The organism is Brevibacillus sp. NPDC003359 (genome assembly GCF_042878995.1).
Lineage (GTDB): Bacteria > Bacillota > Bacilli > Brevibacillales > Brevibacillaceae > Brevibacillus.
In genome coordinates this window covers 1-57,671 of sequence record NZ_JBIAOR010000021.1, presented here as the reverse complement: position 1 = coordinate 57,671, position 57,671 = coordinate 1, and the positions used below count along the sequence as shown (strand labels likewise).

Sequence of the window (57,671 nt, the reverse complement as noted above, 5' to 3'; positions counted from 1 at the left end):
CAATCTACATGAACTTTCCCAGAGCAACAGAAAAACCCCTCGAATTGAGGGGCTTTTCGTCTTTTCTTTTCTCTTCGCTATTCCTGTTCGGTCAATGCTTTTTCCAAAGCTGCCATCGCTTCTTGTTCATCGACGCCATCGGTGATCAAGGTAATTTCTTCCCCTTTTGCAATGGCTGCTGCCATAATGCCCATGATGCTCTTGCCGTTTACAATTTTCTCTTTTTTGATGATTTTAATTTCGCTGGAAAAGGACGTGGCTACCTTCACAAAGTTCGCAGCAGGACGTGCATGCAGGCCGTGCGCCAATTGAACCACCAATTTTTTCTCTACCATTCTGATATGCCTCCTTCGCTACACTCTCTCAAGCCATTCTCTCACAAACGCCTCCACTTGCGCAGAAGTGCTCATCTGTAAAATCGTATCAATTTGTTTCGCTGCGTCCTCCACGCTCAAACGACTCAGCTGTTGGCGCGCAGGCAATATGCTCCCTGCACTCATACTGAATTCATCCAGACCCATTCCCAACAGAATCGGGATCGCGATTGGATCGCCCGCCATCTCTCCACACATGCCGACCCATTTGTTCTGTGCGTGGCCTGCTTTGATGACGTTGTACAGCAAGCGCAAAACGGCAGGGTGATAAGGCTGATAGAGATAAGCGACCTTCTCGTTCATACGGTCGGCTGCCATTGTGTATTGAATTAAATCATTGGTTCCAATGCTGAAAAAGTCAACTTCGCGTGCAAATTGATCGGCCAGCAATGCCGCAGCAGGGATCTCAATCATGATACCCACTTCGTATTGATCGGATACTACAACTCCACGATTCACCAAAGATTTCTTCTCTTCCTCCAATATCGCTTTCGCCTGGCGGAACTCATCTAGTGTCGCAATCATCGGAAACATGATTTTCAAATTTCCGTGTACACTTGCGCGCAAAAGAGCACGCAGCTGCGTACGAAACAGGTCTTGGTTGTCGAGACACAGCCGGATGGCGCGATGTCCAAGGAAAGGGTTCATTTCTTCTGGCAAAGCCAGATAGGAGAGATGCTTGTCCCCGCCAATGTCCAGTGTGCGAATAACCACTGGACGTTCGCCCATATGCTCCAATACGTGCTTGTACGCGAGGTATTGCTCCTCTTCCGTCGGAAAATCATTGCGCCCCATGTACAAAAATTCAGTGCGGAACAGCCCGACGCCTTCAGCCCCATTGGCGAGCGCCCCAGCGACATCTTCAGGACTGCCGATATTGGCGGCAAGCTCGACATGATGATTGTCCAACGTGACCGTTTTATTATTCACAAGCTTCGCCAGTTTGGCTTTTTGCGCTTCGTAATCAGCTTGCTTGCGTTTGTAGACAGCGATCTCCTCTTCATTCGGGTCAATAATCGCGATTCCTTCATGCCCATCGAGAATGACGAGTGTCCCGGGCTGAACCGCACGAGTAATCCCTTGTGTTCCGACAACAGCAGGAATCTCCAGAGAACGTGCCATAATAGCGGAATGAGAGGTTCTTCCCCCAATATCCGTGACGAAGCCTTTGACATAGCGACGGTCTAATTGGGCCGTATCGGAAGGCGTCAAATCATCTGCTACAATGATCACTTCCTCTGACAACTCACCGAGTCCTGCAAACGGTACCCCGAGCAAGTAAGAAAGTACACGTTTGGTCACGTCACGAATATCAGCTGCTCTCTCCCGCATGTATTCATTGTCCATTTGCTCGAAAAGTCCGATGAATGCTTGTGCGACATCATTCAAGGCACTTTCGGCATTTGTCTTTTCACTAGAAATTTTATCTTTGACAGTATCGACCAGTTCCGGGTCTTCCAAGACGAGCAGGTGAGCATTGAAAATGTCTGCATGATCCGTCCCCATTTCCCGCTCCACGCGCAGAACCATGTCCTCCAAATCATTTTTCGCTCGAGCCAGCGCCTCTTGAAAGCGTTGGATTTCACTCGCCGGATCTTCAATCGCTACGGTATTGATCTGCAAATCGGGCGTTGTCAGTAAAAACGCCTTGCCAATAGCTATACCTGATGAAGCTTTTACACCTGTGATTTTTTGGGACATCTTAACACCAGCCTCTCTCAATGGCTACCTGACCATTCCTTCAATCTGAATGCCTGTGCGCGCACGATCTCCTCCAGAGGATGACCTGCCGGAATGCCGGTACAATTGTGTAATGTATTTTCCCATCCAAACTCTTTCAGGCTTGCTTGTATCCGTGCAGACTCTGCATCCTCGGGATAGTCGAATGCCAGTGCCGCTGCAATTGCCAGACCTAAATACTCTGGATTCATTCCTTTTTCCATGCCTTGCAGCGCTGGGCCGACCAAACGATCATGCTGCGACAGCTTGCGGATCGGCGAACGAGCCACCCTGACAATATCGTCAGACAGCAGCGGATTGGTGTATCTACCGAGAATTTTTTCCACGTACTGTTCATGCACTTCCGGGTCAAATCCGTACTTGGCGGTAAGCAGTGCACCTGTCTCCTGAAGAGCTCCGCGTGTCGCCTGAACGATCCGGTCATCTCGCATCGCTTCATCAATCGTTTTCATCCCTAGCTGATATCCCAGGTACGCGATGACCGCATGACCTGTGTTGACGGTAAACAGCTTTCTTTCGATGTACGGCGCAAGATTCTCCACATAGGTGACACCCTCAATTGACGGGACTTCTCCAACCATCTGCGACGAATCTACCACCCACTCGAAAAACGGTTCAACCATAACCAGAAGCTTGTCATCATGCTGCTGCAAAGGAACAATCCGGTCTACGGCTGCATTGGGGAATCCGATCCATTTTGCTGCCTCGGCTCGAACGGATTCCGTCAGATGCTCATACACATGCTCCTTCAGCTTCTCGCTACCGCCAATCATGTTTTCGCATGCAATCATATTAAGTGGCTTGGCATGAACAGAAAGTCTTCGGGTAATGCCGGCTGCGATGGCCCCTGCAATATGCGGAAGAATGTTGGGACCGACTGCCGTCGTAACCAAATCGGCAGTTGCGATCGCTTCAGCTACCGCCGCTACATCCTGACCATTTATCGCTCGAACTCCTTCCACGACCGACTCCGGTTTTCCTGTTGTTGCTAGTTGGACGCGATACATTTTTCGATCATTCAGCTCATCGACCAAAGCCGCATTGACATCCACAAACACGATTTCATAGCCAGCCTTTTGCAACAGTTGCCCGATAAAGCCCCGCCCAATGTTACCTGCTCCAAAATGTACAGCTAGCATCGATGATTACACCTCCTCAGAGAACATCGCGATGATTTCTTCCGCCGAAGCCGCGTTCACAATCCGCTTGACGTTTTCCTCCTCAGAGCAAAGAATCGCGATGTTCGAGAGCACCTCCAGATGCTCGTCGCCAACAGCAGCAATGCCCACCAGCAAATAAGCGGTGTTGCCCTCTCCAAAATCAACGCCCTCTGGAACCTGAACGATGGAGATCCCGGTGGATTGAATCTCTGCCTTGGATTCATTGGTTCCATGCGGGATGGCTACGCCGCTTCCGATGTACGTGGTCGCCAACTGCTCACGCTCTTGCATTTTCTCTACATACGCCTCCGTTACATGCCCTGCACGCACAAGCAATTCTCCAGCTAGTCTGATCGCTTCTTCTTTATTGGCTACCTTTGCATTCAACATGATTTTTTCTGCTGTCAGTATGTTTTTCATTTCGTTCTCTCCAATCCTATCTTTTTGAGGCAAAACGCATACATTTTGCCTGCTATATAATCAGCAATTTGCTGTGTTTCTCCTGTTTTCAAAACCGCTTGCATTTCTTCTTCAATCAAAAGGGAGCTGATCTCGCTGAGTACTTCCAACCCTTCCTTCGGCACTTCTTTTGGCCCTAACAAGAGCAGGAGCATGTCAATGGATATCACTTCTTCATCCATCGAGCGAAGAAGGATAGGCTCCCGCAATTGGTGGAACGTAAAAGACGCCTGATTCACCGCTTCGTTCCTTCCGTGAAAAAGAGCCAAGGATGTACCCGGAATCCCCAAACCACCGAGCTTTTCCCGCTCGATCAACTGTTTGACTACCGGTTCGACCTCCTCGATCGTTCCACGTTCTTTCAGCCTCTTGCTGATTTGTCCCAAAACCTGGGCGATGTCCAAATCACGGTTATCCCATCTCGTTCCCCATAGGCCATCATGGAGCTCATTGGCATAAGCAGCGTAGTATTGCATGGCCCTTAGTTGCTCGATGGACTGCTGTCCTGTCGGTGGCTGCGGACTTTTTTCCTGATAGGATCCTGTCTGACTGGTCGTATGCAAGTGATATTTGATTTTTTGGATGTCATCTGGCGGAAGCAGCGGGCTGACCACGACATATTCCTCTGGATCGAGCGGCAACGGAAGGGTGGAAATGACCAAATCATAATCCGTTGCTGGGACCTCTTCCAAATCGAACATGGACAGATTTTTCAAGCTAACGATCTCCGGTATTTCCTTTTTGATGCGCGTTGCCAAAATCTTGGAGGAGCCGATCCCGCTGGAGCACACCACCAATGCCCGGTACCACTGCTGCTCATGGCGCGTTCTCTCCAGTGCCGCACCAAGATGCATCACCAGATACCCGATCTCTTCATCTGGAACATGCAGCTCTGGCAAGATCGAATGGACCGCTTCACTTGTTACGACAAACAGCTCTGGATAGTTTTGCTTGATCTGTTCGAGAATCGGATTACGAATCTCCATCTTCCGCTGTAATCGGTACAACGCTGGCTCCAAATGCGTCAGCAGACCATGGAAAAGCGAAGCGTCATTGCCAAGCGGAATGTCCAAGCGTTCTTCGCAGGCTTGAATGAAGCGTTTCGTAATGACCATGAGCTCCGTATTTTCCGGCCATACCTGGTCATCTGGAGAATGCCGCAGCTTGGCTCCCCGCAAATGCATCGTAATATACCCGATCTCATCCGCAGGGATCTCCATCTGAAAAATTTGCTTCAGTCGCTCCATGATGTTGCTGGCTATTTCGTACTCGGGAGTTCCAATCAATTCACTGAGAGTATACTCGTCAAAATGAATGCCTTCCCCTTTTTCAATTCGTTCCATGGCCAATGCCAAATGGGTGACCAATCCAAGATAGGCGCTGTCTGCCAGAGGATACGGAAGCTCCTCGTCCAGATGACTCAATGCATTCTCGACCTTGATCAGTTTTTCCCGGTCAATCAAGCCGAGCAGTCGTTCCGAAATCGAGTCGATATCTCTCAATGCCTTGTTTTGAATATTTTCTTTGATGATCCCAATCAACTCGTGATCGTCCAGATGCTCGGCAATCAGTCTGCTGATAGCCCGCCGCTTGGACGACTCTGTCCCTTGCAGCTCTACGCCATACCCTCTTTTCCGCAAGAGTGACAGATCGTAACGAGCGAGCATGGTCTCCAAATCATCCAAATCATGACTGATGGTCGCTGTCGTCACTTTCAAATCAATCGCCAGTGAAATCAACTTGACTGGCTCCGATGCTTCCAGGAGCGCGCACAGGATGATTGCCTTTCGTTCCTGAACGGTGTATTCCTTCGTCATGTGGTGCAGGACAGACATTCTGAGTGCACGCTTTTGCTCGTCGGTCCCCACCACTTCAAGTCCTGAACCTGTTTTTCTGACCAGTTCCAGTTCAAATTCGTCAAACAAGGAAGCCAGTGCATCCAATTCCCTGTGAACGGTGCGTCCACTTACGCCAATCTGTTCGGCAATTGAACCAACGGTCACTCCTTTTTGTTCCTTCAATAAAATCTCGATAATGGATCGCTGCCGAGAGGATACATGCATGTCTTAGTTCCCTCCTTAACGCCAAAGAGGGAAGACGCTAGCTCTCACTAGCGTTGATTCCCTTTACCCCAGGCGTTTGACCAACTTGTCATACTCGGGACTATTCAAGAAGTTTTCAATGGAGATATGCTCCGCAGAAGGTGCTTTGACCAGCGCTCTTTCTGTTAAAGACTTGTGCGTAATGACGATATCAGCGTCACTTGGAATGTCGTTGATCGCCGTATTGATGACCGTAATCTCGGTCAGGCCCGCATCCTTGAACTTTTTGCGCAAGGACGCCGCTCCCATCGCACTGGAGCCCATTCCCGCATCGCAAGAGAAGACGACTTTTTTCACGTCAGCGGCAGCTACTTCCTGCTTCTCTGGAGCTTCTACTGCTTCTTGTGCCTGCCCTTTTTTGCCTTTCATCTCTTGCATTTTTTCTGTCGCTTTTTCCAGTTCGTCTTGGTCTGTCTTCGCGCTCATTTTCAAGAGAGCAGATGCGATGAGGAAGGACACGACAGTCGCTGCCAACACACCAGCCAGTACCGGAAGCAATCCACCACGTGGTGCCATGGCAATCAAGGCGAAAATACTACCTGGAGACGGTGGCGCAACCAACCCTGCGCCAAGCAGCGTGAAGGTAAACACACCAGCCATCCCGCCACCAATGACCGCCAGAATCAAACGCGGATTCATCAGCACATACGGGAAGTAAATCTCGTGGATACCTCCGAAGAAGTGAATAATGACAGCACCCGGAGCCGATTGCTTGGCACTGCCTCTGCCAGCAAGCCAGTATGCCAACAAAATTCCCAAACCAGGACCGGGGTTGGATTCAAGCAGGAAGAAAACAGATTGACCCATCTTCGCTGCTTCATCCAGACCGATCGGGCTCAAAATACCGTGGTTAATCGCATTGTTCAGGAACAGGATCTTCGCTGGCTCGATGAAAATGCTGGCAAGCGGCAACAATCCTGCACCCACGATGACTTCTACACCTGTTGCAAGCGCCTTGCTCAAACCTACAACAATAGGTCCAATTGCTTGAAATGCCAAAAGTGTCAGTAACCCACCAACAATACCCGCGGAAAAGTTATTCACTAGCATTTCAAAGCCGGAACGAATTTTTCCTTCGAACAACTGGTCCACTTTTTTCATGACCCAGCCACCCAAAGGCCCCATGATCATGGCTCCCAGGAACATCGGGATGTCTGCGCCTACGACAACCCCCATCGTAGCGACGGCACCTACAACCCCGCCTCGAACATCATGGACCATTTTCCCGCCGGTATAACCGATCAGCAGTGGCAATAAATACGTAATCATCGGTCCAACCAGTTTGGCCAAATTTTCGTTAGGCAGCCAACCTGTCGGAATAAACAACGCGGTAATCAATCCCCAAGCAATGAAGGCACCGATATTTGGCATGACCATCGCACTCAAGAATCGTCCAAACTTTTGTACCGAGACCCGCATTCCGCCCGAAGCGTTTTTTGTTTCCATGCTCTCCATACTGAACCCTCCTTTACCCCTATTTATGAGATGTTGACATGATTGAAATGATAATGTGTACACCTCAAATATAAAGCGTTTTCACAGGAGGTAACAACAAAATCAAAGCGCGAATTTGTCTGACTCGTTGTTGCCAAAACTTAATAGCCTTTGCTCATATGAAAAAGACTTCTGCCCATCCGCAGAAGCCTTAACACTACAAATTCTCCGCTTCAACCTTGATCACTTTTCCGGTCTTCACATCGATATCGACCTCAAACACCTGATTTTGATCAGTAAGAATGATGACTTCATAGGCGAGAACACCTTCGTCTTTTTCCAACTCAACATGGACAACACGCCCTTTTACTTGCTGCAAGGCGATTCGTATGGCGTCTTCTTTGGTAATGTCTGTTGGCTCGATGATCGCTGAAATTTTCTCTGGTTGATCAAAGGTATGTCCAGTTGCATGGACCGACATCCCGCCTCCCAATACGGCCAGCCAAATACCAGCCCACTTCCCAATGGCTGTTTTCCTCATGCTTGCACTCTCTCCCTGCCCGAAAATCCGTGCCAAAACACTCCTAGTTTGTCACCGATTCCCCTAAATATTCGCAGGCAGGTCCACAAAAAAAAGACCGATGCGCACAGGTGCACACCAGTCTTTGCTTGCGATACAGTTCAATTCCTAGCTGCGCGGTGGACGAGATTCGCCACGTTCGCCACGTGGACGGGAATCGCCACTGCGTGGACGAGAGTCACCGCTGCGTGGGCGAGATTCGCCGCCGCGAGGACGAGATTCGCCATTGCGTGGGCGAGATGGACGCTTTCCGCCAAATCCGGAACCAGAGCTGAAGCCACCTTTTCCTTTTGGAGGCAGCTTTTTCTTCCCTACACGAAGAGGAGCCTCTTCAGTCAGGCGAACAGGAGTTATATCCGGCTCTTTGGTCAACAGCTTGAGTGCTGCGGATACCAGCGTTACGGAATCAACATCCTCCAGCAATTGTTCTGCCAATGTTTTGTAAGCAGACAGATCATCTCTGCCAGACGCTTCCAGGATTTTGTCTACCGTCATTTTTTGTTGACCTTCCATAGCTTCTGCCATCGAAGGAACGGCTTGACGCTCCATGCGACGCTTGGTCGTACGCTCAATCAGACGCAGATGGTCGATTTCACGGGAAGTGACAAACGTGATTGCCAGACCTGTTTTACCAGCACGTCCTGTTCTACCAATACGGTGAACGTAGCTCTCGGCGTCCTGTGGAATGTCGAAGTTGAATACGTGCGTAACACCGCTGATATCCAGACCGCGGGCTGCAACGTCAGTCGCCACCAATACTTCGATTGTACCTTCCTTGAACTTGCGCAGTACGCTGTCGCGTTTTGCCTGGTTCAAGTCTCCGTGGATACCTTCTGCTCCATAACCGCGCTTGGTTAGCGCTTCGGACAGCTCATCCACTCTGCGCTTGGTTCTACCGAATATGATAGCCAGCTCAGGCGAATGAATATCCAGCAAACGGCACAGAACGTCGAATTTTTGTCTTTCTGCTACTTCCATATATTGCTGTTCGATGTTTGGTACGGTTACTTCTTTTGCTTTCACTTGAATGATGGTTGGTTCGCTCATGAACTGCTGAGCGATTTCCTGGATCGCTCTTGGCATCGTCGCCGAGAAGAGCAATGTTTGACGATTGGTAGGAACCTCTTTCAAGATTTCCTTGATATCGTCGATGAAGCCCATGTTCAGCATTTCATCCGCTTCATCCAAGATTACCATCTCAATCGCATCGAGACGAATCGTTCTTCTTCTCATGTGGTCCATGAAACGACCAGGTGTTGCCACGATGATTTGCGGGCGTTTTTTCAACGCCTTGATTTGACGCGTGATGTCTTGGCCACCGTAGATTGGCAGGGCAGAGATGTTTTTAAATTGGGCAATTTTATTAATCTCTTCTGCCACCTGAACAGCCAGCTCACGAGTAGGGGTCAGTACAACCCCTTGAATGTTGCCGTTGGTTTCGTCCAAGCGCTCAACCAGTGGAATACCGAATGCAGCCGTTTTACCAGTACCTGTTTGTGCCTGACCAATCAGGTCACGACCTTGCAGTGCTACAGGAACCGTTTGATCCTGAATCGCTGTTGCCTCTTCGAAGCCCATGTTGCTCAACGCTCTAACAATGGAGTGATGTAAGCCAAAATCATTAAAAGTCGCCAATGAATGTCAGTCTCCTTTATCAATACCTTCATATATAAAATTCTCATAAAAAAGGGCACTATTCCTTACCATCCGGAACATGCCCTTTTATCCCCGATTGTACGTAGCACCCTAAAGAACATAGCTGTAATCGTACCATGCAATGCCTGAAAAAGCAAACTGCATATATACCCAAATCGCCTGATTTTGTGCGAATGCAGTCTGTAAAAAAATTACAAAGCAGCCCAGAATCAGGCTGCTTGTCTGTTATCGAATTATTTTACCCATTTGTTGTAAAGCTCATCAAACATTCCTTGCAGTTTCATCTCGTCCATCCACAGATCCAAGTAGTTAGCGAAGATGGTGTCTCCGCGATGAATCATGTACGCTTTTTCACTCTTGGTGAACGGGTTGTCGGTCAGAGCTGGGTACAGACGGGAATCTGCTTTGGAATATACAATCGCTTCCAGCGTATCCGTGATCATCACATCATACTTTCCACTCGCTACCAGACCAGGAATGTCGAGGTTGTTTTGTTCAACCGTCACGGTTGCTTTTGTCAGATGCTCACGAACGAATTTTTCGTTGGTGCCGCCTGGATTCACACCAATGCGCACCTCTGGCTTGTTGATGTCTGCTACACTCTTAAACTTGTCCTTGTCTTCTTTACGGATGAGTGGAGCTTTACCGAACTGAATGTAAGGATCGCTCATCTGTGCTTTTTTCTGACGGTCTGTGTTGCGCGTAACGCCTCCAACAGCAATATCGAATTTATTTGCCAAGAGATCGTCCATCAGTTTCGGCCAAGAGGTTTGGACAAAGCGTACCTCTACTCCCAAGCTTTTTGCGAATTCTTTCATTGCGTCGATATCGTAACCTTCAAATTCGTTCGTTTTTGGATTCAAATATGTAAACGGTTTGTAGTCACCTGGAGTACCTACAAGGATGTAGCCTCTCGCAATGATTTCATCCAAACGAGACTCAAACTTCTTCGCTTGCGGTTTTTTAGCAGCTTCAGCAGCTACGGTTGGGACAGGCTTAACTGCCGTTGCAGCAAAAGCACCTGTTCCTCCTGTCATGAGCATGGTTGCAGCGAGTGTGCTCGCCAAGATTGTTTTTGTAATTTTTTTCATCTGGTTTCTCCTCCTGTTAAACGGTAATGAATTTAGTTATCGGAAACAAACTCCATCATCCCCTAATGGCATCCCCCCTTTCAAAGAAAAGGTCTTACAACTTTTCGAATTGCCTCTTACACAGTAAACCTGCGGATTCCTTGCTGTAATTCTTCTGCCACTGCGTTCAACCGCTCGACAGACTGGTCAATTTCCTGGATGGCTTGAAGTTGCTCTTCGGTTGCCCTTGCCACTGTTTGTGCATCGAGTGAAGCATGTTTCGCGATGTTATGCATTTCATCCACAGAAGCACTCACCTGCTCCGAGCCTGCTGACATTTGTTCAGATGCTGCGGATACTTCCAAAATGTGCGCGGCAACGTTACGGGACGATTCCAAAATATGCCCAAAGATTTCGCGAACCTCTTCTACCAGTTGAATACCTTGCTGTGCGTTTTGGTTGCCCTCGGTCATGACCTCTACCGCGTGACGAGTATCCTGCTGGATTTCCCCGATCAGCATCGCGATTTTGGATGCGGATTCCTCGGATTGGTTTGCCAGTTTTTTCACCTCTCCGGCAACTACAGCAAACCCACGTCCATGTTCGCCAGCACGTGCTGCCTCGATCGAAGCGTTCAACGCAAGCAAGTTGATTTGCGAGGTCAACTGACTGATCGTATCAAGAATGCCTTCGATTTCTTTGGATCGATTGTTTAGCTGCTCGATGGCTACTGTCGCCTTCGATGTCCCCTCGCCAATGCTTCCCATCTGGCGAACGGCCTGCTCTACCACGGCAGTCCCTTGCTCGGCCTGCTCTGTTGCTATCTGGGCAGCCTCAGAAACATGTGCCGACGTCTCCGCGATTTTCACGATGCCTGCGGCCATGTCATTCATAGACAACGCGACATCCTGCGAGCTGGTTGCCTGCGCCTCTGCTCCCTCAGAAATTTGTGCGATAGACAAGCCAATCTGGTTGATGTTTTCCGTCGCTTGTTTAATACCTTCCGATACTTCCTGACTAAAACGCTGTACTTGATCAGACGACAAAGATACGTCTTCGATCAAATTTTTCAAGTACGATACCGTCTGGTTAAAGTCACGTGACAAAACCGCGATTTCGTCTTTTCCGTCAACGGTTACTGTCTCTCTCAAATTCCCCTGAGACACTACATTTACAGCGTGATTCAGACGCTCAATTGGTTTCACCATGCGTACCGCCAAGAAATAAACGAGGACAACCCCAATAGCCAACACGATGAGGGAAATGACCATCAATCGGGCCGATAGTTGGTCGACAGGAGCATGCAGCTCAGCTACAGGTGCCGTAATGTATACGCCCCAGTTCAAATTGGTAGGAGCATAGGACGCAAATCGCGCTGTATTTTCGTATCTGTATTGGGCGATTCCATGATTCCCTTTCTTGATATCTTCGAAGGCCGTTTGCAGTTCGAGAATACCCATGTTGAGAATCGATTCCTTCAGAATGTATTCACTCGTTGGGTGATAAATAAATGTTCCTGTTTTACTTACTAAAAAGGCGTAGCCAGATTGGCCGAACGTCTCTTCGGACACTTTTTTCTGGATGTCATCGATTGGGATAGTGGAACCGATATAACCGTATTGACGATTGTCCTTCATCATTGGAACGACAAGCGTCACGATGTTATTCCCTGTCCGCTTCGAAACTACAGGCTCGGAGACAACTACCTTCCCTTCCCCCTTGCTGGCTTCCTTAATATGCGGACGATCCGAGATATCGGTCACTTCACCCTTGAAATTGATCACTTTCTTTCCGCTTAAATCATGCGAAAAGAAGAACGTCTCAAACTCGGGGTTTTTCTTTTGGGCTTCTTGAATGAGCTTCAGGTCATATTCGACATTGTTATCAGCCGACATCAATCCTCCCACCGCTCTTACAATCTCAATTTTTTCTTGAAAGAAACCATCAATACGAATCGAGAGGTTGCTAGCTGACAACTCAGCTTCTTTGTCCAGACTGTCTGCCAATAGATTGGAAGCACTCCAATAGCTTGCACCGCAAACCGTGCCCAAACTTATGACCAACAACAAGCACAAAACGATAATTAGCTTATTCTTCAAACTATTTTTCATACCGAACCACTTCTCCCTTCTCTTCTTTCAACAAAAAAAAGACTGCCCACCGACAGCCCATCATGACCACGGTATGGCAACCCGGCTGTCCTAGCTGCGAAAATCATCGACTTTCGTCCTTAGACCCGTGGCTTTGCGTCCCTGCCTTTCAACAGGTTTGCCTTTGTCATTCCTTGTTGTTTTTTCAATGAAAGTCCACTTTTTTTCAATCTCACCTTTCATTTCCCATAACTTTCCGCTTATAAACCTCAAAATGGAAAAAAAGCTGACAACCTTTTACAGTTGTCAGCTTTTCGTCAAACTTTTTCATTAGCTTAATCCGCTCACTTGCCCATCCTCGTCTACATATAACGATTCAGCAGCCGGCTTTTTCGGGAGTCCTGGCATTGTAACCAAGCTTCCGGTCAGTGCCACGATAAAACCAGCTCCTGCTGATATGCGCACCTCGCTCACTTGAATCGTGAAGTCTACAGGTGCCCCCAACAGATCAGCACGATCCGTAAAGGAATACGGTGTTTTCGCCATGCACACAGGCAGATGGGACATGCCCATTTCTTCTACCTTTTGCATCGTTTTCAGCGCAAGCGGCGAAAAGACAACCCCTGATCCACGGTATACTTCTTTTACGACCGTCTCAATCTTGTCTTTTATGCTGAGGTCTTCCTCATACAAGAATCGGAAGGAGGAAGGCCGCTCTGCTGCACGAGTCACTTTTTCAGCCAGCTCGACACCGCCTGCTCCTCCTTCTGCCCATACCTTGGAGAGTGCCGCTTCGGCTCCGGCAGCTTGGCACAGCGCAATTACGGCATCAATCTCTGCCTGGGTATCCGTCGCAAAATGATTGATAGCAACCACTGCTGGCACACCGAACTTCTGCAAGTTTTCCAGATGTCGCTTGACGTTTTCGAAGCCTTTTTCCAGAGCAGACAAGTTCTCCACTGCCAGATCAGGTACTTTTACCCCGCCGTTGAATTTCAAGGAGCGAACCGTAATGACCACGACAGCAGCCGATGGTGTCAGGCCTGCTTTTCTGCACTTGATGTCAAAAAACTTCTCCGCTCCCAAATCCGCACCGAAGCCCGCCTCTGTTACGACGTAATCCGCTAGCTTCAAAGCTGTCTTGGTTCCAATCACACTGCTGCACCCATGCGCGATATTGGCAAAAGGCCCGCCGTGAATAATGACCGGAGTCCCCTCGATTGTCTGTACGAGATTGGGCTTGATGGCTTCCTTCAAGAGAACGCACATCGCCTCAACAGCGTTGATTTCTTCTGCCCGTACAGGCTGATCATCGAAATCGTAGCCAATAATGATATGGTTCAACCGCTCGCGCAAGTCTGCCAGATTCTCGCTTAGGCATAAAATTGCCATGATTTCCGAAGCGGTCGTAATCATGAAGCCATCCTCACGCGTCATCCCATTGCCATCACCCATGCCGACCACAATGTTGCGAAGAGCGCGGTCATTCATGTCCATCGCCCGTTTCCAAACGATTTTCTTTGGATTGAGCCCGCGCGGATTACCATGGAAAATATGATTGTCGATCATCGCTGCCAACAAGTTATGTGCAGCTGTAATCGCATGAATGTCCCCTGTAAAATGCAGGTTAATTTCATCTGCCGGGAGAATTTGTGCCTGGCCGCTTCCGGTTGCGCCTCCTTTGATCCCCATGCAAGGACCCAAGGACGGCTCGCGAAGTGCTGCAATTGTTTTCTTCCCGAGATAATTTAGTGATTGTGACAGACCAATCGTCGTGAGTGTCTTGCCTGCTCCCGCTGGATTGGGGTTCATCGCTGTAACAAGAATCAGTTTGCCATCAGGGCGATCTTTCACTTGCTCCCATAGTTCATCTGATAGTTTGGCCTTATACTTTCCGTATAGCTCCAAATGCTGTTCTTCGATACCTGCACTCTTGGCAATTTCAACAATCAGCTTCATTTTTGCCTCCCTGCCACACCAGAATAAAATGCACCAGTTACCAATCTTCTACATTCTGCATAATCATCCTTTCTCCTCTCCTCTTCGACACATTACGCAAAAGAAAAAGCCCACACTCCGACAAACTTTCAGAATGCAGGCTCTCTTTTATTTTGCGAAAATTTTTCCCGGATTCAAAATACCGTGCGGGTCCAGTACATGCTTCATGGCTTGCATGACGTCCAGTGCTTCTCCGTGTTCCTTGCGCTGGTATTTGATTTTCCCCACACCCACACCATGTTCTCCGGTGCAGGTTCCTCCCCGACTCAATGCGTATTCGACCAGATGGGCATTTACTTCCTCGGCACGCGCCACTTCTTCGGGGTCATTCAGGTCGATCATCAGTATAGCGTGATAGTTCCCATCCCCCACATGCCCTGCAATCGCTCCATCCAGCCCAGCACGATCAATCGTTTGTCGCGCGTCCACAACAGCTCCTGCCAGCTCGGATATTGGCAAGCATACATCTGTCACCATCAGCTTTTTCCCAGGAGATTTGTGCAGGAAGGCATACGCCAGGTTATGACGAGCGTCCCAGAGCTGTGAGCGCGCCTTCGAATCGGTTTCAAAAAGAAACTGCGTGCAGCCATGGCCATCGGCGATGTTCTGAGCAAAGTCGATATCATACGCGAGCCCTTGTTCACTGCCGTGGAACTCGATAAACAGCGTTGGTGCTTCCGGGTAGCTCGTTTCCTTGTAAAGATTCACTTGTTGGATGGAACGCTCATCAACCAGCTCGATTCGCGCTACCTGGATACCTGCACCGAGAATATCCACGACAGTATCGACGGCATCCTGAACAGAAGGGAAGCTGGCACGCGCCGCTGTTGTCGCCTCAGGAATGCCGTAGACACGCAAGGTCAGCTCTGTGAATACACCAAGCGTTCCCTCCGACCCGACAAACAGCCCAGTAAGATGGTAGCCTGAGGAGGATTTGGCTGTCATGCTCCCAGTACGGATGATACGTCCATCCGCCTTCACCACTTCCAGATCGCGAACCTGATCACGCATCACGCCATAGCGGACAGAGGTTGTTCCACTGGCGTTGGTAGCTGCCATCCCACCCAAGGTCGCGTCCGCGCCAGGATCGACGGAGAAAAACAATCCGTGCTTTTTCAATTCTTTATTGAGCTGGGTACGCGTCACACCTGGCTGAACTCTTACGAGGAAATCCTTCGGTCGTACCTCCAGCACTTGGTTCATCAATGAAAAATCCATGCTGATTCCGCCCGCGTAAGGAATCGCGTGCCCTTCCAGACTGGTCCCCATGCCAAACGGCGTTATCGCAATGCGCTTTTCGTTGGCCAGCTTCATGATTTGACTGACTTCCTCTGCCGTCTGCGGAAACACGACTACATCTGGAAGATGCGGGGTATGGTACGATTCATCATGACTGTGGTGCTCTAGCACAGTGGGGTTAGTCGATACTCGTTCTTCCCCCAGCAGTCCCACTAACGCTTGCTTGTAATCCACGTTGGTTCCCCCTCCGTTACTTGCTCAAGTTAACAAGGAATAAGCTGATTTCAGGAATGTAGGTGATGAGCATCAAATCGACGATCATGATGACCAAAAACGGAATCACCGCTCGCTCAATCTCCGTATTCTGGAGCTTCGCAATATTTCCTGCTACCAACAAATTGATCCCAACCGGTGGCGTCAGCATACCGATGGCGGAGTTAACTACCATGATCACCCCGAATAGCACCGGATCAATTCCCAAAGAATTCGTGATCGGCAGCAGGATTGGCGTCAGGAGAATGATCGTAACCGCCGTTTCCATAAACGTCCCCAAAATGAGCAACAAGATGTTAATAATGAGCAACGTGATGATCGTGCTGTCGGTAATCCCCAGCATGAATTGCGCAATTTCCTGCGGGATGTTTTCCCTCGTCATCAGATAACCAAAAGCATTGGCGGTCGCGATAATGAGCATAATGACCGCTGTCATACTGGCAGAGCCTGCGAATATTTCCCCCAAGTCCCTCCACTTGATCTCCCGGTAGACAAACAGCCCGACAACCAGACCGTAAATCACGGCTACCACTGCTGCTTCCGTCGGAGTAAAAATGGCTCCGTATATACCGCCAAGAATAATGATCGGCATGAGTATCGCCAAAATGGCGTCCTTGAATGCCTCCCATATCTCTTTGGGTGTATACTTCTCTCCGCCACCCCAACCGTTCTTCTTACTAATCCAATACGAGTACAGGATCAGCGAGATCGCTACGAGAATACCCGGTCCAATCCCGGCAATAAACAAGTCGCTAATCGAGGCACTCGCTGCTACCCCGTATAAAACCATCGGCACGCTCGGAGGAATCATGACGCCGATCGTTCCGCCTGTTGCATGCAAGGCCGCAGAAAACCGGACATTATACCCTTTTTTGACCATGTGCGGGATCAAAATTCCCCCTACAGCTGCTGTTGTCGCGGCAGAAGAACCCGATATCGCTGCAAAAAAGGTACACCCCATGACCGCCACGATAGCCAACCCTCCTGGAAGATTCCCGACAATCGTATTCGCAAAACGAATCAGCCTGGCCGAGATTCCGCCTGTTTCCATCAGCTTCCCTGCCAAGAGGAAGAACGGAATCGCCATCAGTGGGAAGGAATCTGTCCCGTTGAACATTTTTTGAATGACAACGAGAAGAGGGATGTTTCCCTCCAGCATAAACACGACAACGACAGATAACCCCAGTGCAACCCCAATCGGTACGTTCAGGATCAGGAGCACCAACAGTGTTAAAAACAAAATCGTACCCACAATCTGGTCACTCCTTCCCGGTAATGTCTTTCCACGTCACATGGATCACGTTCATGATGAGTAGGGCACCGCTGATCGGAATCACCATGTATACGTAGCCCATGGGAACGAGCAGAGTGGGTGAGGTTTGTGTCATGCTTCTCGCAGATAACACGTAGCCTTGCTGAACCATGACGAGAAAGAAGATCAGACTACACAAAGCGGCAATAACCAGCACTAACTTGTTCATGCGAGGCGACAAATACTTTTGAATGTACTCCGTACCGATGTGTGCTTTGATCGACATCGCGTACGCTGACCCCAGAAACGTGATCCAGATCAACAGATACCGAGCCACTTCCTCCGTCCAGGCCAAGGGCTGGTCGAGCAAAAAACGGAAAAGCACCTGCAGGAAGACAGCGATCACCATAATAGCCAGAAGGGCAATAATGAAAAAACGAAGGATGCTGTTTATTTTGGAAACAAGGTTGCCCACACACAATCTCCTTTCGCAGGAAAAAGGGGAGAAAAGCCAGAGTGGCCCATCTCCCTTCTGCCGTTTATTTCGTATTCACAATTTGATCCACCAGCTCTTTGCCAAACTGACCAGAAAACTTATCATAGACAGGCTTCATCGCATCGCGGAAAGCCTGCTTATCAACGTCCTCAGTAATGACTACCCCTTTTGCTTTGATATTCGAGATCGCCTCTTCTTCCATCTTGATCATCAACTCACGCTCGTACTGACCGGCTTTTTTTCCTTCTTCGGCAAGAATCTGCTGGACATCTGCCGGGAGCTTGTCCCATACAGGCTTGCTGAACAAGATCATCGCCGCTGAGTAGACATGCCCGGTCAAGGCCATTTGCGTTTGCTTTGATTCATATAGTTTGTAGGTCTGTGCGACAATCGCCGGATTTTCCTGGGCATCGACGACTCCTTGTTGCAACGCCGTCAGCGCTTCTGTCCAAGCCATCGGCGTGGGCTTCGCTCCCAATGCTTCGAATGCAGCCAGATGGATCGGATTTTCCTGCGTACGTATCTTCAACCCCGCCACGTCCTCCGGCTTCTTGATTACCTTCGAACCGTTCGTAATATGGCGGAAGCCGTTTTCAGCCCATGCCAGCCCGACCAGATTGGCGTTTTCCAAATCCTTGAGAATGTCCTGTCCGACTTGTCCGTCGAGCACCTTGTACGCTTGCTCACGGCTATCAAACAAGAACGGGAGATCCAGCACGCCCAGCTTCGGATGGAAGTTCATCACGGGCGCAGTCGAGGTAATCGACATATCCGCCGTTCCAAAGGTCAGCGCCTCTGTCAATTCACGCTCCGCACCTAGTTGGCTCAGTGGATACACTTCTATTTTCACTTTTCCGTTCGAGCGCTTGTCGACATCCTCCGCCATTTTTTTCAATGCCAAATGGTATGGGTGATCCTCCGTCAGCGAATGCCCCGCTTTGAACACATAGCTTTGGCCGTCACTTTTCGGCGCTTCTGTCCCCCCAGCTTGTCCCGCAGGCGGGGCAGTCTGTTGACCGCCACCACCTCCGCACGCCGCCAGAAATAAAGACACAGACATAATGCTAGCTAGCACGAAGCTCCACTTCTTCCGAAACATGCGATAGTACCCCCTGTTGTTTCTTTCGTTTTTTAAATAATATGAAAATTTAGTTCATTTTACTAAATCCCTCTTCCACCGTCTACATTCATGACCTCGCCCGTAACAATTTTGGATAGATCAGAAGCCAAATAGAGAGCTGCCTGCGCGATATCTTCCGGTTGAATCAACATGCCCAATGGAACACTGCTGATGAAAATATCTTTTTTCCCGGCCTCTACTTCCGCTTCATCTCCATTGATAAACTTACCCAACATCGGCGTCTCTGCCGGTCCTGGATTGATGACATTGACCCGGATTTGAAAAGGGGCAAGCTCAATCGCCAGTGCCTTGCTCAACATGATAGCGGCCCCCTTGGATGCGCAGTACGCATTCAGCCCCGGACGAGCGCGAATCCCGGCAATCGAAGCGATGTTGATGATGCTGCCTTTCCCCTTCTCCTTCATGTGGGGAACCGTATGCCTTGTCGTCAAAAAGATCGACTTCGTGTTCACAGACATGATGCGATCCCACTGCTCCAAGGTCAGCTCCTCAATGGGTGTAAACGCTTGGGGAACTCCCGCGCAGTTGACCAGGACATCTATCGAGCCGTAAGCTTCGAGCGTCTCCTTCACAAGTACAGCGACACTCTGATCATCTGCCACATCGGTTTGTACCGCATGACCTTTTCCTTGTGGCAGCTCTTGAGCGACCGCTACTGCTGCCTCTTTGTTTAAATCAGCCAGGATGACGTTGGCTCCCTCGTCCGCGAACAACTTGGCAATGGCCTTGCCCATTCCTGACGCGGCCCCTGTTACAATCGCCGTTTTTCCTTGCAAGAGTTGCCCGCTCATAGATTGATCACCACCATTCGCTCTTCCGTCATCTCTTCGACTGCGTAACGCGGGCCTTCCTTGCCCAGTCCGCTGTTTTTGACTCCGCCATAAGGCATGACGTCATTGCGATAGGTCGATACGTCGTTGATCACCACGCCACCGTACTCCAGCACACGAGCTGCTTTCATCGCGATGTTCAAATCACGGGTAAAAATCCCCGCCTGCAAACCGTACTCCGAGTCGTTGGCTTGTGTAAATGCATCTTCAAGGTCACTGTACGGAATGATCGTGACGACGGGCGCGAACACTTCCCGGCAAACCACCTTCATCTCTGGCCTTGTATCCACCAACACAGCCGGATAGAAGAGAGCCCCTTCCCGTTTGACAGGTAAGAGCGACCTTGCCCCTTGGCTAATCGCTTCCTGTACCCATTCTTCTGTACGGCTCGCCTCTTTTTCACTGATCATCGGTCCTACATCCGTCTCCGGGTCTTCCGGGTTCCCTATCTTCAACTGATGAACATGCGAGATGTACAAGTCGCTGAACGCCTGCATTACCTCTTCATGCACGTAAATGCGCTGGACAGCAATACACGCCTGACCGGCATTGTGAAAGCTACGGGCTGCTGTTTGACGGGCTGCCAGTTCCAAATCTGCATCGAGGTGCACGATATTGGGAGAGTTGTTGCCCAGCTCCAGCGCAACGGGACGCATGCCACTTCGCTCCTTGATGCGGCGACCAACTTCTCCTGACCCGGTAAAGGTGTACATGGCGACGCGCTCTTCATCCAGCAGCCATTCCCCTACCTGACTGCCTGCCCCTGTTACGATATTTACATAGCCTTTTGGCAAGCCAGCTTCCTCCAAAATCTCTACCAATAGAAAGGTGGCAATCGGCGTCACCGTTGCCGGCTTAACCACCAGCGTATTTCCTGCGGCTAGCGCTGGTGCGATCTTGTGCGTGCTGAGCAGCAAAGGATAGTTAAACGGCGTAATGGCACCAATTACTCCCTTTGGCACCCGAATGGTAAAGCCCAGACGGTTTTCCGAGCCTTCTGTTGCTTGCAGCGGGATCATTTCCCCGTGAATTTTCTTCGCTTCCTCTGCCGACAAACGCAGCGTATTGATCGTCCGATCCAGCTCATTCATCGCGTCCTTGCGCGTTTTGCCCACTTCGCAAATCAAGGATCGCTCCATCTCTTCCCTGCGTTCCTCCATCAGCTCAGAGGCTTTCAACAAGATTTTATAGCGTTGAAAAGGAGTCAATTTGTCTGCTTTAAACGTCTCCCACGCAGCTTCCACCGCTTCTGTTACCTGCTGCTGACAGGCCTTGGCAATTTGAGCGATACAATCGCCCGTGTATTTGTGAAAGATGGGAATGTAGCTCTCGGTTTTCACCCATTCTCCGCCGATATACAAATCATACGATCTCGCTTCCATGTCCTCTTCCTCCCTTTATTTATCTGGCTGCTTGATAGATGTGGCGAACGATTTCGTCTCCCAATTCTTTCGTTGTCGCCGTTCCCCCGAGATCCGGAGTGAGCACCTTGCCATCTTGCAACACGTTTTCGATGGCGTTCATGATGACAGCACTGAGCTCTGGCAAATCGAGATGATCCATCATCATGGCGAGGCTCCATACTTGTGCGATCGGATTGGCGATTCCTTTACCTGCGATATCTGGCGCAGAACCGTGAATGGGCTCAAACATCGACGGATACGCGCGCTCCGGATTGATGTTCGCGGAAGGGGCCAAGCCTAAACCACCGACAATCGCCGCCCCGAGATCGGTCAAAATGTCCCCAAACAAGTTGCTTGCGACAACGACGTCAAACGTTTCTGGTCTCGTAATGAAATAGGCAGCGAGCGCGTCGATATGATACAGATTCGTCTGGATCTGCGGATACTCTTTACTGACTTCCTTGACGATCTCATCCCAGAACGGCATGGAATGGTTGATGCCGTTGGACTTCGTGGCAGCCGTCACGCTCTTTTTCGAGCGTTTTTCCGCCAATGCGTAAGCGTATTTGAGGATGCGCTCTGTGCCGTAGCGGGTAAATACGTTGTTTTGCACTGCCATTTCGTACGGTGTCCCCTGATGCATGCGCCCGCCCATATTGGAGTACTCACCCTCTGTATTCTCCCTCACCACTACGAAATCGAGATCGGCATGCCCCTTATAGCGAAGAGGGCTTTCCAGACCTTTGAGCAGCTTGACCGGGCGAAGGTTCACATACTGCTGAAATGCCCGGCGAATCGGCAAGATCAACTCCCACACAGAGACATGGTCAGGAACTTCAGGCGCACCAATCGCACCAAGCAGAATCAAATCATAGTCTTTTAAAATAGATAGTCCATTCTCCGGCATCATTTTGCCGTGTTGGAGATAGTAGCTACAGTTCCAATCCATGACATCACGAGCAAACCGAATACCGCCGTGACTCTCTTCTATGGCTCCTAACACCTTCAGGCCCTCTTCCATGACCTCGGGACCGATTCCGTCTCCTGGAATAACTGCAATGGAATAGTGAAGCAACAGTCTCCCTCCTAAAAATCTAAATTTTTTGACTTTATACTTCACTATCCACTTGCATGATTAATGCCAAGCTGCGTATCGTGCACTCTGACCAAATAAAAGTCTTACTTCCGTTCCTCTCCTTGCATCACTCGTCCGGTAACATTGCAAAACAACGCAACAAAATGTTGCAACACGCATTGCAACATTTGTTCACGCCAAGCTATCCCGTTTCATCATTCAGGGCTCTTCCTGTTGGATCGGTGCTCCAATCTGGTATTCTTGTATTTTGCGGTACAACGTATTTCGACCGATTTGCAGCATTTTAGCTGCTTTGCTGACATTACCGCCACTTTTCTCCAGTGCGTTTTTGATCGCTTTTCTCTCTGTTTCTCGCAGCGAAGGAACAGCATGATCCGAGGATTCAGGTGAATCAGCTTCCACCAATCCCTCCAGCTGGATGTGGTCGCAATCAATGCTGCCCCGCTCTGCCAAAAAGACCGCTTGAATCAGCACTCCTTGGAGTTCCCGGATATTGCCCGGCCACGAATAAGCACACAGCTTATCCTTTGCCTCGGTGGTCAGTATGTACGGTTCTTCGGTGTCGATCTGCTGCAATAGATGCTCCGCCAGCTGGATGATATCACTGCGCTTTTTCAACGACGGCAAATGAATAGAGACTCCTTTGAGTCGGTAGTACAGGTCCGCCCGAAAACGTCCCGCCTTGATCTCCTCTGGCAGGTTTCGATGCGTAGCAGCAATGATCCGCGCATAGATGGGGCGTGATTGATTGCTCCCCACCGGGGTGACGATCTTTTCCTGCAAAACGCGCAGAAGGGCCGCTTGCGCACGCAAAGACATATCCCCGATCTCATCCAAAAAGATCGTGCCTTTTTTCGCCGCTTCAAACTTTCCGATTCTTCCTTCCCGATGTGCCCCTGTAAATGAACCACTTTCATATCCGAACAATTCACTCTCAATCAAATTTTCTGGAATTGAACTACAGTTCACTGCGATAAAAGGCTCATGCGTGCGCGGACCTGTCTCATGGACCATTTGAGCGAACAGCTCTTTTCCCGTCCCGCTTTCCCCAAAAATGATCACAGGAAAATCTACTTGCGCCGCCTTTTGTCCGAGCATCTTTGCCTGCAAGAAGAGCGGGCATGAACCAGCTAGACGCGGAAACGGCTTCAGCTGTACTTTGGGTGCCGCAGACCAAAACCGCGAGCGATGATCTTTCACATTACGACTGGCACGCTCCTGCTCCGCACTTACTCTTGCACCCAAGACTTCCTTTCCGAGCTGTTGTTGCGCGGCCCCATTCATGCCCACGATACGCTCGTCCCTATCCAAACCCACGAGTGCCAGCTTTCCTCGACCATCTTCTAAGTGTGATGGCGTTGGTAATGCAATCACGCGCTCAGCATCTGATAACAAAAAGCGGTTTTGCAGAGCCTCTGCGATCATGCAAGCAATTGTTAGGGCAAACGGATGGGAATATTCTTTTCGCGTACTAATGTCAATGATGCCCAACAGCTCACCCGCAGGTGAAAAAACAGGTGCCGCTGAGCATGTAAGAAAGCGATTTTCCAAGAAGTAGTGTTGCTCTCCCTGTACCTGAATTGGCTGTTGTGCGATCAGTGCTGTCCCAATTGCATTGGTTCCTTTATAATCTTCTGTCCAGTTCGCTCCGATTTGCAGCTGTACTTTTTGTGCCTGGTTGGCGAAGACTGGGTCCCCGATCGTTTGAATAATATTGCCTTCCCGGTCAGACAAGAGTGCTATGTGCTCTGTCGATAGCAAAAAGGGCGCAAGCTTGTTAAAAAGCGGGAGACTTTCGCGAATCAGAGGGTGATTATCCTGAATGATTTCTTTGATTCGTCGGGCAGAAATGATTTGGTCATTGGCCTTCTCCGTAACCTTGAGGTTCGATTCCTGACAGCGCTTCCAAGATTGCTGAACAATCGTCGACAACACGATTCCCTCCCCCAAAAATCATTCCCTCTCAGTATAACATGAGAGCCTGATTCATAGAAAAAACCAGTCGAAACAGGAGCACATTTGTCCCAATACGGAACACGACATGATCCATTATGGAACAATTTCTGTCCTCATCTATTCGAGAAAACGTTGTCATTTCGAGCTTTTCCACGTTGGTACGAGACTTGCTTTTAGAGAGGGCTGTAAAGAAATACGTGATAAATGAGGAGGCGCTCGCAATGATCTATGCTCAGCCCGGCCAAGTCGGTTCCAAGGTGACTTTCAAAAATCGTTATGAAAACTACATCGGGGGTAATTGGGTTCCGCCAGTGAAAGGTGAGTATTTCGAAAACGTTTCACCTGTAACAGGCAAGGTCTTTTGCGAGGTAGCCCGCTCGACAGCCGACGATATTGAGCTGGCACTCGACGCTGCCTATGAGGCAAAAGACGCGTGGGGTCGTACCTCTGTCGCACAACGCGCGAATATTTTGTTAAAAATTGCAGATCGCATGGAAGCAAATCTGGAGATGCTGGCAAACGCAGAGACGTGGGAAAACGGCAAGCCCGTCCGTGAAACACTCGCGGCCGACATCCCGCTTGCGATTGACCATTTCCGTTACTTCGCCGGAGCAATCCGCGCGCAAGAAAGTACACTAGCTGAAATCGATAACGATACGGTCGCTTACCATTTCCATGAGCCACTCGGTGTCGTTGGTCAAATTATTCCTTGGAACTTCCCGCTCCTCATGGCTACATGGAAGCTGGCTCCAGCCTTGGCTGCGGGCAACTGCGTCGTCCTCAAGCCAGCGGAGCAAACACCAGCTTCCATCATGGTGCTGATGGAGCTGATCGGCGACTTACTCCCTCCTGGCGTCGTCAACGTGGTCAACGGCTTCGGTCTGGAAGCGGGTAAACCACTTGCATCCAGCAATCGCATCGCGAAAATCGCCTTTACAGGTGAAACGACGACAGGCCGCTTGATCATGCAATACGCTTCCCAAAATATCATTCCGGTAACGCTGGAGCTGGGCGGAAAATCGCCAAACATCTTCTTCCCGGATGTGGCTGCAAAAGACGACGCCTTCTTTAACAAAGCCATTGAAGGATTCGTACTGTTTGCGCTCAACCAAGGGGAGGTTTGCACGTGCCCATCCCGTGCGCTCATTCACGAAAGCATTTACGACCAATTCATGGAGCGTGCCCTGCAACGGGTAGCCAATATCAAGCAAGGAAATCCGCTCGATACAGATACGATGATCGGCGCACAGGCTTCCTTGGAGCAGGTAGAAAAAATCCTCTCCTACCTCGATATTGGCAAACAAGAAGGCGCAGAATGCCTGATTGGCGGCTCTCGTGCACAGCTTGCAGGCGATCTCGAGGGCGGCTACTACATCCAGCCAACCGTCTTTAAAGGACACAACAAGATGCGCATCTTCCAGGAAGAAATCTTCGGTCCGGTCGTCTCCGTCACGACCTTCAAGGATACGGAAGAAGCACTCGCAATGGCGAATGATACGTTGTATGGCTTGGGCTCTGGTGTCTGGACCCGCGACATGAATACCGCTTACCGTATGGGCCGCGAAATTCAGGCAGGCCGCGTCTGGACCAACTGCTACCACGCTTACCCGGCTCATGCAGCGTTTGGCGGCTACAAAATGTCCGGTATCGGCCGTGAGACACACAAAATGATGCTGTCCCACTACCAACAAACGAAAAACCTGCTGGTCAGCTACAGCGATCAAGCTCTGGGCTTCTTTTGATCAATGAGCCAGCAAGAAAAAGTGCTCGCGACAGATGCTGCATTGGCACTAATTGAACGGCTTCGCGCCAAACACGGTGACCTGATGTTTCACCAGTCAGGGGGCTGCTGCGATGGCAGCTCCCCCATGTGTTACCCGCTCGGAGAATTTCTCGTGGGTGAGCAGGACGTCCTGTTGGGCGAGATCGGTGGCTGCCCGTTCTACATGGGCAAAGCACAGTATGAGTATTGGAAGCATACGCAGCTCATCATTGACGTCGTGAATGGGCGGGGCGGAATGTTTTCGCTGGAAGGACCTGAGGGAGTACGCTTCCTCACACGTTCACGGGTATTTTCAGACACGGAACCGGAATAAAAAGAAGACCGCTCCTGCCTTTTTACAGGCTGGAACGGTCTTTTTTTGCTTGGATGGCTATCTCGATTTTTTGCGAGAAGTACGTTTTGCAGGAGCAGTGCTTGCTCGATTGCCTTGTTTTGCATTCGGGCGTGCTGAACTGCGTTGTGTAGTTACTGGCTTGCCCTTAGAATTGCTCGACTTGCGTTCGAAGCCACCTGCTGCTCGGTTACCATCCTTTGGCTTACGATCAAAGCCACCTGTTGTTGCTCGGTTACCATCCTTCGGCTTGCGATCAAAACCACCTGTTGTTGCGCGGTTATCGTCCTTTGGTTTACGCCCAAATCCACCTGTTGTTGCTCGGTTATCGTCCTTTGGTTTACGCCCAAATCCACCTGTTGTTGCTCGGTTACCGTCCTTTGGCTTGTACTCAAAGCCACCTGTTGTTGCTCGGTTACCGTCCTTCGGCTTGCGCTCGAACCCGCCTGCTGCACGGTCTCTGCCCTTCGCCTTGCTCTCAGAGCGAACTTCTACGCGTTCACGTTTCCCTAAATTTCGCTCAGAACTGCCACCATTTGATTGACGTCGTCCATCTCCATCACGACGCTCCCTAGAGCCTTGCTGTCTTCCCTCAGCAGACTTGCCTTTCCCTCTGCCCTGCTTGTCCCCGCGCCGATCTGCTTTCTCGGCTCGCTCCCTCTCAGGCTTTTGCTTTTTCTGATCACCCGATTCCCCGCGATCCATTTCTCGCCGCTCCAGAGACAGATTGATCCCTTCTTCAATCTCCCTGAGTTGCCCCCAATCCTTCCCTGCCACCAACGTGAAAGCCGTTCCTTTTTCCTTGGCTCGCCCCGTTCTGCCGATCCGGTGTATATAACTGTCTACATCTTCTGGTATGTCGTAATTGAAAACGTGCGTGACTCCTTCTACGTCCAGCCCGCGCGCTGCCACATCCGTTGCGACCAAGTACTGAATCCTAGCCTCGCGGAATCGCTTCATCACATCCTCGCGCTTCGCCTGTGACAAATCCCCGTGCAGCTCGTCAGACATATAGTCCAAACCTTGCAGAGCAGCATTCAACGTACTAGCCCTACGCTTCGTTCGGCAAAAGATCACCGCGAGAAACGGCCGTACTTCATCAAGCAGACTGCACAACGTCGCTTGCTTCGCTCGGTCTGTCGTCTCTACCGCAATTTGGCGAATATCCTCTAATGTGATACGTTTGCCTTGAACCTTGATATTTTCCGGCTTTTGCATAAAGCGCTTCGCAAGTGCTTGTACTTGCTCTGACATGGTGGCCGAAAACAGCAAGGTCTGTTTTTCAAAAGGCGTATTTGCCATAATATCTTCTACCTCAGGCAAAAATCCCATATGAAGCATTTGATCCGCCTCATCCAGGACAAACATCGAAACTTGCGATAAATCGATCGTTCCTCTTCGCAGATGATCCAGCAAACGTCCCGGTGTCGCGATGACCACCTGTATTTTTCTTGCCAGCTTTCTCAGTTGCTGATTGACATCTTGTCCACCATAAACCGCGAGTACTTGGATGTCTTCCAGCTTTTCCGTCAGCTTCTTTACCTCTGCCGTAATTTGCAAGGCAAGCTCCCGCGTAGGGGTAAGAATCAACGCCTGAACATGCGTCGCTTGTGGATCCGCTTTTTCCAAGATCGGCAGGACAAATGCGAGTGTCTTCCCGGTTCCCGTCTGTGCTTGCGCGATGACATCTTTTCCTTCCAGCACAACAGGAATTGCTTTTTCCTGAATCGGTGTAGGCTCGGTAATCCCGTTTGCTTGCAGAGCATCTATTAGTTCCTTTTGTATTCCCAATCTCAAAAAATCAGCCAGTTTCGCCATCTCCATTCTTGAATCAATCCGTAATTATTTCGTACAAACTGCCATGCCGATGAAGTATCGCACGCCATCGCGGGGTGTTTTTTCAAACGTAACGCCTCTCTGATAGTACATATCCACTTCGGAATAGCGTACAAACAGCTCCGCGAACTCTTCTTGTGTCAATTGATGAACATGGAAGGGCTCACTCGTCTCTTTGCCCCGCCCTCTGCCAAATGGACTGGACAGCACGAGCGTACCACCTGGTGCAAGCATTCGGTACAAGTTATCCATAAACAGCAAATCATCTGCGACATGCTCAATCGTCTCAAAGCTCAAAATCGTATCAAACAACCCCAATTGCTCAGGAAGTCCCGGATCAAGAGCATCACCCTGCTGATACGTAATCTTTTGATGGTTGTATTCCCGATTGGCGTAATAGATCGTAGCCTCATCGTTGTCGACTCCGATCAATTCCGTCAGCTCTCGTTTTCGGTCCTTTGCGATCATATGACATCCGTAGCCGGTTCCGCAAGCAATATCCAGCACTCTACCTCTTACATAGGGTGCCGCAAAATAATATCGGGCTATATGCTCCAGCAGCATGCCGTTCGTAGGTTTTAACAGCTTGGGGATAATTCTCTCCCCTGTCCATTCCAGCAAAAGCAATCACCAATTTTCTTGTATTCTTCCTCACATCTTACCTTATTTCTCGGCTTGATCCTATCAGTTAGCATTTCCTGAACGCGGTTTATAGGGTACCACCGGCAAAACGCGTTTATCTTAACTTGATGGCGATACCCTTTAAAGGAATTATTCCTTCATTGTCTAAATATTAGTAAAAATGGCGAATCAAGGAGAGCGGAAAATGCATAAGGAATTTTTCAGCAAACATTTTTGTCTTGAAACAGTTAGTGAAGGGATATACGTTGCAATAGCAAGAGAAGGCGGTGGTGCTGTAGCAAATGCAGGCTTTATTGATTTAGGAGATAAAACAATAGTTTTTGATACATTTAACACACAACAAGCTGCTGAAGATTTAAAATATATTGCAGAAAAAATAACAAATCGACCCGTGACATGGGTTGTAAATAGTCATTGGCATGGAGATCATATTCGAGGTAACCAAGCATTTAATGAAAGTAATATTATTTCAAGTCAAGTTACATATGAAAAAATGAAGGATATTCATCCAGCGAGAATCAATAAGCAGAAAAATGATATACAAGGTCTAAGAAATTATATTCATTCTTTAAAAGGTCAAATAAATCAAACCAATGATCCTAAGTTAAACCATCAAATAAACTTTTTAAGCGAAATAGAAGCTTCATTACCAACTTTGAAATTAGTTTTACCTCAAAAAACATTTTTGGATGCAATTACGTTTCATGGAAGTAAACGTAGTGCACAGCTTTTCACATTAGGTGGCGGACATTCATTTTGTGATGCAGTTCTCTATATTCCAGAAGAGAAAGTAATATTCATGGGTGATTTATTATTTGTTGATTGCCATCCAACATTTTTTGAAGAATCGAATCCTGAGAATTGGATTCACATTTTGGAAAAGGTTAAAGCTATGGATGTTAAGATCGCGATTCCAGGACATGGTTCAATCGGAACGAAAATTCACATTTTAGAGTTAATAGACTATATAAACGATTTAACTGTAATTGCACGAGAAAAAGACCAAATCGAAGATATCAAAGTACCTAACAACTACAAAAATTGGGGTTCCCCAGAGGTTTATCAACAGAATTTTAAAATGCTAAAAGAAATATTGAAATGTTAAATCATAATAGAAATCCTTTTACATTCCACAATATAAGGTCCCATTCCGTGTCCATCGATCCAAAAAAACGCTATTCTTTTTGTAGAAATATACAGAAAGAATGGCGTTTTTAGTATGAATCAACGAAAAAGTAACTATCAGAAGAATAAAGAGCCTAAATACTTTCAAAGTGGAACCATAAACTGAAACGCAAATGAAACGCAGACAAAAGGATTTACACAGTAAACAGCTTGATGGGCATGTGGCGGTACCCCTTTATTAAGAAATTTGTAAGACATTTCATTACTGTTTTGTTAGAGCTGGGCGTTAAGATAGTACCATGAATGCATTCATAAGGTGGGACGAATCATGACCAAATATCAAGTCCTCGTAGTCGACGACGAGGAAGAAATCCGCGATGCTATTGAAATCTATCTCAAAAATGAATCCATGACCGTATTCAAGGCTAGCAATGGACAGGAAGCGCTGGACGTACTGGAACGCGAAGATATCCAGCTCATTCTGATGGACATCATGATGCCAAAAATGGATGGAATGACCGCCACCTTTCAAATCCGGCAGAAAAAAAACATCCCGATCATCATGCTCTCTGCCAAATCAGAGGATACCGATAAAATCCTCGGACTCAACATCGGTGCCGATGACTATGTGACGAAGCCCTTTAATCCCTTGGAGCTCATCGCCAGGGTCAAATCTCAGTTAAGACGATTTACAAACCTGGGAAGCGCTCAAATGACAGAAGATGAGATTCAGGTACGCGGCTTGACCTTGAACAAAAGCACAAAAAATGTAGCGATTGACGGTAACGAGGTTCGCCTGACTGCTACCGAGTACAAAATCTTGGAGCTGTTAATGGAAAACAAGGGTCGAGTGTTTTCGATCGAGGAAATTTATGAAAGGGTCTGGAGAGAGCCTTATATGAATGCGGAAAACACGGTGGCTGTCCATGTGCGGCGCATACGGGAAAAAATAGAGATCAACCCGAAGGAACCTAAATACTTGAAGGTGGTATGGGGAATTGGATACAAAATCGAAAAATAAACGCTTTGCGGTGCCCGTGCTGGTTGTTATGATCGTGAGTATTTCGCTCGCTCTCCTGACCATGGCCGATCTGTACCATAAGCGCGAGAATCTCCAAGAGGATAATTACTTTCAAAGCTCAGGCTTTAATCGTGAATTAGAGACTTTTGCCGAGCTGGTGAAAAACGTTCATGTAGATTATGCAAGCTACACCCCTGGACAGCTCGACGAGAGGACAGCGAATCAGCTCAAAAAAGAGCATGAGGAAAACCTCCGGTCGATTAAGGAAAAAAATAAACTGTCAGATACGATCGAAGAAGCAAAAAGAGATGGTGACAATGAGAGCGTCGCCAGATTAACCGAAGAGTTTTCACAAAACTTGCAAGAAGAAATTGCGAGAGAAACCTCTAATTATCAAGAGCGAGTAGACCAAAGAATCGCCGAAAGGGATGCCAAGTACGAGGAACGAAAAAACAGTCTTACACTACGGAGCGGCTCCTTCAAATACTATGTCACCGATACAAAAAACAACAAAGTTTACACCAACCTCCCTCAAGAACCTACAGATTGGGAACTGGCCCGATATGCGCGTCACACAATCAATCTCCCTAATACCAACGGAGATTTAGAGAGTATCAACCGCACTTATCAACTGAATCAATTGAGTGGTATCTTCTATGTCCCAAAAGAACCAGGCGGATATAGTCAGGTCCATACAGATGCCCTTTATTATGATTCCATTCGGGATCGGCTCATTGCCGAATTTGTCCTGCTCGGAGGCACTCTCCTTCTCATTGCACTCTGCTGCTGGTACCTGCCAGTAAGCAAAGTGTCGGAAGTGTCGGAAGTGCCGCTTGTAGCGAAAAGCATGGCCTTGTTCCGCCTTATCCCGCTGGATATTCGTATGGCGCTGTTGTTCGTGCTTGGAATCACGTATTGGAATATGATAGCAAACCTGCGTTTCTTCTTCTTGCCGATTGATGGTCAGCATTTCTTTACCCTTGCGTTCGTTTCGTTGTTCACTGCTTACCTGCTTCTACAATTTATGGAGGCATGGCTTATGTACAATCAACCTGAGAGATTTACGCAGCAGTGGCAAAAGAGTATCTTCGCCAGACAACGTGTCCTTCTTCAAGAAAGCTACACCAATCGTGGCATGTTCTTCAAAGTATCCACGTTGTTCATCCTGACTGTCATGTTCGGGATGAGTATCGGTTTCGGATTCGTCGCGCTTGTCAAAGGGGCTGGCGGCTTACTGTTTTTCAGCTTTTTATATGGCATGTTTTACATGATAGTGGTTTTCCCATACACACTTAGACGCTTGGGACTGATGAATCGCATCATGCAAGGTGCCTCCGAAATGGCTAACGGCAATATGAACGTTACCATTCAGAAGGTGAAAAAAGGGAAGTTATCTGATCTCGCCCACTCGCTCAACAACATCACAAAGGGACTCAAGAACGCGGTGGAAGAGCAAATGAAGAGCGAGCGCATGAAATCGGAATTGATCACGAATGTTTCCCATGATTTAAAAACACCGCTGACGTCGATTATCAACTACGTTACCCTACTCAAACAAGAGAACTTGACACCAGAGGAACGCAAGAACTACATCGATGTCTTGGATCGAAAATCAGATCGATTGCGCGTCCTCATCGACGACCTGTTTGACGCAGCCAAAATGTCCAGCGGCGCGGTGGAACTGAATATCGAGCAAGTGAATGTAGCCTCCCTGCTCAACCAATCCATCGCTGAATTCAGTGACAAAATCGAGCAATCGACGCTCACCTTCCGCGTAACGACGGAGCAGGCGAAGATCGTCGCCCCTCTGGATGGCAAGAAAACGTGGCGTGTATTCGAGAATCTGATCGGCAACGCCCTGAAGTATTCCATGCCGAATACACGTGTCTTGATCCATTTGGCAGAGACACAGGATGAGGTCATCCTGACGTTCAAAAATGTCTCCGCCTATGAAATCGACTTTGATGCACAGGAACTGTTTGAAAGGTTCAAGCGCGCTGATCAATCCCGTCATACCGAAGGCTCTGGCCTCGGCTTGGCTATCGCAAAAAGCATTGTAGAATTGCAAGGCGGCAGGCTGTCGATCGACATTGATGGCGATTACTTCAAAGTCATTGTGGTATTCCGCAAGCACGCTTAAGTATCAAACAGGAAAGCCAGTGCCCGGTCATCAGGCACTGGCTTTATTACGTGGTTTCCACCCTGTTAGATAGCAAAATTCCTTTCAAATAGTGACTCAATACTAGTAGCCACCTCTTGCTCGTCGGCCCCCTCCACCTCAAACATAATTTCATCTCCTGTCTTTGCTCCCAGAGCCATTACGCTGAGGATGCTTTTGCCGTTGGCCTGCTTGTCGTTGTAAATCATCTTGACCGACGAGCTGTATTGATTGAGCAGGTTCACCAAGACAGAAGCAGGGCGAGCATGGAGACCTCCACTCACGGCTACTTCAAGATTAATACGGATCATTTCACGCCTCCCTTCCTGTCCGAATGCTCACAGAAAAAACTTATCGATGACTTCTGCTACCCCATGCCGATCGTTCGTTTCCGTGACATGCCGAGCCAGTTGTTTCAGATCGTCAGGAGCATTGCCCATCGCCACACCCATTCCGGCGAATTGGAGCATCTCTGCATCATTGTAATTGTCGCCTACAGCAACGATCTCGTCAGGCTGTATCGCAAGCCTTTCACTCACTACCGCTAGACCACTCGCTTTGGAGATGCCCACAGGCAATATTTCCAAATTATTCGCGCCCGATGCCGTCACGCGAATCCCCGAAAGCTCGGCTTTCTCCAGCTCTTGTCTTGCTGCCAACAGACGCTTCTCGTCGCCCGTGACGAATATTTTCGGAGCACACACTTCATGTTTTCGAACGTATCCAGCTATCAACCGCGAAGCCTGGATTTTGAGCGGGTATTGATTTTTCCAGAGCTGGCGCAGTGTCCAGGCATTTAACAGTGGAAACAAGTCCGTCCACTTCCACGTGCGATTCGTGACAGCATAAGCCTCATGCAGCAGCATGACATCCAAGCCATGCGATACGAGTATATCTGTTATCCTCGCCGCTATCTCATGCGGAATACGCTGTACATACAGCACCTGATCCGTCTTGGGATCTGCGACGTACGCGCCATCATGGGAAATGAGTGGTGCGCTGATCTGGAACTGCTGCGCCAACGATTTGGCCGATGGGTATGCCCTGCCAGTTGCCAGTGTGACGTGGACTCCTTGCTTCACTAGCTGGCTAATGGCACGCTCTGTTACTTTGGATAAAGTATGGTTGGACATCAAAATCGTTCCATCCACATCCAAGGCTAGGAGCTTATATTTCACACGAGCCCCATCCTTATGTTACGGGCTTGAAAAACTGGGGCAGATGCTCCTTGTGTGCCTCCAGCATCTCATCGAGTATTTGTTTGGCGATCACATCAGACGGCACTAACGGGTTAATATTCATAGCCAACAGCGCCTGATGGTAATCACCCGTTACAGCTGCCTCAGCTGCCACTCGCTCAAACGATTTGATTTGCTGTACGAGTCCACGCACGGGAACAGGCAAATCACCAACAGCCAAAGGAATCGGTCCTTCTCTTGTAATGACGCAGTTTACCTCGACCGCCGAATCATCCGGAATGCTGGCAATCGCTCCATTGTTACGGACATTCACTGTCTGGATATCGCGCTTGTCGTTGTAAATGGAGTAAATCAGATTGCAGGCAGCCTCACTGTAATAAGCCCCGCCACGCTTCTCCAACTGCGGCGGTTTGATATCGAGGTCCGGGTCTTCGTAGAGCGCGAATAGCTCCGCTTCCACCTGCTTGACCACTTCAGCCCGCGTACCCTTCTGCTCCGCTTCTTCCAGCTCATGCTCAAGCATCGTGCGGGTCTGGTAGTAGTAACGATGATACGGGCACGGGAGAATCCCCAATGCTTTGATGAAATCTTTATCCCAACCAAGGTCCAAAATGTTTTGCATCGTAATACCGGATTGGTCGCCCGTTATTTTATCGATTACCTGGGAAATGACGTTTTCCCCATCCAGGTACACACCCAGTCCGAAGATCATATGATTCAATCCGGCAAAATCAATATGCACCCGCGATTGTTCCACGCCTAAAACAGTAGCGACACCCATTTTCATCCCGACGGGAACATTACACAGTCCAATGACCTTTTTGCGGTTGGTATGTCGCAGCACTGCCTCTGTGACCATACCCGCCGGATTCGTGAAGTTAATCAGCCAAGCATCTGGACATAGCTCTTCCATGTCACGACAAATGTCCATAATGACTGGAATGGTACGCAAGCCTTTGAACAGGCCGCCGGGGCCATTCGTTTCCTGACCGATTACTCCGTATTTCAAAGGAATACGCTCATCCTTGATCCGCGCATCCAACAGACCCACGCGCATTTGCGTCGTAACAAAATCTGCACCCGCAAGTGCTTTTCGCCGATCCAGCGTCAAATGGATCTCGATAGGCACTCCTGCCTTCTCTACCATCCTTTTTGCCAGGGCACCTACTGTTTGCAGCTTTTTCTCGCCCTCCGGAATATCCACCAGCCACAACTCTCGGACAGGCAACTCATCGTAGCGCTTGATGAAGCCTTCCACCAGCTCAGGTGTATAGCTAGACCCTCCGCCGATTGTTACAATTTTGATTCCGCTCATACTCCTGCCTCCCTACCTGCATGGATTTGGCTGTACAGCTCCACAAACTCCGTAGCCAAATCCTTGACTGTTATCGCGTTCATCAAATGATCCTGGGCGTGAATCAAGAGCATACTGATCTCCGTTTTTTCTCCCGCTATCTCCTTTTGGATAAGTGCTGTTTGATTTTGGTGTGCATGACCGAGCTCTTCTCCCGCACGCTTCAACGCGTCCTCTGCACCTGGCAAGTCTCTATTTTTAGCCAGAGCGATTGCTTCCATTGCCAGACTCCGCGCGTTTCCTCCGTGAAGTATTAGTTGAAAAATAACGTCTGTATGGTCCAAATCTATCTCCACCTATCCAAGTTCGCTAAAAGTCACGAGCTGTATTTTTTGATCACGAATGTACTTCTTTAACTCTGCTGCTGTTAAGATTTTCAATTCTGTCGTTCGCTGCTTTGCGTATGAACTACCTGTCAGTACCGCTTCATCCAAATAAGCAGGGTGCGTCATAATCTCCACTACGGGATAACCAGACATATCCTCTACGATCCTGACGAATGATTGTACAGTTAGGTCGTCTCCATAAAAATGATGAGAAAAGCCTTCTGTCGTCAAAACACTCGACTGGTCTCGCTGCTCCTGAGACCCGGACATCCATGGATAGCGAACTGGCACCCTATGCTCCTCTGCCAGCTTCAGAACAATCGGCAAAACGGCTGGATGTGCATGCACATGGTGGTGGCTGTCGATATGCGTCAGCTTGAGCCCCGACGCGACGAACGCCTCCAATTGACCCCGCAGCTCCCGCTCGATCTCCTCCGGTGCAGCAGAAATCAAATGATCTTGCCCGCGTCGAAAACGCCCCTCTCCATCCGTTAGCGATGGTACATCCTGACTGACTGACAATCCGCATGTGAGTACCAGATGAATGCCTACTCCGAGCGTTGGATGTTCTTTGGCCAGCCCTACAGCGTGCTCGAACCCCTCCATATTGACCATCAAGGTCGCAGAAGTAACGACTCCTTCCCGATGCGCTTCGACGATGCCCAGATTGACGCCTTTGGAATACCCAAAATCGTCTGCATTCACAATCAATTTCATAGATAGCCTCTCCTCTAGCGATTACATAGGCACAGCTGTATCGGAAGCAGTACCAGCTTTTTCCTCGCTAACTTTTTGTTTATCCCACAAGCGGAAGAACGGATAGTAGATCGCGAGCGAAATGAGGAAGTTCACGGCTTGGAGAACCATTCCTGATATTTTTCCGCCTGTAGCCAAATATCCGCTTACAAGTAATGGTGTCGTCCACGGAACAGATACCCCGCTAGGCTTTGCTACCCATCCGAGCGACATCGCAAAATAACTGATAATGACCAATAAGACTGGTGTAAGTACAAAAGGAATAATCAAGAGCGGGTTCATGACGATCGGCATACCGAATATGACGGGTTCATTGATGTTAAACAAACCAGGTCCGATCGAGAGTCTGCCGATGTTTTTCATCTGTTTGCTTTTTGCCATGAATACCATCAGGACAACGAGAGCCAAAGTGGCACCTGATCCACCTGCATATACCCACATGTCAAAAAATTGCGTAGTGACGACGTTCGGCAATTCACCGTTCGGATTTGCCTGAAACGCCGCTCTGTTCTGGTCCATCAGTGTGATCCAGATTGGGCTCATAATTCCGCCAACAACTGCAGCACCATGCAAGCCAACTGCCCAGAGCACATGAATAAGCAACACGCATATGATGGCTCCAATCAAGCTGCTGCCAACCACACTCAATGGTCCGACAAGCAGATCTTTTACAATATTATGAATACTCTCAAAGGAGGTGTTTTCCAGAAGAATCCGAATCAGCCAGACAACGACAAGCACAGCACCCGCAGGGATCAATGCCACAAAAGAACGAGAAACAGCAGGGGGAACTCCAGGTGGCATGGAGATGACAATTTTCATTTGGATGATTTTTCGATAAATCTCCGTTCCCAAGATCGCCAATATCATGGCTACAAACAATCCCTGGCTACCCATCAGCGTAAGTGGAATGACTCCGCCTACCTCTTGGGCAGCACTCGCTCCCTCAGGGGTGAACATTACTTTATACGGAGTAGCGAGCAAGAAGGAAGCGACAGAGATCGCTCCTGCCGACAGCGGATCGACCTTGTATTTCTCCGCCAGTCGGTAGGCGACGCCAAAACTGACAATCAATCCCATGACGTCAAAAGTGGCACCTACCGGATACAGCAGCTTCGTCCGCCATTTTTCGCCGAAAATACCACTCATGAATTCTTCATAACCAGGTATCGGTATAAAGCCAATGATGAGGAACAATGAACCAATAATCAACAAAGGCAAAGTAAGGATAATTCCGTCACGAATGGCCTGCAGATGCTTTTGTTCCGCCATTTTTCCTGCTATCGGCATCATGCGGTTCTCCATAAAAGAAACAAATCCGCCCATACGCATCCCCCTCCTACTGTTTTAGACGAAGTGCAAACTCTAGCACGTTTTTCCCGTTCAACGTTCCGTAATCGACCGTATTGATCACGTCTACAGGAATTCCTCTGGATGCCCCTTCTTTTTTCATCTCTGTCAGCTTGTAACGAACTTGTGGCCCCAACAAGAGCACTGCTGCTTGATCGATATGATGCTTCACTTCATCTGCGGAAACTGCCCATATTTTTGCGTCCAACCCTTTTTCTCTGGCAGCCTCCTCCATTTTTTGAACCAGCAAACTTGTCGACATACCCGCTGCGCAACACAATAAAATATTCATTGTACCCCCTCCTCTCGACCAGTTATGCCTTTTTTGTAAGAGCAAGTTACGTGCCAAAACACCAAAAAATGTATGCGCTTTCCTAAACCCCGCATGGTTAGCCATATTTCGCGGCCTCATCGCCTGTCATCCCCGCTAGTGTTTTCATGTAAGCGCTATAGTGTTTGGTTTTGAAGATGGAAAAGACAAAAAACAAAACACTGGTTACGCCAGTGTTTTGTTGTGTATGAAGAAATTCATAATAAAACATACGTCGTCTTCACTGATCGCTACCTCATACTTGTCTTCCAGCGGCAACAATTCATGGCGGATTAAGCTGTACAGCTTGCGATTCTCCAGTAAAAAGCTTTCTTTTTGTATATACGCCACCGATTGCGCCCCTGCTTTCAAGCGATCTACCAGGCAACAGATGTGCAAGTAAGCCCCAATTCGGGTGTCAAAAACCAGCGAATTGTTCAGTCGCTCTTCCATACGGCCGACACACATTCTCACGTCAGCGAGAATATCTTGTCCCTCTACCATTTGCAGGTGCTCCCCCAGCGACTCTTGCATCTTCAGGTAGGCCTCTTCCAGATCGATCACCTTCTGGATATCAGCCATCGCCTCTCCGTTCAAAACATCGTCCATGCTATGATGGCGCAATTCGCGATCAAGAATGTAATTGCTCACCACGAAGAGAATTTTTCTCTCCTCTTTGATTTTTCGAAGCTGGCTGCGGGCTTGTGCCTTATCGATCAGTTGCAACGGCACAAATTCCAGCAGGTTGTCATCGTACCTGAGCTTCGATTCCAGCAGCTTTTTCAAAAACAAGGCACTACCTTCCCCAGACAGGCAGGCAGCGACGATCGTCAGCGCAGGAACATGCTTTTGCACCTGCTCTTTCGGCTGCTCCTCCCGCTGGTAGAGCGAAATGCCCAACACGTCTCGGTAAACGTCCTCCAGCGAATGACCGAGCATGGCCTTTCGCGTGGCTTCAATCACATGTGGCGTGCTGACCATCGGAATGACCTTGACCGGAATGCCGATCTCCCGCTCAATAATCTCGCCAAAACCGAGCAGTGACCCCATATCTACGAGCAACAGCAGTCCAGCCTTGCTCCCGATCTCTCTGGCTACTTTCAGTGCTTTTTCCAAAACACTCATGGAATCTTCTTCAAGCGGTAGATCGATGGCTCTCGCATATTGTGTAACCAGCAATCGATTCGTCACATCGACCATCGCTGTCGCACCGCCGCTGCCGTGCGTAATAACAAGCACCCCGATTGTTTCCCGCTCTTCCTCCATGCTGACATCGTCGAGAACGAAAAACATGGTCAAATATCCAGCCTCGCCAATCGGCAGATCCATGAGTATCGCTTCTTCTATCATGCGCACGCACTCTAGCGCCACAGCAAACTCTTTCTTGTATTTGATTCGCACATTGTTGATTTGCGGATTTACGATCTGCTTGCCTTGTGCCAGACGCTCCTTTGATGTCTGAATATGCAGCGCGAGACCAAAGATCACCTTCTGGCTCAATATCTTCTCCAGCTTGGCCTCTGCGAAGCGAACGATCTCTTCCACGAGGTGAATGATGAACGGGTCAATAATCCGGGCCATGTCGCCCTTATTCACTCGTTGATGGACGCCCTTGATAAAAGTTGTAAAATAATTCTCAATGTCAAACTCCAATTCTTCCTCACTCACACCGAGGTTTTGCAGCTCATATATTTTTTGCTCGATTTTTTCATAGACACTGTCCGTCGTATCCTCTGTTTCTCGCCCGACCCAGATACCTTCCTTGGAGGGCTGAACGACAAAACAATTGTGCTCCGTCCCGATAATTTCATCCAGCTCTTGCTTGTAATCCTTCACCAAAAGAAGCCCCTGCTTGACATGATGTGGCAGGTCCTGAACGGACACGTGTAGTTGATTCTTCTTTAACGAAATGAATTCGGCATAGGCGCTCGCGCAGGTGAGCTGAATGTCCGTTTTTAACTGTCCAATATTATTCGGGCAGTAGTAGCACAAGAACGCCTGCACGGCATTCGCAGAAATCTGAATCTCTCTCCCCAATCGGAATGCTTCTTCCTGAAAAATTTCCATCGTGATACAAAAACGCTCTTCCAAGCCACGCTCTACTAACGATGGCAGCTTGATGACCATGGGAATGCGCCTCATGAACGTCTTTAAGAGACTCGACTCCGGATTCTCTGTCGTGGCCATGACAATCTGGACGTGAGCCGTCCGCTCCACCTCTGTTTCCCCTACACGGCGGAATATGCCCTTGTCCATAAAGGTAAAAAAGATTTCTTGTCCTTCCGCTGGCAACCGATGCACTTCATCAAGAAAAAGAATACCGCCGTCTGCCTTTTCCACTAGTCCTTTGCGGTCCATCTCCGCTCCGGTATACGCCCCTTTTTTGACTCCGAACAATTGACTGATTAAGAGCTGCGGGTTGTTGGCATAATCGGCACAGTTAAAAATCACGAAAGGAGCCTGCTTGTCCAAGCGCCCAATATCAACGGCAAACTCGTGAATCATCCCAGCAAACCACGATTTGCCCACACCCGTTTCTCCCAAAATCAAGCAATGCATCCCTCGCGGCGGATACAAAACGGCCGCCTTTGCCTGCTCAATACGCGTGATCAAGCTCTTGTTGGTTTTCGCCAGCCTGTCCAATGATGTCTCCGCCAAATAGAGCGAACCGTTCCCCTGCTTGGCAAAAAACAACGTCGGACGCCCTTCTTCCTTTTCGATTCGGCCTTCCTTCCACAAACGGTTCAAATCGCTACTCACATTCGCTCGGCTCAAACCAAGCCTCTCTGCCAACTCTGAAGCGCTTACTTTTTTATTAGGACCAGCGTCTACTAACGTCTGGTATATCAAGTCTAACCGTTTCACTCTATCACCCGCCGTAGAATTGATAGATCGTCCCGAGATGTATCACCAGTCCTTTTCAATTCCACGAATATTTGGAAAAACCTGCTTGCTACTTCTCTCCCCCTTCCCTCGTTATTGTCCCGATGATTTATTTTTCCGTGTCCTTTCGCCCGGGTACGATATAATAGATGAATAATGACTGACAGGAGCTAGCATAACCATGATGGTTTTCATCTTGTTTACCATATGGGCATTAGGTCTGTTCGTGCTGTTCACAGACCCGAAACGAACATCGATCCGTTGGGCCTGCGCGACTGCCTTTGTTGGGGCTGGGGGCTTTATCTCAGGCGTGATTGACGAAACGATCATGCCCTATTTTGCAGATTACCTGGCCGCAAAGCCCGGGACCACGAACACCCTGATTTTGATAAGCCGCATCTCTTCTTTTATTTGCCAAGCGGGTTTGCCCTACTCGTTTCTCATGTTTGCCGTACATTCAGCTGAATTTTTGTCTCGCAGAGTAAAGCAGACGATACAATACGCGTCCCTCATCCTGCCACTTGGGATGCTTTGGATTACACCCGTTTATCCCGAGCTGCTCTTCAACTACTGGATCATGGTGGCATGGGTGATTCCGTTTTTTCTGTTCTCCTGTACACTGCTTATCGTGCAGTACATGCGGGAAAAAGACCCGCTCGTGAAGAAGAACAGCTTTTTCACGAACGTACTCATCATCGTTCCGTTGTTTTTCGTCTTTATTTTCATCTACATCATGCGTATTCAGAACGATTATGAAGCTTGGCGCTACAACATGCTCGTGGTCACGATCCAATTTATCCTGATCGTTGCCATCAGTTTGAAATACGGCTTCCTTGGCGTCCGCCTTCGCGTGGAAAAAAGACGTCTGGACAGTACCTTGCGCGCCTTGACTTCCGGTGCGCAAATTATTAACCATACGATCAAAAATGAAGTAGGCAAAATCTCGCTGTATGCCGACCGTATCGAGACATACGCAGATGAAACCAACCAGCCGTCGTTAAAAGAAGACGCGCTTGTCCTGATGCAATCCTCGCAGCATATGCTGGACATGATGAATCGGATTCAAAACCAGCTGCGGGACGTCGAGCTACGCGAAGAGCCATGTGACCCCGGCCAAATCATCGAGCAAGTCTCACAAAATCTGACGCCCTATATCCTGAAACAACAGGTAGAAGTCGTCAGTGAACTGGACGAAACACTTCGCTTGCATGGCGATGGCGTACAACTGCGCGAAGTCATCACCAACTTGTGCATGAATGCGCTGGAAGCCATGAAGTCCGGCGGCAAGCTCCATCTTCAACTATTTTTGTCCCACAAGCATCTCATCATCACTGTCGCTGACACGGGCACCGGCATAACAAAGGAAAATCTGCCTCATGTGCTTGATCCATTTTTCTCGACAAAAAGAACCGGGCAAAACTTTGGTCTTGGGCTCTCTTACTGCTACAATGTCATGCAAAAGCATCAGGGCCAACTGGAAATCTACAGTGAGCAAGGCAAAGGAACGACCGTTTTCCTGTTCTTCCCGAAAAAGCGCGTCATCATAAACAACTCTGAATAGCGAAAGGACGCTCACACATGAATCCAATCAGGGTATTTTTAGTGGAGGACGACCCCGTCTGGCGCAAAGGTCTCATTGACTTCCTGAACAAAGAACCGGATCTCACCGTAGTAGGGGAAGCCGGGTTCAAAGCAGAAGCCATCGAGCGCTTTTTGCCTGCTGAAGCGGATGTCGTCTTAATGGACATTAACTTGACCGAGAACAATCTGGACGGGATCGAGACCGCAATCGAATTCATGGCACTCCAAGCCGACTGTAAAATCATCATGCTCACCTCTCTCACAGACGAGGCTGTGATTGTGGAGTCCTTTTCAGCGGGTGCCGTCAATTACATCAGCAAATCGAGCTTCAAGGAAATTCCCGACGCCATTCGTGCTGCTCACAACAGCCAATCTGCCATTCACCCTACGGCAGCTGCGGCACTGCGCAACGAATTTTTGCGTTTGAAAAACGATGAAAATCAAAAGCTGTTATCTCCCGCAGAACGGGACATCCTACAATTAATCCACCAAGGCCATACGCAAACGCAGATTGAACAATCTCTCCACATCACGAAGCGTACGATCAAAAATCACATCAACCGAATCCTAAAAAAAATGGGCGTCAAAACAAGCAAGGAAGCGGCCGCAAAAGCCAGCCAAAAAAAGCTATTCTAGGTCTTATTACCAGGTACCAATGAATGTTGGTACTTTTTTTACATGCTCCACTCCTTACAATAAAAGCTATAGAGCAACGAATTATCCTTTGTAAAGGTGTGGTCCACATGGCCCTTATTTATTCTTTCTTGAAAATGATTTTAATGCTGTGGTTTCGCCCTCGTGTTCTGGGACTTTCCAAAATGGACTTGTCGAAGCCATCTCTTATCACGCCCAATCATGTTTCCTTGCTAGATGCTGTACTCTTATCCTTTTGCTTGCCAAAAGAAGCGACCTTTGTCGTCAACACAGAGATCGCCAAGCAGTTTGCGTTTTTCCTCCGCTTCCGTAAGCATATCGCGATCGATCCACTCAACCCGTACTCCATCCGTCACATGCTCCGCGTCCTTCGCAACGGACAGACGCTGGTGATTTTCCCAGAAGGTCGGATCACGACGACGGGCGGCATCATGAAAATTTACAGCGGTGTCGGCTATCTCGCTCTGCGTACTGGTGTAACGGTTTACCCGATCATCATTAATGGTCTGGAACGCTCGATCTTCTCGTATTTGAAAGGAAAGCTGAAGCTCTCCTGGTTCCCGGATGTGACTATGACAATAGGCACCCCGTTTACCATCGAGCGCGATCAGAACCTGTCGATGCGCGAACAAAAAGCCACTGCCAACGATCGTATCCTGCGTATTCTCCAGGAAGGCTTGTTCGAGAGCCGGATGAAGCAAAACGTGAATCTGTTTGATGAAGTGCTCGAAGCAGCTCGCCTGAATGGTGCAAAAATGGAAATCGCCAAGGACCTGACGTCCGCGATCGACTACAAGACCTTGTTAATCGGCAGCTACTTACTCGGCAACAAATTGCAGCCGATGCTCTTGGGAAAACCGGTTGTTGGGGTATTCCTTCCCAATTCAGTGGGTCATCTCGTAACGTTACTATCGTTGTTCCGCATCGGGACTACTCCAGCCATCCTGAACTTTTCGCTAGGCATTCGTTCGCTTCTGGATTGCTGTGAGACCGCACATATCGATACGATCCTGACATCGCGTGTGTTCATCGAAAAAGGAAAGCTGGATCACATCATCGCAGGTCTTTCCCCGAGTATGAAAATTATTTATCTTGAGGATTTGAAAGCATCGGCTACTGCTTTTGACAAAGTGTCCGCACTCTTCTCTTACTTGCGGAAGAAAAAGGCTTCTGCGACTAGTAACGAGCTGATCCTCTTCACCTCCGGTAGTGAGAGCAAGCCAAAAGGTGTCATCCTGTCGCATACGAATCTGTACGCGAATATTCAACAAGTGACCAGTGTGATTGACATTACGAGCCGCGACAAATTTTTCAATGCTCTTCCGATGTTCCACAGCTTCGGACTAACCGTAGGAACACTCGTGCCAGTCATCAAAGGAATTCCGGTTTATCTATATCCAAGTCCGTTGCATTACAAGGCAATTTCGGAATTGGTCTATGATCAAAACGCAACGATTCTCTTCGGAACCTCTACCTTTATGGCTGGTTACGGAAGAATGGCTCATCCATACAACTTCTACTCCCTGCGCTATGTATTTGCAGGGGCGGAAAAGCTGAAAGACGATGTACGCAAGCTGTGGATGGAAAAATTCGGTGTGCGGATTTTTGAAGGCTATGGAGCAACCGAAACAGCTCCGATCTTGTCGCTCAACACACCGCTAGCTAACAAACCAGGAACGGTTGGTCGTTTGATGCCAGGGATGACCGCCAAGCTGGAAGCCATCGCAGGAATCGATGAAGGTGGAGAGCTTTTGGTGAAGGGTCCAAATGTCATGAAGGGTTATATGATTCACGGAAAAGGCTTTGTTCCCGCTGAGGAATGGTACCACACAGGTGATTTGGTCACAGCTGACAAGGACGGCTTTCTCAGCATCCAATCCCGCCTGAAGCGTTTTGCCAAAATCGGCGGCGAGATGGTTTCACTCAATCTGGTTGAAGAACTGGCAATGCAATGCTTCGGACACTCCGGCTTTGCTGCGATCACAGTGAATGATCCGCGAAAAGGTGAACGTGTCCTGCTCTATACGACAGATGAAACCGTGCAGCTAAGCCAGCTACGTGCGTACTTGACTGAAAAGCAATACTCGCCACTACTCATTCCAGGTGCTATGCAAGTAATCAAGGCACTGCCACTGCTCGGTAGCGGCAAAACGGATTACGTCAGCTTGAAACAACTGGCAGAGACTGGAGGAAAATGATGTGAACATACGATTAAAACCATTACAAGCACTGTACTTCACTCAATTTCTATCGGCCTTTGCCGACAACATGATTTTGTTTGTCATCGCGAATCTGCTGCGGGAGAACGGTTTTTCTCCCGCCATGCTTGCACTCGTATCCATTTCATTCTTTCTCCCTTACATTTTTCTCGCTCCACTGGTTGGGCCTTTTGCCGACAAGCATGCCAAATCAATCGTGTTGGTGATCGGCAACCTGATTAAAGCGCTTGGCGTCGTCCTGCTGTTTTTCATTGACCAGTCGAGCATCGTGATGCTGATGTTGTGTTACTTCACAGTAGGAGTCGGAGCGGTCGTCTATTCTCCGGCCAAGTACGGAATCTTGCCGGAGCTAACTCGAAATGAAGATGAGCTGTTTCATGCGAATGCACGCATCGAAGCCTATACAATCTTTGCGATTTTGACAGGAATCGGCGGTGGTGGAGCAATCGCGAACATGACAGCGCCGATTATCTCATCAGGAATTTGTCTGCTGATCTATCTGCTGTCGCTTGGTATGACTTTCTTTATTCCGCGTATGAGAGGGGATGCATCGATTCGCTATGGGGCAGAAGCACGACGCTTTTTCATCGACTTCCAGCACTTGATGAATCGTCCGGAAACGAGCTTTGCCCTGATTGGAACCGGGGCGTTCTGGATGTCCTCTGCTGTCTTGCGTGTCGCAGTGCTGGCTTGGATTCCCCTCGCACTTGGGATTAACCCAGAGAGCTTCTCTGTGTCGCTTATTCTCGCAACGACATCAATCGGAATTATTGCCGGAGCTTTTCTTGCTCCCAAGCTCATTCCTTTGTCTCATTTCACTCGATCACTGACATACGGATTCGGAATGTTTCTCATCATCGTGCTATTTCCTTGGGTGAGCGTCACTTTTATTGCCATCTGTTTACTGCTTCTCGTCGGATTCATGGGTGGCGTGTTCATTATCCCGATGAATACCGTCTTGCAGGACGAAGGCAAGCGGATGGTCGGTTCCGGGAAAACGATTGCGATTCAGAACTTCATCGAGAATCTGCTAATGGCAGTAGGCTCCGGCATTTACTACCTGATCACCTATATCGGCATCTCCATCTCCGGTGCGATTGTTGGTCAAGGGCTGCTGCTACTCGGCTTCTTGTTGTACTTGGTGAAGTACCGCAGACGTATCGTTCGTTAACAGTTTTCCGTCATAGAAAAAGCCGTGACTACCAGCGTCACGGCTTTCTTGCATTCGAATATGTTATTTCTTTTGCTGCGTATTGGTTGCCGGTGTGACCGATTTTTCCGCAGCCTTTCTCGCTTCGTTCAGTTGATGATAAAATTCACCTTTTGTTTTGATGGTTGCGATCTTCGCTGCATCGACTTTTACTTTTGCAGACAGTTCTGCGATTTCTTCTTTGGTTACCGCGTCCTTGATGTTGATGGAAGCGATATTGGTGTATTTGCCATCTGCCGTTTTCGGAACGCTCAAGATGCCTGCATTGATCAGCTCTACTACATCCTTGCGTTCAGGTGCAGCGGTATCCACACCTGTAATCTTCCAGTTGTTTTGTACTTTTGGCTCGTAAACGCCTTTTTTCACTTCTTTCAGGTATGCGATAGCGCGATTGCGGATCGTTCCACCTGTTTCACCAAACGCCGTATTGTCTTTGGAAGACCATAGTTGTTCGAATTTGCGTCCTTCCAACGCGCCACCTTTTGCCTGCAAAGCTTCCATTCGGTATGAGTTCATTCCGAGTTTCAAGGTATCTTCAGCCTTGATCGGTGTCTCATCGAGCTTGCGCAGGTTCGTGATGCGGCTGCCGTATGGCTTGGTCAGATCGATTTCGTACTTCACGCCGCCGAAGAAATCGTTGGTGCTGTATTTGGAAGCGCGGCGTTTAGGATCGAAGCTCACTGTCACGTCACCAGGGCGCGAGGAATTGAAATAGCCCACAGCCCATTCCATATAGTCCTTCAAGTCTTTTCCAGTCACTTTGTAAACGGTGATCTCGCCACCTGCGTATTGGTAGTTGTAGGCGATATCCTTTTTCTTGATCGGACCGACATCCAGCTTGGCTTTGTCGTTGTCGATCTGGTGAGCAACCACGTCTGCTTTGCTGTAGTAGAGCATCACTTCATGGAAAAAGTCGGAGAGTGGCGTCTCCTGAATTTGTACCGTCGGGATGCCCTCGATCTCGTTTTTCGGTACCAGATTCATACCTTTGAGCTCTGCTACGACGATGTTGGCATCTGCACGCGCGAATTCATGGAAAGGCTTGAGCTTGGTCTCCAGCTCTGCATCGGATACGGCTGGTGTGCCATCTGCGCCTTTTACAGGGAGCGCTGTCGCTTCCTTGTCAGTCAGCACGAGCTTGCCATCTTTCTTTTCAAAAGTCAGGTCAATGCGGGAGATATGAGTAGCATATTTGTCCGGCTCGGAAATCAGGACGCCGTTGATCTCTTCCTTTTTCACAAGCTTGTGCATGTGACCTGCAAAAATCGCAGTCAGTTCTGGAACAGCGTTTGCGATATCTGCTACGCCCGTACCCGGAATGCCGTTTTCATTCTCGATGCCCATGTGCATGAGACCGATCATGACGTCTACTTTACCTTCCAGCTCTTTTACGGCTTTCTTGGTTTCTTCTACCGGATTTTTGATCACGAGGCCATCTAGATGATCGGTTCCTTTTTCGAAATCGGTAATCATCGGCGTATTCATCCCGATGACGCCAATTTTTACACCTGCGCGCTCAATGATCGTGTATGCTGGCAAGAAACGCTCGCCATTTTCTTTGTAAATGTTCCCTGCCAAAACAGAGCCTTTGTATTGGCCGCTAACCTTGTCCAATACATCGAGTCCAAAATTAAATTCATGATTGCCAAAAGCCCATGCGTCATAGTTCATTTCGTTCATCGCGACCATAATAGGAGACTGCGGTTGGTCGTTGAAAAGCTCTGCCGAGTTGTCTTGGATCGAATCACCTGCGTCCAGCAACACCGTGTTCGGATTTTCTTTGCGAATCTCTTTAATCATCGTGAACAGCTGCGTCATGCTGCCATTTTGATTTGGGCCATCCAAAGCATAATCCCACGGCATGAATCGTCCGTGAATGTCAGATGTACCCAGCAACGTGATTTTGGTAGGTGTTTCTGCGGCCTTTACCGGTGCAGCCATCCCCATCATTCCACTGCCTAATAGCATGGATGTGAGTGCAACACTCAATAAGCCCTTCGCTAGTTTTTTCATGTTTTCCCCTCTGTCTCTCTTAATCTGTCAGTGCCCCTCGATGGTGTTGCTCTTATTGTCCTCCTGTTCTATTTTGTATGAAAATTCTGGTTGCCATCTAACTATAGCAGGCATATGAAAGGAAAAATAGCAAAAAAAGCCGTGACGTAAATGTCACGACTTGATCGCTGCATACTTCTGCAAACACTCCAGAAAGAGTTCCCCGTACTTATCAAATTTCGCCTCGCCGACTCCTTTGATTTTGAGCATAGCCTCTCTGTCAGTCGGGCATATACTGCTCATTTCCTTCAAGGTACTGTCTGGGAAAATGACGTATGGCGGTACCTTTTGTCGCGTCGAGATTTCCTTGCGCAACGCACGTAGGTGCTCGAACAACTCGTCATCCTCTGTCAGTTGCACAGGACGAATTGAGATTTTTTGCACGACGCGCTCTTCGCCCCGCAGAACAGGCAATGCTCGCTCCCCTAGCTTTACGATTGGATATTGACTCTCCGTTACTTGCAAATACCCTTCGGCAATGAGGAGCTGGATCAAGTCTGCGATTTCTTTTTCCTTGTATTCCTTCATCAGACCGTACGTAGGCAACTGATCGAAGGAAAACTGGGTGACCTTTTTATTCTTAGAGCCTTTGAGCACCTGCGCGACGAGTGCCGCACCGAAGCGCTCTCTCATACGTTTGACGCAGGAGAAAATCTTCTGCGCTTCGAGCGTAATATCGGACAGCTCGGTCTCATCGGTACAGTTCCCGCAGCGTCCACATACGTCAGCATCTATTTCACCGAAATATTGGACGATGTTTTGCTGCAAGCAGCGCGGCGTCCGGCAATAGTCGATCATCGCGTACAGCTTTTTGTACTCATGCTCCTTGCGCTCGCCTTGCAGTTGATTCTGTTCGATGAAAAACGTTTGCGTCTGGATATCCTGTGGCTGAAACAGGAGAATACACTCACTTGGCTCCCCGTCGCGTCCCGCACGGCCTGCTTCTTGGTAATACGCCTCCAGGTTTTTCGGCATGTTGTAATGGATGACGTAACGCACATTGGATTTGTCGATGCCCATGCCAAATGCGTTGGTCGCGATCATCGTACGGACATCATCAAACAGGAATGCTTCCTGGTTGGCCACACGCTCCTCTTCCGTCAGTCCTGCATGGTATTTGGTCACAGCAAAGCCACGCTTGTCCAAATCTGCATGCAAGGCATCCACGTCTTTTCTCGTTGCTGCATAAATAATACCCGCCTGCTGCTTATTCGCCCGCAAGTACGCTTGGATGAATTCTCGACGGTTCTCCCCCTTGCGTACGGACAAGATGAGATTGTCTCTGCCAAACCCTGTGATAAAAAGGCGCTCGTCCTTTAATTCCAGCTGTCGCTTGATGTCCTCTGTTACCTCTGGAGTCGCTGTCGCCGTCAAGGCTGCGACGATCGGGCGTTGTGGCAAGGATTGAAGAAAACGGGCAATCGCCAAATAGCTCGGACGGAAATCGTGCCCCCACTGCGAGACGCAATGCGCTTCGTCCACTGCCACAAACGAAATCGGTACATCCTGAATCAGGTTTTGGAACGTTTCCGATTCCAATCGTTCCGGAGCGATATACAACAGCTTGTACTCTCCTCGCGCTGCCATGCGCAGTCGATCGCGAACCTCGCTATAATCCAGTGAGCTGTTAATTTGGGTGGCGGGAATGCCCATGCTGACTAGCACGTCGACCTGATCCTTCATCAGTGAGATGAGTGGGGAGATCACGATGGTTACGCCATCCTGGAGCATCGCTGGGACTTGATAGCAGATCGATTTCCCACCGCCAGTTGGCATAATGCCTACGGTGTCATGTCCGGCTAACAGGCTCGTGATGATCTTTTTCTGGCCTTCCCGAAATGATTCGTAGCCAAAGTACTTTCGTAGAATCTCTTGCGCTTTATGTAACAAAGAGAATCACCTTCTCTTTCGACAGGAATTTATAATGAGTTTCTACTAGTGTAAACATAGGGATTGGCACAAAACAAGGGGGACTGCTGCGTTTGGGTCAACATGGTGGAGGAGAAGAAAAAGCACAGTTCTCTTCGACTCTGACACGCCAGCAGGGGGGATTCACTGTCCGTCTACACTTAAAAAAGGGGACCGTCGAGCCAAAGCCACCCTACGGGCGGAAGGTTCGCAAAGAAGAAGTGTTCGACAAGCGTGGTCCTCTTTTTTAAGTTCCGACTGGGTAGGCGTTGTCAAGGTCTGCGAGCCCTGTGCTTTTTCTTCTCACCGGCTTTTTTTGTTCATCAAAGCCTTTTTTAATATAAAATATAAAAGCACCACATGGGTGCCTCATAAGTTAGCCTATGAAGAGATAGAAAAGATGAACCGTTTTTTCTGTATTACCCAAATGAACAAGTACACGATATATCCGATCATCCCGCCCGCTGTATTCAAGAACAAATCATCGACATCAAACGTTCCTACATCCATCACTAGCTGTGTCAGCTCCACACCGAGACTAAGCATCAGGGATAGCAGGGTGACTCTGCACAGGGAACCGGCTTTTTTAGGAAAAAGGAGCGGCAGCAGAAATCCTAGCGGCATGAAGGCGATCACGTTGCCTACGAAGTTCACGACACTATGCCAGCTTTGGTAATACCGAATCCCTCTGACATAGTTTTCGATTTCATGAAACGGCACCAAATTACTTTGGTAACGCAACCGCTTCACAATCACAGACGGATCGCTCCAAATGATTTTCCACTGATCTAATAACAAGCTGGTATCCAAACTGCCGAATTTAAACAGCAGTATTTTCACGACGAGAAACAAATAAAGGGCAAACACTGCATAACCAGCAATAGCAAGCAGCTCTGTCGGTCTCTCCATTTTTTGCACGTTATCCATTGTCAAACCCTCTCTCCATTAGTTTTTTTGTCTCTGTAAAACGAGTGGCATCTTCTTCAGCACCCATCACGACGGAAATGAGCCGCTTGTCCCCCCGCTTCGCTGTAGCCGTGAAGCAATACCCCGCAGCACTGGTATAACCCGTTTTGAGCCCGTCTAGCCCTGCGACACTCCAATCAGCGTTTTCCCCGTCCAGCATGAGGTTTGTATTGGCTACATTCTCTTTAGTGGAAGCCAGCTCTACGGATGGCTCGACCGTCAATTTGACGATATCGGGGAAGTCGTTAAGCAAGTGGTGCGCGAGCATTCCTACATCGCGAGCCGTCATTTCATTTTGCCCATATCCATTGTCTAATCCGGTCGCATTCACAAACGAGGACGACCTCAGATTCAGCTCAGCTGCCTTCAAATTCATTTGTTCCGCAAATGCTGATGTGCTGCCCGCCAAATATTCGCCGATTGCCACCGTTGCGTTGTTTGCAGAGCCGATCGCCATCGCTTTATACAAGTCTTTTATCGAATAGGCCTCTCCTGCGACAAGATGGACCCGTGCTCCCCCAGCCGCAGCCGCATTCTCAGATAGGACGATCTCGTCGGCCCAATCTACTCGCTCTTCCTTAATGGCTTCGAGGAGCATATATTCGGTCAGCATTTTTGACATGCTTGCTACTGGGTAAGGCGTATCCGCATTTTGTGCGTACATGACCTCGCCTGATTGACTATCAATCAGAAGTGCTGCCCGCGCATCGACCTTCTCGTATGTTTTTTCCTGTAGCGTGATGGGTCCTTGGAATATCCAATCTGCTTCTACTGATTCGGTATCGCGCAAAAGCGTCAACCCGACGAATATGGTCAGCATGAGCACAGCCCATGTCGTTTTTCTCATAAAAAAAGCCCTCCTACGCCTGCAAAAACAAAGGATGTAACCTTCATGCAGTAAGGATAGACTTTTCGATTAAAATTAACGGAAACGAAAGGTAAAGAAAAAGTAAAGCTTTTCTCAAATGCTTGCGATTGTACGCGGTAACCAAACGGTGAAGGTCGTCCATTCGTTTGTGCTTTCGACGGAAATGCTGCCTTGGTGCAGATCAATGATGCTTTTGGCGATAGCGAGGCCGAGGCCCGAACCTCCTGTCTCTTTCGACCGTGAGCCCTCCACCCGAAAAAAGCGTTCAAACAAGCTCGGCACATATTCAGCCGGGATTTGCGCTCCGTTATTGGCGACAGAAATCGCAATACCTTCTTCTTGCTGAAAAACGCGTATGATAATTTCTGTACCATCGCGTCCGTACTTCACGGCGTTGGAAATGAGATTTTCCAGAACGCGAACGAGCTTGTCGGTATCTCCTGCCATTTCGATTTTTTGATCAGGCGTATCTACGATTAAACGCAGCCCTGCCTCATTCGCATCGAGTCGAAAACCAACAGATACTTGCTCAACCAGCTCTACCAAGTCAAATTGCATACGTTTCAAATACGCTCCGCGATTGCGGACCTTCGTGTACTCAAACAAATCATTGACGAGCACGTTCATCTGTTTGGCCTTCTCATAGGCGATATGAGCGTAATGCTTGAGCTTCTCCTCGTCCTTGTATTTGTTCTGCTCAATCAGTCCAAGGTAGCCGATGATGGAAGTCAACGGCGTTCGAAGATCATGGGAAACGTTGGTAATCAGCTCATCCTTCGATTGTTCCAGCCGCCGTTCCTCCTCCATCGCATCCAAGGCACTTTTGACCAGAGCATGAATGCTATCGACGACTTGGCCCAAGCTACCGTTCGGACGAATGGAAATCTGGTGATGATAATTGCCTTTTGCAATGAAATGCAGCTCGTTTATGATTTGCTCCATCTGCTTTTGTTCCAGGTACTTGCGGATACGAATGACAGACCACGCTACAAACATACCGGTCGCGATCAAAATTATCGGGATTTTAAAGGAATTGATATCGAAATTAACCCGTAGCTTCCAGATGTAGTCTTTGATTTGCGGGATGTTGTAAAAATAGTTGGTGGCGAGAAAAGCAGCCATCTGAAAAACAGCGTAGATGATTAAGAGGCCAAGCAGCAAATCGAAAAGGATGCGAATAAAATCCTTGGCTCTAAGCTTCAATTTTATAGCCTACCCCCCAGACCGTCTGTATCACCTTTTCGCCATTTGTCGCCTTCTCCAGCTTTTCCCGCAGATTGCTGATGTGAACCATCACCGTCTTGTAGGAAACGAAATTCTCCATTTTCCAGCAGCGGTCAAAAATTTCTTCCGAGCTGAATACCCGATTCGGATGACTTGCCAGAAGATGCAGGACGGAAAACTCCAATGCCGTCAGCTTGATCGGGGTGCCTTCTTTTGTCTGAACGAAGTGACTTTGCTTGTCGATGATCAATGGCCCCACCTCGATCACATGATCCTGTTTGCTTTCCTGCGTGTAGTTCGACCGTCGTAGGAGAGACTTGACCCGCGCAATCACTTCCAGCGGATTAAACGGTTTCGCCACGTAATCGTCTGCACCCGTCATCAAGCCCAAGATTTTGTCCATATCATTCGTTTTAGCACTCGCCATCAGGATGGGGATGGTCGAGTTTTTTCGTATTCGCTTGGTCGCTTCCAGCCCATCCAGATTGGGCATCATGACATCCAGAATGACGAGATCGATGGGCTTCTGCTCCAGCTTCTCCATCGCTTCCAGACCGTCAAAAGCCTTTTCGATCTCATACCCTTCGTTGCTCAAATATATCGCCATCAGCTCTACAATCTCTTTGTCGTCATCTACAATCAAAATCCTCACGGACAAACACCTCCGAACTCATGCATGGTAGATCTAGATAGCATCACTATAACAAGAATTGTTAAAGAAAAGGTAAAGCAAGTGATTGTTCTCTATCATTATCGCCATTCTGTTCACGAGACCAACCGAGCGAATGAGAGAGCAATATTTCAAACATCCCCTTGTGTTATAACTAACTTGAATTTCTATCAAGGAGATGAAACTATGGGTAACTTGAAAGGGAAAATTGCATTGGTAACCGGGGCAAGCCGGGGGATTGGTCGTGGCATCGCATTACGTCTGGCGCAGGATGGCGCATTGGTCGTCGTACATTATGGAAGGCGACAAGAAGAAGCAGAAGCAGTCGTACGTGAGATTGAACAAAGTGGAGGCCAAGCATTCGCAATCGGTACGGACTTGCGTACCCTTGACGGCATTCGTGATTTATATGCGAAATTGGACGAAGCACTTCTGCAACGTACAGGAGATCATCATTTTGACATTCTCGTAAATAACGCTGGGGTCGGGCAAATCTTAACGTTGGAAGAGGCTACCGAAGAATCCTTTGACGAGGTCATGAACATCAATGTCAAAGCGCCGTTTTTTATGATCCAACAAGCTTTGCCCCGCCTAAGAGAGGAAGGCCGTATCATCAATCTCTCCTCCTTTGTTACTCGTGCAGCTTCCCCAAGTGTGTTCACTTACAGTATATCGAAGGGAGCTGTTAACACACTGACGCTAGCTCTGGCTAAACAACTGGGAAGCCGTCATATTACGGTAAATGCGATCTTGCCTGGCATTATTAACACGGAGATGAATGCTGGCACGTTGCAAAATAATCCGAATGGGCAGAAGTACGCCGCTGGACTTTCGACCTTCAACAGATGGGGAGAGCCTGATGATGTAGCGGATATTGCCGCCTTTCTCGCTTCCTCTGACAGCCGCTGGGTAACTGGTCAATTGATTGATGCAAGTGGCGGATCGCATCTGTAATTTTTCGCAATAAAATAACCGATGGCCGCAAACACGGGACCATCGGTTTTGTATATGAAGATGCTATTCTTTTGGATGAATCATTTGTTCAGGGCGCACGACTTGATCGAATTGCTCTTCAGTCAGCAAATTGCTCTTGATCGCCGCTTCCTTGAGTGTGATGCCTTCTTTGTGAGCCAGCTTTGCTACAGCCGCCGCATTTTCATAGCCGATATGCGGGTTCAGCGCCGTCACCAGCATCAGGGAGTTGTTCAGGTTTTCTTTGATCACCGTCAGGTCAGGCTCGATGCCTACTGCGCAATTGTCATTGAAGGACTTCATCGCGTCAGCCAACAATCTTGCGGATTGCAGGAAATTGTAAATGATGACTGGCTTAAACACATTCAGTTCGAAGTTCCCCTGGCTTGCAGCAAAGCCAATTGCCGCATCGTTGCCCATCACTTGGCACACGACCATAGTCATCGCTTCGCTTTGGGTCGGATTCACCTTCCCTGGCATGATGGAGCTGCCTGGCTCGTTCGCTGGGATGATAAGTTCACCGATTCCGCAACGTGGGCCGCTCGCCAGCCATCTTACATCATTGGCAATTTTCATCAGATCCGCTGCCAGTGCTTTCAGGGCACCGTGTACATGAACAAGCTCGTCATGGCTGGTCAGCGCGTGGAACTTGTTTTCTGCGGTTACGAATTGGTGGGTGGTTTCCTTGCTGATTTCGACTGCGACCATTTCACCGAAGCGCGGATGTGCATTGATGCCTGTTCCTACTGCTGTACCGCCAATGGCTAACTCACGCAGGTACTCATTGCTCTCCTTGATCATCTTTTCGGATTTTTCCAGCATGCGTACCCAACCGCTGAATTCTTGGCCCAGCGTCAGCGGAGTCGCGTCCTGCAAATGCGTACGACCGATTTTGATGATATCCATATAGGCTTCGCTTTTTTCTTTCAGTGTTGCTTTTAACAGTTTAAGTGCAGGAAGTACTTGCTCCTCAACAGCGACCAGTCCAGCCATGTGCATCGCTGTCGGGAAGGTATCATTGGAGCTCTGCGATTTATTCACATCATCGTTGGCGTGGATGCGAGCTGTGCTGCCCTTCTCTTGCAGCAATTGGTTCGCGCGATGAGCAATGACTTCGTTAACGTTCATATTGGATTGCGTGCCGCTGCCAGTTTGCCAGACAACCAATGGGAAATGCTCATCCCATTTTCCTTGGATCACTTCATCTGCTGCTGCTACAATCGCTTCTGCTTTTTCATTGTCGAGCTTGCCCAGCTTTTGATTCGCCAGAGCAGCGCTTTTTTTCAGGATGGCAAACATGCGAATCAGTGGAAGTGGCATTTTTTCTTCGCCAATTTCGAAGTTTTGGAAGCTGCGTTGTGTCTGGGCGCCCCACAGCTTATCCGCCGGAACCTTGATTTCTCCAATCGTGTCCTTTTCAATTCTGAATTCCATCTCGCATCCTCCTTGTATAAACAACGGTTTTCTCATATTCTCTATTAGAATGATAATGATTTTCATTCTTGTTATCAAGAGATGAAGTGTTTATTCGGGAAAAATGAAAAATATTGCAGTCCTCTAACGGTTGTGGTCGGGGGAAGCCCTGCCACATGTCTTCCAGTCGCCTATATCCTCTCTTCGTTCGGGCGGTCTCCTTCCAGACATGTGACAGTGCTTACGTACAGCTTGTGTGTAGTTGATGCTTTTATATCCTTTTGTTAGTCATACAAGGGAGTTTCAAGAAGTGTATTTCCCATCATGATTTCACTTTCAAGAAAGTAAACAAGAGCTTCGTAGAAGAAGCGCATTTCCAGTCCAAGCGCCTCTGGAGCCCGACCCAGCGTAGGAAAAAATGGCGGGGAATTTCAGCTTCACTGATATGAACGAGGACTGTCAATAGCATGACGGCCCCGTTTTTTCTTTTGCTTTTTTCTTGTTGCTTTAT

The 57,671-nt window shown here is 48.7% G+C and carries 48 protein-coding genes, 1 pseudogene and 1 riboswitch (1 of these 50 running past the window's edge); of the genes and pseudogenes, 12 read left to right on the top strand and 37 right to left on the bottom strand.

Annotated elements, in window-relative coordinates; translation table 11 throughout:
- Nucleotides 1–12: the 3' end of a sulfatase family protein gene (locus ACFYU8_RS28685; protein WP_390306249.1), read on the top strand. Its footprint begins 1,665 nt before the window's first position; only the last 12 of its 1,677 coding nucleotides appear in the window; its start codon lies beyond the left edge, outside the window; the stop codon is at nucleotides 10–12.
- Nucleotides 13–77: 65 nt separating this feature from the next.
- On the opposite strand, the gene ACFYU8_RS28680 is transcribed toward ACFYU8_RS28685, so the two are convergent.
- From ACFYU8_RS28680 to ACFYU8_RS28590, 19 genes are all read right to left on the bottom strand, one after another.
- Nucleotides 78–335 carry an HPr family phosphocarrier protein gene (locus ACFYU8_RS28680; RefSeq protein ID WP_390306247.1) on the bottom strand — a complete coding sequence of 86 codons (258 nt, stop codon included), beginning with the start codon at nucleotides 333–335 and terminating at the stop codon, nucleotides 78–80.
- Between the two features lie 18 nt (nucleotides 336–353).
- Nucleotides 354–2,075 (bottom strand): phosphoenolpyruvate--protein phosphotransferase, encoded by a 1,722-nt coding sequence (gene ptsP, locus ACFYU8_RS28675; RefSeq protein ID WP_390306245.1) that lies wholly within the window; start codon nucleotides 2,073–2,075, stop codon nucleotides 354–356.
- A 17-nt stretch (nucleotides 2,076–2,092) separates the two neighbouring features.
- Nucleotides 2,093–3,253, bottom strand: coding sequence for a mannitol-1-phosphate 5-dehydrogenase (locus ACFYU8_RS28670; RefSeq protein ID WP_390306243.1), 1,161 nt, complete (start codon nucleotides 3,251–3,253; stop codon nucleotides 2,093–2,095).
- 6 nt (nucleotides 3,254–3,259) lie between these two features.
- Nucleotides 3,260–3,694: a PTS mannitol transporter subunit IIA gene (locus ACFYU8_RS28665; protein ID WP_390306241.1), complete on the bottom strand. Its 435-nt coding sequence runs from the start codon at nucleotides 3,692–3,694 to the stop codon at nucleotides 3,260–3,262.
- Nucleotides 3,691–5,796, bottom strand: coding sequence for a BglG family transcription antiterminator (locus tag ACFYU8_RS28660; protein WP_390306239.1), 2,106 nt, complete (start codon nucleotides 5,794–5,796; stop codon nucleotides 3,691–3,693). Before ACFYU8_RS28660 ends, ACFYU8_RS28665 begins: the two co-directional genes overlap by 4 nt.
- A 63-nt stretch (nucleotides 5,797–5,859) precedes the next feature.
- Complete coding sequence (locus ACFYU8_RS28655) at nucleotides 5,860–7,290, bottom strand: PTS mannitol transporter subunit IIBC (protein WP_390306237.1); 1,431 nt, start codon at nucleotides 7,288–7,290, stop codon at nucleotides 5,860–5,862.
- 196 nt (nucleotides 7,291–7,486) lie between these two features.
- On the bottom strand, nucleotides 7,487–7,810 hold the full coding sequence (locus tag ACFYU8_RS28650) for a PepSY domain-containing protein (RefSeq protein ID WP_390306235.1): 324 nt from the start codon (nucleotides 7,808–7,810) through the stop codon (nucleotides 7,487–7,489).
- Nucleotides 7,811–7,957: 147 nt separating this feature from the next.
- A complete protein-coding gene (cshA, locus tag ACFYU8_RS28645) occupies nucleotides 7,958–9,484 on the bottom strand; it encodes a degradosome RNA helicase CshA (RefSeq protein WP_390306233.1) in 1,527 nt (508 codons plus the stop codon).
- 254 nt (nucleotides 9,485–9,738) lie between these two features.
- Nucleotides 9,739–10,596 carry a transporter substrate-binding domain-containing protein gene (locus ACFYU8_RS28640; protein ID WP_390306231.1) on the bottom strand — a complete coding sequence of 286 codons (858 nt, stop codon included), beginning with the start codon at nucleotides 10,594–10,596 and terminating at the stop codon, nucleotides 9,739–9,741.
- 116 nt (nucleotides 10,597–10,712) lie between these two features.
- On the bottom strand, nucleotides 10,713–12,686 hold the full coding sequence (locus ACFYU8_RS28635) for a methyl-accepting chemotaxis protein (RefSeq protein ID WP_390306229.1): 1,974 nt from the start codon (nucleotides 12,684–12,686) through the stop codon (nucleotides 10,713–10,715).
- A 72-nt stretch (nucleotides 12,687–12,758) separates the two neighbouring features.
- A riboswitch (cyclic di-GMP riboswitch) is annotated at nucleotides 12,759–12,858 on the bottom strand.
- 137 nt (nucleotides 12,859–12,995) lie between these two features.
- Nucleotides 12,996–14,624, bottom strand: a complete 1,629-nt coding sequence (locus tag ACFYU8_RS28630) for a formate--tetrahydrofolate ligase (RefSeq protein ID WP_390306227.1) — start codon at nucleotides 14,622–14,624, stop codon at nucleotides 12,996–12,998.
- 147 nt (nucleotides 14,625–14,771) lie between these two features.
- Complete coding sequence (locus ACFYU8_RS28625; protein WP_390306225.1) at nucleotides 14,772–16,136, bottom strand: FAD-binding oxidoreductase; 1,365 nt, start codon at nucleotides 16,134–16,136, stop codon at nucleotides 14,772–14,774.
- Nucleotides 16,137–16,152: 16 nt separating this feature from the next.
- On the bottom strand, nucleotides 16,153–17,427 hold the full coding sequence (locus tag ACFYU8_RS28620) for a TRAP transporter large permease (RefSeq protein ID WP_390306223.1): 1,275 nt from the start codon (nucleotides 17,425–17,427) through the stop codon (nucleotides 16,153–16,155).
- A gap of 7 nt (nucleotides 17,428–17,434) precedes the next feature.
- On the bottom strand, nucleotides 17,435–17,902 hold the full coding sequence (locus ACFYU8_RS28615; RefSeq protein ID WP_390306221.1) for a TRAP transporter small permease: 468 nt from the start codon (nucleotides 17,900–17,902) through the stop codon (nucleotides 17,435–17,437).
- 64 nt (nucleotides 17,903–17,966) lie between these two features.
- Nucleotides 17,967–19,022, bottom strand: a complete 1,056-nt coding sequence (locus ACFYU8_RS28610; RefSeq protein WP_390306219.1) for a TRAP transporter substrate-binding protein — start codon at nucleotides 19,020–19,022, stop codon at nucleotides 17,967–17,969.
- Nucleotides 19,023–19,084: 62 nt separating this feature from the next.
- Complete coding sequence (locus ACFYU8_RS28605; RefSeq protein ID WP_390306217.1) at nucleotides 19,085–19,855, bottom strand: SDR family oxidoreductase; 771 nt, start codon at nucleotides 19,853–19,855, stop codon at nucleotides 19,085–19,087.
- Complete coding sequence (locus ACFYU8_RS28600) at nucleotides 19,852–21,276, bottom strand: aldehyde dehydrogenase family protein (protein ID WP_390306215.1); 1,425 nt, start codon at nucleotides 21,274–21,276, stop codon at nucleotides 19,852–19,854. The genes ACFYU8_RS28605 and ACFYU8_RS28600 overlap by 4 nt, the downstream gene beginning before the upstream one ends.
- A 19-nt stretch (nucleotides 21,277–21,295) precedes the next feature.
- The gene (locus ACFYU8_RS28595; protein WP_390306213.1) at nucleotides 21,296–22,372 is read right to left on the bottom strand and encodes a tartrate dehydrogenase; all 1,077 of its coding nucleotides are present in this window, start codon (nucleotides 22,370–22,372) and stop codon (nucleotides 21,296–21,298) included.
- A gap of 219 nt (nucleotides 22,373–22,591) precedes the next feature.
- On the bottom strand, nucleotides 22,592–24,325 hold the full coding sequence (locus ACFYU8_RS28590) for a sigma-54-dependent Fis family transcriptional regulator (protein WP_390306211.1): 1,734 nt from the start codon (nucleotides 24,323–24,325) through the stop codon (nucleotides 22,592–22,594).
- 245 nt (nucleotides 24,326–24,570) lie between these two features.
- Between ACFYU8_RS28590 and adh the strand changes: the two genes are divergently transcribed.
- Together adh and ACFYU8_RS28580 are read left to right on the top strand one after the other, a co-directional pair.
- Entirely contained in the window at nucleotides 24,571–26,091 is a 1,521-nt protein-coding gene (gene adh, locus ACFYU8_RS28585; RefSeq protein ID WP_390306209.1) for an aldehyde dehydrogenase, read from the top strand.
- A 3-nt stretch (nucleotides 26,092–26,094) separates the two neighbouring features.
- Entirely contained in the window at nucleotides 26,095–26,445 is a 351-nt protein-coding gene (locus tag ACFYU8_RS28580; RefSeq protein ID WP_390306207.1) for a DUF779 domain-containing protein, read from the top strand.
- Between the two features lie 57 nt (nucleotides 26,446–26,502).
- Here ACFYU8_RS28580 and ACFYU8_RS28575 read toward each other — a convergent pair whose 3' ends face one another.
- Together ACFYU8_RS28575 and ACFYU8_RS28570 are read right to left on the bottom strand one after the other, a co-directional pair.
- Nucleotides 26,503–28,287, bottom strand: coding sequence for a DEAD/DEAH box helicase (locus ACFYU8_RS28575; protein ID WP_390306205.1), 1,785 nt, complete (start codon nucleotides 28,285–28,287; stop codon nucleotides 26,503–26,505).
- An 18-nt stretch (nucleotides 28,288–28,305) separates the two neighbouring features.
- On the bottom strand, nucleotides 28,306–28,920 hold the full coding sequence (locus ACFYU8_RS28570; protein ID WP_390306203.1) for a class I SAM-dependent methyltransferase: 615 nt from the start codon (nucleotides 28,918–28,920) through the stop codon (nucleotides 28,306–28,308).
- A gap of 205 nt (nucleotides 28,921–29,125) precedes the next feature.
- Here ACFYU8_RS28570 and ACFYU8_RS28565 point away from each other — a divergent pair, with 205 nt between their 5' ends.
- The 3 genes from ACFYU8_RS28565 to ACFYU8_RS28555 all read left to right on the top strand — a co-directional run bounded on the left by ACFYU8_RS28565 (nucleotide 29,126) and on the right by ACFYU8_RS28555 (nucleotide 33,227).
- Entirely contained in the window at nucleotides 29,126–30,046 is a 921-nt protein-coding gene (locus tag ACFYU8_RS28565) for an MBL fold metallo-hydrolase (protein WP_390306201.1), read from the top strand.
- 348 nt (nucleotides 30,047–30,394) lie between these two features.
- The gene (locus ACFYU8_RS28560) at nucleotides 30,395–31,087 is read left to right on the top strand and encodes a response regulator transcription factor (RefSeq protein ID WP_390306199.1); all 693 of its coding nucleotides are present in this window, start codon (nucleotides 30,395–30,397) and stop codon (nucleotides 31,085–31,087) included.
- Nucleotides 31,065–33,227: a histidine kinase dimerization/phospho-acceptor domain-containing protein gene (locus tag ACFYU8_RS28555; protein ID WP_390306197.1), complete on the top strand. Its 2,163-nt coding sequence runs from the start codon at nucleotides 31,065–31,067 to the stop codon at nucleotides 33,225–33,227. Before ACFYU8_RS28560 ends, ACFYU8_RS28555 begins: the two co-directional genes overlap by 23 nt.
- 65 nt (nucleotides 33,228–33,292) lie before the next feature.
- Here the strand turns inward: ACFYU8_RS28555 and ACFYU8_RS28550 are convergent, their stop codons facing one another.
- The 8 genes from ACFYU8_RS28550 to ACFYU8_RS28515 form a co-directional block, all read right to left on the bottom strand.
- Nucleotides 33,293–33,556, bottom strand: coding sequence for an HPr family phosphocarrier protein (locus tag ACFYU8_RS28550; protein ID WP_106839542.1), 264 nt, complete (start codon nucleotides 33,554–33,556; stop codon nucleotides 33,293–33,295).
- 27 nt (nucleotides 33,557–33,583) lie between these two features.
- Nucleotides 33,584–34,423 carry a Cof-type HAD-IIB family hydrolase gene (locus ACFYU8_RS28545; protein WP_390306195.1) on the bottom strand — a complete coding sequence of 280 codons (840 nt, stop codon included), beginning with the start codon at nucleotides 34,421–34,423 and terminating at the stop codon, nucleotides 33,584–33,586.
- Between the two features lie 13 nt (nucleotides 34,424–34,436).
- Complete coding sequence (locus ACFYU8_RS28540; protein WP_390306193.1) at nucleotides 34,437–35,759, bottom strand: 6-phospho-beta-glucosidase; 1,323 nt, start codon at nucleotides 35,757–35,759, stop codon at nucleotides 34,437–34,439.
- Nucleotides 35,756–36,082: a PTS sugar transporter subunit IIA gene (locus ACFYU8_RS28535; RefSeq protein ID WP_390306191.1), complete on the bottom strand. Its 327-nt coding sequence runs from the start codon at nucleotides 36,080–36,082 to the stop codon at nucleotides 35,756–35,758. The genes ACFYU8_RS28540 and ACFYU8_RS28535 overlap by 4 nt, the downstream gene beginning before the upstream one ends.
- Nucleotides 36,083–36,094: 12 nt before the next feature.
- Entirely contained in the window at nucleotides 36,095–36,841 is a 747-nt protein-coding gene (chbG, locus tag ACFYU8_RS28530; RefSeq protein ID WP_390306189.1) for a chitin disaccharide deacetylase, read from the bottom strand.
- 21 nt (nucleotides 36,842–36,862) lie between these two features.
- Nucleotides 36,863–38,206 carry a PTS cellobiose transporter subunit IIC gene (gene celB / locus ACFYU8_RS28525; RefSeq protein ID WP_390306186.1) on the bottom strand — a complete coding sequence of 448 codons (1,344 nt, stop codon included), beginning with the start codon at nucleotides 38,204–38,206 and terminating at the stop codon, nucleotides 36,863–36,865.
- A 13-nt stretch (nucleotides 38,207–38,219) separates the two neighbouring features.
- Nucleotides 38,220–38,522 carry a PTS sugar transporter subunit IIB gene (locus tag ACFYU8_RS28520; RefSeq protein ID WP_390306183.1) on the bottom strand — a complete coding sequence of 101 codons (303 nt, stop codon included), beginning with the start codon at nucleotides 38,520–38,522 and terminating at the stop codon, nucleotides 38,220–38,222.
- A 204-nt stretch (nucleotides 38,523–38,726) separates the two neighbouring features.
- A complete protein-coding gene (locus ACFYU8_RS28515; protein WP_390306180.1) occupies nucleotides 38,727–41,405 on the bottom strand; it encodes a sigma 54-interacting transcriptional regulator in 2,679 nt (892 codons plus the stop codon).
- Between the two features lie 199 nt (nucleotides 41,406–41,604).
- Here ACFYU8_RS28515 and ACFYU8_RS28510 point away from each other — a divergent pair, with 199 nt between their 5' ends.
- The 4 genes from ACFYU8_RS28510 to lplT all read left to right on the top strand — a co-directional run bounded on the left by ACFYU8_RS28510 (nucleotide 41,605) and on the right by lplT (nucleotide 47,048).
- Complete coding sequence (locus tag ACFYU8_RS28510; protein ID WP_390306177.1) at nucleotides 41,605–42,984, top strand: HAMP domain-containing sensor histidine kinase; 1,380 nt, start codon at nucleotides 41,605–41,607, stop codon at nucleotides 42,982–42,984.
- Between the two features lie 17 nt (nucleotides 42,985–43,001).
- A complete protein-coding gene (locus ACFYU8_RS28505; protein WP_390306175.1) occupies nucleotides 43,002–43,640 on the top strand; it encodes a response regulator in 639 nt (212 codons plus the stop codon).
- A 107-nt stretch (nucleotides 43,641–43,747) separates the two neighbouring features.
- Nucleotides 43,748–45,856: an AMP-binding protein gene (locus tag ACFYU8_RS28500; RefSeq protein ID WP_390306172.1), complete on the top strand. Its 2,109-nt coding sequence runs from the start codon at nucleotides 43,748–43,750 to the stop codon at nucleotides 45,854–45,856.
- 1 nt (nucleotide 45,857) lies between these two features.
- Complete coding sequence (gene lplT / locus ACFYU8_RS28495) at nucleotides 45,858–47,048, top strand: lysophospholipid transporter LplT (RefSeq protein WP_390306170.1); 1,191 nt, start codon at nucleotides 45,858–45,860, stop codon at nucleotides 47,046–47,048.
- A 63-nt stretch (nucleotides 47,049–47,111) separates the two neighbouring features.
- On the opposite strand, the gene ACFYU8_RS28490 is transcribed toward lplT, so the two are convergent.
- Complete coding sequence (locus ACFYU8_RS28490; RefSeq protein WP_390306166.1) at nucleotides 47,112–49,100, bottom strand: bifunctional metallophosphatase/5'-nucleotidase; 1,989 nt, start codon at nucleotides 49,098–49,100, stop codon at nucleotides 47,112–47,114.
- Between the two features lie 153 nt (nucleotides 49,101–49,253).
- On the bottom strand, nucleotides 49,254–51,029 hold the full coding sequence (gene recQ / locus ACFYU8_RS28485) for a DNA helicase RecQ (RefSeq protein ID WP_390306163.1): 1,776 nt from the start codon (nucleotides 51,027–51,029) through the stop codon (nucleotides 49,254–49,256).
- Between the two features lie 92 nt (nucleotides 51,030–51,121).
- On the opposite strand from recQ, the gene ACFYU8_RS28480 reads away from it, so the two are divergent.
- Nucleotides 51,122–51,298 (top strand): hypothetical protein, encoded by a 177-nt coding sequence (locus tag ACFYU8_RS28480; RefSeq protein WP_390306161.1) that lies wholly within the window; start codon nucleotides 51,122–51,124, stop codon nucleotides 51,296–51,298.
- A gap of 130 nt (nucleotides 51,299–51,428) precedes the next feature.
- On the opposite strand, the gene ACFYU8_RS28475 is transcribed toward ACFYU8_RS28480, so the two are convergent.
- From ACFYU8_RS28475 to ACFYU8_RS28460, 4 genes are all read right to left on the bottom strand, one after another.
- Complete coding sequence (locus ACFYU8_RS28475; protein WP_390306158.1) at nucleotides 51,429–51,974, bottom strand: VanZ family protein; 546 nt, start codon at nucleotides 51,972–51,974, stop codon at nucleotides 51,429–51,431.
- Nucleotides 51,967–52,860 (bottom strand): D-alanyl-D-alanine carboxypeptidase family protein, encoded by an 894-nt coding sequence (locus ACFYU8_RS28470; RefSeq protein ID WP_390306155.1) that lies wholly within the window; start codon nucleotides 52,858–52,860, stop codon nucleotides 51,967–51,969. The genes ACFYU8_RS28475 and ACFYU8_RS28470 overlap by 8 nt, the downstream gene beginning before the upstream one ends.
- A 114-nt stretch (nucleotides 52,861–52,974) precedes the next feature.
- Nucleotides 52,975–54,084 (bottom strand): sensor histidine kinase, encoded by a 1,110-nt coding sequence (locus ACFYU8_RS28465; RefSeq protein WP_390306153.1) that lies wholly within the window; start codon nucleotides 54,082–54,084, stop codon nucleotides 52,975–52,977.
- On the bottom strand, nucleotides 54,074–54,763 hold the full coding sequence (locus tag ACFYU8_RS28460; protein ID WP_390306150.1) for a response regulator transcription factor: 690 nt from the start codon (nucleotides 54,761–54,763) through the stop codon (nucleotides 54,074–54,076). Before ACFYU8_RS28460 ends, ACFYU8_RS28465 begins: the two co-directional genes overlap by 11 nt.
- Before the next feature lie 198 nt (nucleotides 54,764–54,961).
- Here ACFYU8_RS28460 and ACFYU8_RS28455 point away from each other — a divergent pair, with 198 nt between their 5' ends.
- Nucleotides 54,962–55,729 carry an SDR family oxidoreductase gene (locus ACFYU8_RS28455; RefSeq protein ID WP_390306148.1) on the top strand — a complete coding sequence of 256 codons (768 nt, stop codon included), beginning with the start codon at nucleotides 54,962–54,964 and terminating at the stop codon, nucleotides 55,727–55,729.
- Nucleotides 55,730–55,792: 63 nt separating this feature from the next.
- Here ACFYU8_RS28455 and fumC read toward each other — a convergent pair whose 3' ends face one another.
- Together fumC and ACFYU8_RS28445 are read right to left on the bottom strand one after the other, a co-directional pair.
- Entirely contained in the window at nucleotides 55,793–57,181 is a 1,389-nt protein-coding gene (gene fumC, locus ACFYU8_RS28450) for a class II fumarate hydratase (RefSeq protein WP_390306145.1), read from the bottom strand.
- Between the two features lie 301 nt (nucleotides 57,182–57,482).
- A pseudogene (locus ACFYU8_RS28445) lies at nucleotides 57,483–57,671 on the bottom strand (hypothetical protein); the annotation flags it as partial.

What these genes read in the sequence shown, in the direction of transcription:
- ACFYU8_RS28680 (WP_390306247.1), bottom strand. Translation starts at nt 335, where the DNA reads ATGGTAGAGAAAAAATTGGTGGTTCAATTGGCGCACGGCCTGCATGCA.
- ptsP (WP_390306245.1), bottom strand. Translation starts at nt 2,075, where the DNA reads ATGTCCCAAAAAATCACAGGTGTAAAAGCTTCATCAGGTATAGCTATT.
- ACFYU8_RS28670 (WP_390306243.1), bottom strand. Translation starts at nt 3,253, where the DNA reads ATGCTAGCTGTACATTTTGGAGCAGGTAACATTGGGCGGGGCTTTATC.
- ACFYU8_RS28665 (WP_390306241.1), bottom strand. Translation starts at nt 3,694, where the DNA reads ATGAAAAACATACTGACAGCAGAAAAAATCATGTTGAATGCAAAGGTA.
- ACFYU8_RS28660 (WP_390306239.1), bottom strand. Translation starts at nt 5,796, where the DNA reads ATGCATGTATCCTCTCGGCAGCGATCCATTATCGAGATTTTATTGAAG.
- ACFYU8_RS28655 (WP_390306237.1), bottom strand. Translation starts at nt 7,290, where the DNA reads ATGGAGAGCATGGAAACAAAAAACGCTTCGGGCGGAATGCGGGTCTCG.
- ACFYU8_RS28650 (WP_390306235.1), bottom strand. Translation starts at nt 7,810, where the DNA reads ATGAGGAAAACAGCCATTGGGAAGTGGGCTGGTATTTGGCTGGCCGTA.
- ACFYU8_RS28640 (WP_390306231.1), bottom strand. Translation starts at nt 10,596, where the DNA reads ATGAAAAAAATTACAAAAACAATCTTGGCGAGCACACTCGCTGCAACC.
- ACFYU8_RS28635 (WP_390306229.1), bottom strand. Translation starts at nt 12,686, where the DNA reads ATGAAAAATAGTTTGAAGAATAAGCTAATTATCGTTTTGTGCTTGTTG.
- ACFYU8_RS28630 (WP_390306227.1), bottom strand. Translation starts at nt 14,624, where the DNA reads ATGAAGCTGATTGTTGAAATTGCCAAGAGTGCAGGTATCGAAGAACAG.
- ACFYU8_RS28610 (WP_390306219.1), bottom strand. Translation starts at nt 19,022, where the DNA reads ATGTTTCGGAAGAAGTGGAGCTTCGTGCTAGCTAGCATTATGTCTGTG.
- ACFYU8_RS28605 (WP_390306217.1), bottom strand. Translation starts at nt 19,855, where the DNA reads ATGAGCGGGCAACTCTTGCAAGGAAAAACGGCGATTGTAACAGGGGCC.
- ACFYU8_RS28600 (WP_390306215.1), bottom strand. Translation starts at nt 21,276, where the DNA reads ATGGAAGCGAGATCGTATGATTTGTATATCGGCGGAGAATGGGTGAAA.
- adh (WP_390306209.1), top strand. Translation starts at nt 24,571, where the DNA reads ATGATCTATGCTCAGCCCGGCCAAGTCGGTTCCAAGGTGACTTTCAAA.
- ACFYU8_RS28580 (WP_390306207.1), top strand. Translation starts at nt 26,095, where the DNA reads ATGAGCCAGCAAGAAAAAGTGCTCGCGACAGATGCTGCATTGGCACTA.
- ACFYU8_RS28575 (WP_390306205.1), bottom strand. Translation starts at nt 28,287, where the DNA reads ATGGAGATGGCGAAACTGGCTGATTTTTTGAGATTGGGAATACAAAAG.
- ACFYU8_RS28565 (WP_390306201.1), top strand. Translation starts at nt 29,126, where the DNA reads ATGCATAAGGAATTTTTCAGCAAACATTTTTGTCTTGAAACAGTTAGT.
- ACFYU8_RS28560 (WP_390306199.1), top strand. Translation starts at nt 30,395, where the DNA reads ATGACCAAATATCAAGTCCTCGTAGTCGACGACGAGGAAGAAATCCGC.
- ACFYU8_RS28550 (WP_106839542.1), bottom strand. Translation starts at nt 33,556, where the DNA reads ATGATCCGTATTAATCTTGAAGTAGCCGTGAGTGGAGGTCTCCATGCT.
- ACFYU8_RS28540 (WP_390306193.1), bottom strand. Translation starts at nt 35,759, where the DNA reads ATGAGCGGAATCAAAATTGTAACAATCGGCGGAGGGTCTAGCTATACA.
- chbG (WP_390306189.1), bottom strand. Translation starts at nt 36,841, where the DNA reads ATGAAATTGATTGTGAATGCAGACGATTTTGGGTATTCCAAAGGCGTC.
- celB (WP_390306186.1), bottom strand. Translation starts at nt 38,206, where the DNA reads ATGGGCGGATTTGTTTCTTTTATGGAGAACCGCATGATGCCGATAGCA.
- ACFYU8_RS28520 (WP_390306183.1), bottom strand. Translation starts at nt 38,522, where the DNA reads ATGAATATTTTATTGTGTTGCGCAGCGGGTATGTCGACAAGTTTGCTG.
- ACFYU8_RS28510 (WP_390306177.1), top strand. Translation starts at nt 41,605, where the DNA reads ATGATGGTTTTCATCTTGTTTACCATATGGGCATTAGGTCTGTTCGTG.
- ACFYU8_RS28505 (WP_390306175.1), top strand. Translation starts at nt 43,002, where the DNA reads ATGAATCCAATCAGGGTATTTTTAGTGGAGGACGACCCCGTCTGGCGC.
- ACFYU8_RS28500 (WP_390306172.1), top strand. Translation starts at nt 43,748, where the DNA reads ATGGCCCTTATTTATTCTTTCTTGAAAATGATTTTAATGCTGTGGTTT.
- ACFYU8_RS28490 (WP_390306166.1), bottom strand. Translation starts at nt 49,100, where the DNA reads ATGAAAAAACTAGCGAAGGGCTTATTGAGTGTTGCACTCACATCCATG.
- ACFYU8_RS28475 (WP_390306158.1), bottom strand. Translation starts at nt 51,974, where the DNA reads ATGGATAACGTGCAAAAAATGGAGAGACCGACAGAGCTGCTTGCTATT.
- ACFYU8_RS28470 (WP_390306155.1), bottom strand. Translation starts at nt 52,860, where the DNA reads ATGAGAAAAACGACATGGGCTGTGCTCATGCTGACCATATTCGTCGGG.
- ACFYU8_RS28455 (WP_390306148.1), top strand. Translation starts at nt 54,962, where the DNA reads ATGGGTAACTTGAAAGGGAAAATTGCATTGGTAACCGGGGCAAGCCGG.
- fumC (WP_390306145.1), bottom strand. Translation starts at nt 57,181, where the DNA reads ATGGAATTCAGAATTGAAAAGGACACGATTGGAGAAATCAAGGTTCCG.